We start from the raw sequence: 56651 nt of genomic DNA, 5'->3' as shown, positions 1-56651 counted from the left end.
AGGCGATCCCGGCCATGCGGCAGCGCTACGGAGTGCCCGTCGGCTACTCCGGTCACGAGCTCGGCCTCGAGGTCTCCTTCGCCGCCGCCGGCCTGGGTGCGGTGACCATCGAACGTCACATCACACTCGACTCCTCGATGTGGGGCTCGGACCAGTCCGCGTCGATGGAGCCGCGCGAGTTCGCCTCGCTCGTCAAGGGTGTGCGCGTCCTCGAATCCGCGTTCGGCGACGGGCACAAGCGCGTCATGCCGGGCGAGGAGTCGAAGATCGATTCGCTGCGCAAGGTCACGGTCTGACCCTCACCTGACACCCGGCAGAGTTCGGACGCAAGCGCTGATTCGGCGCCATCACCTCACCGAGGCGGTGGCGCCGTTTCGCGTTCCCTCGCCGTTGGCAGGCTCGGTCCCCTCCACTCTCGCCGAGGTGGCCGAGCCGTTATCGTCAGCGTCGACGAATCGCGGTGAGCCGGCGGATCCTCCACCCGATTCCGTGCCGAATCTTCCGGGCGAGGACTCGTGCCACTTCACCGGCAGTGCGGCCGCGCTCGGCTTCGAGGGCCTGACGGGCGTGTTCTTCCGCGGCGGAGATATCGGCGATCCGCTGTTCGAGTTCGACGACCTCGGCGCGATGCCGTCGGGATTCGGCGAGCGCATCATCACGGTCTTCCTCGACACTTCGCAGTCGCGCCCGGGCTCGCTTCCGAACATCGTCGAGGGTCTGTGTGTGCTCTCGTCGGGCATGGGCGAGATCGCGATCGGCCCGAGCGAGGGCGCGAGCCTGCTGAGCCGCGACCTCCTCGGATTCGGCGATGGCAGCGACGTGGAACTCCTCGGCACGGATGTCCTCCGCGGCGCGCAGAGGCGAGCCGGCAAAGCCGTCCCCCGCGGCGCGCAGAGGCGAGCCGGCAAAGCCGTCCCCTACCGTTCGCAGAGGCGAGCCGGCAAGCCCGTCCCCTACCGGACGCAGAGGCGAGCCGGCGAGGCTGTCCCCTGCTGTGCCCACGGGTGTCTCGGCTCGGCCGGGCAGAGACGGCGTCGGGTGGGACCGCGCACGCAGCGAGTCGCGGATGCCGGCGAGATTCTCCGCAGTGATCGCCGCAAACCGGGCACGGGTGTCGGCGAGGTCGGCCTGCAGCTCGGCACCGTGCGAGTACGCCTCCTCGAGGCCAGAGACCATCCGGTCGGCCAGCACATCGGCCGCCTCGGCGCGGTCCAACGCCGAACCTATGGGCAGCAACGCCGAACCCATGGGCAGCATGGAGGCGGCCGAATCCGCACCGCCCGCCTCGGCGACGGGTCTCGTTCCCTCCGGCCCGACCGGCACCACGAGCTCCGGGTGACCGATGTCGGCGGCGAAATAGCCGAGCTTCGCGTGCAGATCCAGGGAGACCGGGATCGAGCCGACCCCGAACGGGATCATCTGTGCGTGCCCGCGCCCGCCGAGCACATACGGAACCGAGGCGAAGAACTCGAGGCCGGAGAAGAACCCGACGTCATGGCCGTACAGTCGCACCTCTTCGACTCCGGCCACCTCGGCGACGATCCTGGCCGAGACCTCGGCGTCGTCGGGATGGAACGGTGTGCTCAGCACTGTCCACCCCTTGTCCACGAGGATCCGCGCGGCACGCACGGTCGCCTCGTGGATGGTCGTCGCGTCGTATCCGGCAGCGATCTGCCGCGCGTGGACGAGCATCTGGATCGCCACGGTCTTCTCTCGCGGGTCGGGTCTCCGCCCGGCCAATGGCGCGTACAGGTGATCGAGGATCGTCGTCGGGCACGGCTGGAACGCGATCCGCTCCCGCTGTCCCAGCACTCGGCTCATGGTGTCGATCGATCCGGTGTTGCGCAGGCCGAAGAAGGCCGACCGGTCGAGCACCTGTCCGACGTGGGTGCGCATGAGTTCGTCGAACTCCGGCTGCCCGGGGAACCTGTTGTCCCCGACCGCGTAGACGATGAGGGGCACGTCGAGGGCGGCGAGCGCCTCGGCGGAGATCTTCCACTGCCACCCGGACAGCCGGTTCGGGTTCGTGTCCTGGAGGAACAGTCCTCCCCCGCCGATGACGACGGCATCGGCGGTGGCGTTGATCCGGGCCACGGCCGCCTCGTCGACTTCGCGTCGCAGTGCCGCCGCCGAGGCGAACGTGAAGTTCGGCTCCGCCTGCCCGGAATCCGTCCCGCCGAGGACCCGGAAGGCGTCCCTGACCACCGGGAACAGTGCCTTGTCGCCGAAGTTGCCCCAGGTCGGGATGTCGAAGTGGAAGAGTCGCAGGCTCCGCATCGGCCAAGACTATGGGCGGCGGAAGAACACCAGGTGAACGAAGGCGAACATTCCCGGACACCTGCGCGCCACTTTCCGTTCTCTTCTCACTTCTACGATCGTTCGGACGTGCCAGCAGCCCACCCGGGCCGGCACCCGGACCACTCGGGCCGCCGCCCGGACACCGCGGAGGGGTCAGGTCCGCCCGTCCCCTCCGGCTCGCGAAAGGACCACATGCCCCCACCAGTCGTCAGCGTCGTCATCGCGGCGAAGGATGCCGAGGACACCCTCGGTGGAACTCTTCAGAGCCTGGTCAACCAGGACTTCGCCGCCAACGAACTCGAGGTCATCGTCGTCAACGACGGTTCGACCGATGACACTGCCGGGGTGATCGGCGAGTATGCCGATCGGCTCAATCTCGTCGACATCCACAACCCGGAATCACGTGGGGTCTCCACCGCCCGCAACATCGCCCTCGAGGCCTCGACCGGACGCACCATCACCTACCTCGACGCCGACGACTGGTACGCCCCCGGTCACCTGCGTTCGCTCACCGACGCGATCACCGGACTCGGCGTGGATTTCGTGAAGACGAACTACCTCATCGTCAACGGCTTCAATCGGAAGCTGCGGCGGGCACCGTGTGCCAAGCACAACACGGCGCTGGACCCGCGCGACCACATCCTGCCGCATGACGCCTCGACGATGGTCGACTTCCCCGAATGCTGGACCGGCATCTACTCCCGGTCCATGGCCGAGCGCGGGCTGCTCGACTTCAGGCCGGACCTGCGCACCTGCGAGGACCGCCCCTGGACGTGGCGTCACCACCTCGAAGCCGATTCCTTCGCCGTCGTCGACACGGCGGGCCTGTGCTATCGGAAGGGCAGCACCACCTCGTTGACGGCGATCTTCGACGAGCGTCAGCTCGACTTCATCCCCGCCTTCCGTTCGGTCTTCGCGATGCTCGAAGCCAGACCGGAGTTCCGCCGCTTCGAGCACAAAGCCGTGCGCAACTTTCTGTCCATCCTCTACTTCCAGATCGTCAACCGCGGCTCGTCGATGTCACGGGAGGTGCGCGAGAAGCTCAACATCGGCGCGGTGCACACGCTCAAGACCATCGGCGACGACGTCATCGACCTCGCGCTGACGAATTACGGCGAACGCCGGCTGCCCGTGATCGACCCGATCGTCAGGAGGGCCCGCTGATGACCCAGATCATCGAGATCTCCACCCAGTACCAGCTCGCGAATCTGTCCGCTCTCATCCGCGCGGGCCGCCTCGGTGAGCCGCAGCGGCGCCGGATCCTCGTCGTGGCGAACAATTCCGTCTCTCCCGAGCTCACCCCGGCTGCCGATGCCATGCCCGGGTCGGCGGGGCTGCTGAGTGACTTCGACCTCGTCGTCGATTGGAACGCCACGATCTGGCCGAACCATCCGAAGGCGTTCGGCATCTCCGGCGAACGCGCCCCGATCATGGAGCGTGCCCTGCGCCGGGAGTGGGACATCGCCGAGGCGGAACCGCTTGAACTCATCGTCGAATCCCTGCCCAGCCACCCGGCCGGCGCTCTCACGCAGATCTTCGCCACCGCCGATATCAGCGTCCACTCCGACGGACTGATGAGCTACGGTCCGATCCGCAATCCGCTCACCCTGCCGCAGTGGCAGCGGCTGCGGGCGATCTGCTACACGGATCTGCTGCCGGGCATCACTCCCCGTCAGCTGGCCGAACACGGACCCGAGCGGGTGGTGCTGCCGGCAGCGGACCTCGCCAAGGTCATCGACGACATGACCGCCGAGGTGGCCGATGACTTGGCCAGTGCCAACCTCGATGCGCCGATCGAGTCCAGTGCCCTTGTGCTCGGGCAGTACCTCGCGCAGCTCGACCTCATCACGGCGGAGGAGGAACTCGACCTGCACCTGCAGATGCTCGACGTGGTCAAGGACGCCGGCTTGAGCACGGTGGTCTTCAAGCCACACCCCACCTCGGCGCGGACGACGATCGGACCGCTGCGACGGCGCAGTGAGGAACTCGGACTCGATTTCGTCCTCGCCGATGTTCCGCTGCTCGCCGAGATCGTCGTCTCCGCCACTCGCCCCGAACTCGTCGTCTCCTGCTTCTCGACCGGGCTGGCGACCGCGAAGGGACTCTACGGCTGTGCGACCGCGGCCGTCGGCACCACGGAGCTCTTGGCCGCACTCGCGCCGTATCAGAACAGCAACCGCATCCCGCTGACGATCATCGACGCCCTCCACTCGGGCAGGTATGCCCTCCCGGACACCCTCGCCGAGGCGGGGGCCGGGTCAGGTGCGCCCGCCGGGTCAGGTGCGCCGCGTGACCTCAATCCGCTCATCGATGCCGTCACGTACTGCATGCAGTCGAAGTCCGCCTCGTATCTGCGGCAGAAGGCGATCGACTTCCTCGACGGTGCGGTCGGCGGACCGGATATGAAGTACTTCAAGCGCAAACGACTGACCGCGCTCGATCTGCCCGGGCGGCTGGAGATGCCCCGGCATCGGAAGACGCTCAGCGCTGCCAAACAGCGACTGATCTCGCAGGCGAAACGCACACAGCACGTGCTCAAGGACTACGGCATCACCGTCGATACATCGAAGCTGAGGAAGAATGGCTGAGCTGCTCATGGCTGAGAATACTGCGACGAACCCGAAGAAGACCCAGAAGGCTGTCGAGAAGACTGTCGAGACGACAGCGGAGAATACTGCCGAGAAGAAGGGCACCGGGCTCGCCTCGGTCGCCTTCGTCGAATCCCCTCTGCAGTTCCTCTCCGCTCTCGAATCCCACGAGCCGACCGAGGATCTGCTCATCCGAGCGCGGGCGAGCGCGAAGGGGATGACTTCCTTCCTCGACGCCTTCGACACCGACTGGCTGCCGAAGAACGTCCGCCTCGAACGCGACGGAGCGAAGCCGAAACTGCTGCGCAAGACGCACTTCGATCGGATCTACCTCGGCGATGCCTGCTCCGGTCAGGTGCACAAAGCCTTGGCGCTTGCGTATCTGGAGCGTCGCATGCCCGAGGTCGTCATCCTCGACGACGGTCTGGCCACGTATTCGACGATCGAGATCCTCACCGCCAAGCGCGGTCCCCTCGTCCGGCCGCGGCAGAAGCTCAAGGCCTCCCGCACGGTCATGGCCGCGCACGTCGCCGACCGGCTGCGGGGTCTGGCGACGGTGGGCAAACTGCGTTGGCATACCGCACTGCCGGTGGCGAAGCCGTTGCGCACAGCGTTCCTCAAGGTCGGGGGCGAGATCACCCGTCACAAGTTCGAACACCTCCAGACCCTGCCTACCGGCGGCAGTCACCCGCGTGACAACCCGGTCATCGGTTCGTCACTGGCCGCCGATGGGCTCATCGACGCGATGGCCTACCGGGCGTGGGTGGGTGACATCATCGACGCCCACGGGTCGATCACCTACTACCCGCACCGGCGTGAGACCGAGGAGTTCCTCGCCGATCTCGCCCGCGACGATCGGGTGCGGATCAAGAACCTCGGTCTCCCGATCGAGCTGCGGCTGATCAACCTGCCGCCGGATTCGACGATCCGCAGCCTGCCTTCGACCGCCGCGGTGTCCTTGGCGGTGCTCAATCCGGAGGTCACCATCGACGTCACCGAGATCCCCGCGAAGTGGTGGACCGGGGCCTCGCCCGATAGTCTGCGACAGTCCCTCAACGCCCAATCGGTCAAGGCTGATGACGATTCCTGAACCAGCGGATCCCTACTTCAGCGGGCCCGTCCTGCCTCCTCGCCGATCACAGGGCTCCGAGCCGATCCGCATCCTCTCGGTCTCCGACAGCGAGTCCTATCTCAAGTGGGCGACCCAGCTGCTGTCGACCCTTCCGGATGTCGAGGGCCGAGTCTTCCTCATCGACAGTCCGATCCTGCCGACCGACGAACAGATCGCCAGCGCCGTCGCCGGCACCGATTGGCAGCACCGCGAGATCCCCGTCATCTCCCGCACCGACCTCGCCCAGATCATCGCCGACCACTCCCCCGACATCGTCCTCGGCGCCGCCACCGGACCGATCGTCGCCCAGGTCTTCCTCACCGCGCACACCCGCGCCGACCGCGCCGCGCTCCTGTCCGGTCTGCCCGGAATGGGCCTGCCGGCCAGCCGCAAGGGGATGAATTATCGCCGGCTCATGGATGCCTTCATCGCCCATTCGACCGCCGAGGTGGCCGCGTACACCGAGGCCAGCACCGCTGCGCAGGTGCCCTGTGAGGTCCTGCTGGCCCGCCTGCCGATGCTGCGATCGACCTCGGTTCCACAGGTGAGAGACTCAGCGAGGATCCCGCAGTCTCTGATCTTCGCACCGCAGGCGAAGGTCCCGCAGTCGGCGGAGGATCGCACCGCGATCGTCGCGGCCCTCACGGATTTCGCTCACCGCCATCCCGAGTCCAGGACCGTCATCAAGCTGCGATCCCGTCCCGGCGAGTTCGAGACCCATCACGAGCAGCACTCCTACGTTGAGATCCTCGATGAGCTTCGCGAACAGGGCCGGCCCGGCGCCGATCGCGTCGAGTTCGGGTTCGGGCCCCTCGATGAGTTCCTCGTCCCCGGGGCCGGACTGGTCACAGTCTCCTCGACCGCGGCGCTCGAATCCATCGATCGCGGCATCCCCACCCTGCTGATCTCGGACTTCGGTTTCAGCGCCGACCTGCTCAACGAGGTCTTCGCCGACTCCGACGCCACCGGCACCCTCGCCGAGGTGGCCGCCGGGTCGATCGGGTTCCCCTCCCCTGAATGGCTGGTCCGCAACTACTTCCATCCCGTCACCGGTGCCCTGCGGCGTCACCTGGGGCTGCTCGCACTGCGGGCCCGGACCGGGCAGCTGCCGAACCGCCGATCGGCGGTGCTCAGGCAGAAGCGTGTGCTCATCCGTGCCGAGCTGCGGACCGTGACCCCGGCCCCTCTCGTACGCACCTACCGCAGGCTGCGCTACCGGCGCTGAGGCTCTCCCCAGCTCGGGCTGACCGCCGAGAAACTGCCTGGCTGCCGAGAAACGGGTGCAGGCCGCCGTGACTCGACGCTCCTCCCGTTTTTCGGTGGCGCCGCCGCGGAACTCAATCCCGGTCGTCGGGGACTCGGCTGAGTCCGTCCATCTCCACGACCACCTCGGTGTCGGGGGCTTCGTCCTTGAAGACCCAGGTGCGGTAGGCGTAGAAGCGGAAGAGCATAGCCAGGCCGATGCCGATGACGTTCGTGGAGAGGTTGTAGGTCAGCTGATCGCGCATGTCGAGCAGGTACCAGGTGACACCGAGCGGGATGACCGAGATGACCATGCCGGCGAGGTTGACGGCGACGAAGAGGACGATCCCACGCACATTCGACGGGGTCTGTCGGTCCCCGTAGGTCCAGAGTTTGTTGCCGATCCACACGACGATCATGGCCAGAATCGTCGAGATGATCTTCGACTTGATCGGACTGCCCTCGAGCAGGGCGGGGATCGGGCCGATGCCATAGGCCAGCAGGTTCGACAGCCCCACATCGACGATATAGCCGAACCCGCCGACGGTGAGGAACTTGAAGGCTTCCACCGCGAGGCGTCGAAGGCGGGCCGATGCAGACTCTTTCATAGCTGCTACCAGTCTATGCGGCTAGGTTCCGCGCTCGCTGGACGCGGCACTTCGCGGTGTGGCCCGGTTCAACGCGTTGGAAGCGTCGCCGCCGGAACGCCGCACACCGTCTCCAGTTGCGCCGCGCCGCCACATCGCCAGGGCGAGCACCACGGCAGCGCTCACCGCCAAGGCCGGCCAGAAGGTGTACCGGAAATGGTTGGCCGGGACGACCGGGAAATACCCGAAGATGTAGCACAGCGCCGAGGAGGCCAATGCCGTGATCTCGGGCCAAAACGTGCGTGGCGCCTCGGCCGACCCGTGGCCGAACACAGATCTTCCGAGCGCAGACTGCGCCGCAGCTGTTCCCCGCGCCGATATCACGGCAGAGCCCCCGTGTGCCCGCTTCCGTGCCCGGCCTGCGAGGCCGAGCAGGATGACGGCGACGAGGGTCCAGAACCAGGGGGTGAAAAGCATCGGGAACGTGCCCAAGGCGAAGTCCTCGACATAGGGTCGGACGATGAAATCGGCCTTGGGGTCCCCCTGCTCGATGCCGGCCCGTGTCGCTGCATAGTGCCACTCGTCGGGCCAGTATTCGACGCCGGAGCTGAAGAAGTAATAGGAGAACACGGCTGCGCGATATTCGGCATAGCGCAGCGGGTGGGTGATCACATGGTCGAGCCACAGTTGCCTGAGCGCATCCTGGTGGGCGATCGGTGAGAAGTCCTCTCCGCTCTCCCCTTTGCCGAAGCAGTTCCAGTACGAATCCCAGATCTCACCCTTCGCCCAGCACTTCTCACGAGCCGTACTGATGTGGTCGGTGAGCTCGGTCGGGGCGTCGGAGGCTTTGAGTTCAGCGTCGGGGACGGAGAACATCACGTCATCGAGGAAGATCTGGGAGATCTGCCCGGTCTTCTCCACACCCACCTGCGAAGCGATCGTCGCGTCGGTGACCTTGACGCCCGCGCCGATGAGGACGAGCACGACCAGCGAGATCACTGCGGTGAGCAAGACCGGACGCTTCTCCGCCCGTCCTCGACGCCTCCGCCACAGACTGCCCAGGCAGTACGCGCCGTAGACGGCGATGGGGACGACGGCGAAGATCGCGTTCTTCCGCACTGCGACTGCATAGACGAGCAGGACCAGCGCCGGCAGCCACACCGGCCAGGCTTTGGGCACGAAGCGGGTGATGGCAATGAGCAGAACAGCCAGCAGCAGCGCCACAGCCATCTGCGTGTCCTTCCACAGGGTCGTCATCTGCGAGATGACCCAGGGCGTGAACATGATGGTCGGCCCCAGCAGCGACACCCACTTCGGCGCACCCGAACGATGGACGAGCACCCCGACCAGCCAGGAGGCGGCAGCCAGCATTCCGACCTGGAGCACGAACAGGCTTCCCGCCTCACCGGTGATCCCTATGAGACCCCGCCACAGCACACCCATCACAGGCGGGTGCCAATCGGTGAAGGGATGCTTCCCGGTGGCCTGCAGGTACTGCTCGACGATGTCGACGTTGGCGCGGCCCGGATAGTACAGCCGAATGAACACCAGGGACCAGGCCAGGGTGAGCAGCGCCAGCAGTACGTCCCACATGAGAGCTGAGGCGCGCGCCGTGCGCCGAGGTGTACGGGAGAGGCCGGCGCCGATACCCCCGGTGGTCAGGAGGAGGCGAGGGGCCCGCTGTTTCGGATCGCTCATGAAGCCAATCGCGTCCGCACCTGCTCGGCGAGCCGATCGTCGCCGTCCCCCGGCAGCCCCGGCGTCCGTCGCTGGCCGACGGCAAACCCGCTGACGGCAGGCAGGCTGAGGTAGACCAAGCGTGAGGTCTCCCGTCTCGCCCGGCGCAGCCCGTCCAAGGTCAGCCCGACACTGCCGAGCAGGAAGGCCAGGCCCATGAGCGCGGTGGCGAGGATCGCGGTGGGGAACCGCGGCACCAGTCCGGTCTGCCAGAACTCCCACACCACGGGCAGACCGAACACGAGCGAGACGGCCGCGAGCAGCACGGTGAGCGTGCCGTAGAACAGACGCGGTCGTTCGTGCCGGACCAGCGCCGAGATGAGCCCGAGGATGCGCAGCCCGTCCTTGACGGTTGAGAGTTTCGACTCGCTTCCGTCGGGTCGGTCCCGGAAGTCGACGGCCACCTCGGTGGTGGGAAGGCGCAGAGACATCGTGTGCACGGTCAGCTCGGTCTCGATCTCGAACCGGCGGCTGATCGCGGGGAACGACTTGACGAAACGCCGGGAGAACACGCGGTAGCCCGAGAGCATATCGGACACCTGCGAACCGAACAGCCATCCGGTGAGCTGGTTGAACATCTTGTTCCCGGCCTCATGTCCGGGCCGGTAGGACGTGGTCTCCTGGTTGTCCTGGCGGACCCCGAGCACGTGGTCGTAGGGCCCGGTGATGAGGGTCTCGATCATCTCGGGCAGGTGGGCCGCCTCGTAGGTGTCGTCGCCGTCGATCATCACATAGATGTCAGCGTCGATGTCGGCGAAGGCCCGCCGGACGACGTTGCCTTTGCCCGGGGTGTTCTCTCGGCGCACGATGGCTCCTGCCGCGGCGGCGTGCTGCGCGGTCCGATCGCTCGAGCAGTTGTCGTAGACATAGACCGTGATGGCCGGGACAGCGGCTTTGAGGTCGCCGACGACATTGGCGACGGTGATCTCCTCGTTGTGGCAGGGAACGATCGCCGCTATTCTCACCGGTTCTGCGTGCATCCCCTGCCCCCTTGTGGTGTGGGCGCTCCGGTCGTGGTGTGGTCTCTCGGGTCGAGTCCGGACCGGTGCGCAGATGAGTCGATTCCACTGGTTTACGCCTCGGACATGGACTGCGGGTTACGGGACGGGAAATAGCAATGCACCCTCCCCTGAGCATGCGCAGACAACGTGGATCCGCGTGCCGGCAGGCGCGGCCCGAAGAGTATGCGCTTGGTCACGAACTCCCGGTTATGCGTCCTTTTGTGACATCTTCCTGTGGGCTCTGCGTCGTTCCTTGTCATCCTGAATCGTCGGCCTTACTGGACCGTAGGTCGACCCATCCCCATTTTTCGCTGTCCACCACCGTGCGCGGCGACCGTCAACCACACGAGGAGGCGCCTGTGATCGAACTGCGCGCACTGCGGAAGGTGTTCGGAGACACCGTCGCCCTGGAGGAGATCGACCTCTCGGTCCCCGCCGGAGAGATCCACGGCATCGTCGGGCGCTCCGGCGCCGGCAAGTCCACCCTCATCCGCTGCCTGACCGGACTCGAATCCCCCACCTCCGGCACCGTGTCCATCGACGGCACCGACATCACCGACCGGACGGGACCGGGCCTGCGCGAGGCGCGCCGCAGCATCGGCATGGTCTTCCAGCACGTCAACCTCCTCGACTCGCGCACAGCGCTCAAGAACGTCGCTCACCCGCTGCAGATCGCCGGTGCGCCCAAAGCCGAACGGCTGGCCAAGGCCCGTGAGCTGCTCGAGATCGTCGGCCTCGGCGACCACGCCGACAACTACCCCGCCCAACTCTCCGGAGGACAGAAGCAGCGCGTGGGCATCGCCCGGGCGCTGGCAGCCGAACCGAAGGTGCTGCTGTGCGATGAGCCCACCTCGGCGCTGGATTCGTCGACCACGGAGCAGATCCTCACCCTCATCCGCTCCCTGCGCGACCGGCTGGGCATCACCGTCCTCATCATCACCCACGAGATGTCCGTCATCCGCGAGATCTGCGACTCCGTGACGCTGCTGGCCGACGGCAAAGTGGCGAAGACCGGGAAACTCGCCGAGGTGATCGCTGAGCCCGGTTCGGCCCTGGCGAAGGATCTCGTCCCCCTTCCGCCGGTCGGCATCGACGATGGGGCCAGCCGCCTCGTCGAGGTGTCCCTGGCCGGCACCGACCTGCCCACCGTGCTCACCGCCGCGCAGAAGGCCGGAGTCAGCGCCGAGGCAATCCTCGCCGGAGCCGTCGAGACGATCGAAGGCCGCCAGATCGGGCGGCTGCGCTTCACGGTGGCTTCGGCCGACCAGTCGACGGGCCTGATCAGCGCGCTGAAGGCCGATGGAATCTACGCGGAGGAGGCTGCCTGATGAATGACCCCATGTGGTTCGACAACCCCGCGATCACGGATCAGATGTGGCCGGCGACCATCGAGACCCTGCTCATGACCGCCTGGTCGACCGGACTCGCCGTCCTCTTCGGGCTGCCCCTGGGCATCTGGCTGTTCACCGCCTCGAAGGGCGGACTGAACTCGAACCAGTTCGTCTACCGGGTGCTGTCCTTCATCGTCGACGTCACCCGCTCGATCCCCTTCATCATCCTCATCATCGCGCTCATCCCCTTCGCCCGCTTCGTCGTCGGTTCGGCACTGGGGTGGCAGGCGACCGTCGTGTCACTGACCATCGGTGCGATCCCCTTCTATGCCCGGCTGGTCGAGAACTCGCTGCGTGAGGTCTCGGAAGGAAAGGTCGAGGCGGCACTGATGATGGGCGCCTCGAACCGGCAGGTGGTCCGTCAGGTCTACGTCCCCGAGGCGAAACCCGGTCTCATCGGAGCCGCCACGGTCACCTCGGTGACTCTGGTGTCCTACACCGCCATGGCCGGTGCCGTAGGCGGCGGCGGACTCGGTGCGCTCGCGATCTCCTACGGCTACAACCGCTACCAGGGAGACACGATGATCGCCTGCATCATCGTCCTCGTCCTCATCGTCACGCTCATTCAAGTCATCGGCGATCGTCTGGCCCGCGCGGTCGACCACCGCTGAGCCGCCTCGGCGCGGGATGTCTCCCACAGCAGTCCGCGGCCTCCCCTGAACCACTGACTTCAACCCACACCACACATCAAGGAGAATCATGAAGACCAAGCTCATCGCGATCGCAGCGAGTGCGACCCTGCTGCTCTCGGGCTGCGGCCTCGTCGGCGGCGGCACCGATTCCGTCGGCGAGAAGGACGGCGACCTCACGAAGCTCACGGTCGGTGCCACACCGGTCCCGCAGGGCGATATCCTCAAGTTCGTCGACGAGAACCTCGCCGAGGATGCCGGCCTCGACATCGAGGTCACCGAGTACACGGACTACACGTTGCCGAACAAGGCCCTGTCCGACGGCGACATCGACGCGAACTACTTCCAGCACAAGCCCTACCTCGATTCCGAGGTCGAGGGCCAGGGCTACGAACTCACCGGCTTCGAACCCATCAACCTCGAACCTTTCGCCCTGTTCTCGAAGGACATCAAGGACGTCAAGGACATTCCGAAGAACGCGAAGATCGGCATCAACAACGACCCGTCCAACCAGGGCCGGGCGCTGAAGATGCTCGAGGACGCGAAGCTCATCACCATCAAGGACGGAGTCGACGCGATCGACGCGAAGCTCTCCGACGTCGAGGACAACCCGAAGAACGTGAAGTTCGTCGAGGCCGATGCCGCTCAGCTGGCCCGCACCCTCGAAGACGTCGATGCCTCGGTCATCAACGGCAACAACGCCCTCGAGGCGGGACTGAGCCCGGCCAAGGACGGAATCCTGCTCGAGGAGGCCGAGGACAACCCCTACGGCAACTTCCTTGCGGTGCGCACCGAGAACAAGGACGACGAGAACATCAAGAAGCTCGACGAGCTCCTCCACTCCCCCGAGGTGAAGAAGTTCATCGAGAAGAACTGGTCCGACGGCTCCGTCCTCCCCAGCTTCTGACCCCAATTGCTACGTGACGGCGGCCCAGCAACCTCGCGCGAGGTTGCTGGGCCGCCGTCAGGTAGTAAGGGGAGGGGGTGAGGGGTCCTTATACTCGTCACTATGCCTCAGCACTCCCCCGTCACCGTGTCGATTACTCGCACCGTCGATCCCGACAACCACCGCCGGTTCAACGCCTGGGTGCAGGCGGGCCAGGAGCTGGCTCGGGAACGCGAAGGCTATCTGGGATCCGGATGGGTGCGCACCTCCCCGGACTCGCACGAATGGCATCTGCTCTACCGGTTCGCCGATGAGAAGTCACTGCGCGCCTGGGACGAGTCCGAGGACCGCCGCTGGTGGATCGAAAGCGCGGCAGAACTCGTCGAGATCACCCGAGTCGAGCATCGCACCGGCATCGAAGGATGGTTCGAACCACAGGGCGAGGAGACGATCACGATCCCCGAGACGGTCGTGCCGCCGCGCTGGAAGCAGGCCGTGAGCATCTTCCTGCCGTTCTTCCCGCTCAGCCTGCTCTCAACATTCCTCCTACTGCCCCACCTGCAGAGCTGGCCGACGGTTCTGGCCGTGCTGCTCAACATCTGCATCCTCACACCGCTGATGACCTACATCTTCCTGCCGATGAGCACGCGGCTGCTGCGACCTTGGCTGCAGCGCCCGCGCCGCAGGTAGCCGCCTCGACAACGTTCGCCGAAGCGGCCCCACACCACACGGCCGCGGTCCCTACCGTCCGCCGCACTCAGCCAAGTCCGGCGCAGACGTCATGCCTCGGAACAGCCCTCAGAAGAGGCCGGTGATGTTCCCGTCCTCGTTGACGTCGATCGTCAGCGCTGAAGGCTTTCGCGGCAGTCCGGGCATCGTCATGATGTCTCCGGCGATGACGACGACGAACCCGGCGCCGGCCGACAGCCGCACGTCCTTGACCTCGATGATGTGACCGGTCGGGGCCCCGCGCAGGCTGCCGTTCGTGCTCAGCGAGTACTGGGTCTTCGCGATGCAGATCGGTGCCTCGCCGTACCCTTCGTCGGTGAACTGCTTGAGCTTGCGTTTGACCTTGGGCGGCAGGTCGACATCGGCGGCCTGGTAGATCCGCTGCGCGATGGTCCGGATCTTCTCTTCGAGAGGCTGGTCGAGGTCGTAGCTGAAACGTGCCCGGGAGGCAGGATCGACCGCGGGCGCTTCGGCATCCCCGGAGTCCGTTCCCGCGACGAAGACCGAACCGTCATCGACTGCGGGCCCGGCATCACCGGCACCCGACCCGGCCGCAGCCTCGACGACGGCTTCGGCGAGCGCCAGCGCACCCTTGCCGCCATCGGCCCAATGCGTCGATTCGACCGCGGCCACCCCGAGCTCGCGCAGGTGCGCGATCGCTGCGGTCATCTCCTCGTCGGTGTCCGTGGGGAACCGGTTGAAGCACACGACCGGGGTCAGTCCGTAGATCTCGCGCAGGTTCCTGCAGTGCAGTTCGAGGTTGCTCATCCCGCCGAGGACCGCGTCGACGTCGGTGTCGTTGACGTCCTTGACGTCGACGCCTCCGTGGTACTTCAGTGCCCGCAGCGTCGCGACGACAACCACGGCCGAGGGCCAGATGCCTGCCGTGCGGCACTTGATGTCGAGGAACTTCTCGGCCCCGAGGTCGGCACCGAATCCGGCCTCCGTGACGACCCAGTCGCCGAGCGTCAGGCCCGCCTTCGTCGCGAGCAGGCTGTTGCAGCCGTGAGCGATGTTCGCAAACGGTCCGCCGTGGATGAACGCCGGTGAGTGCTCGAGAGACTGGACCAGATTCGGTGCCAGGGCGTTGCGCAGCAGCGCGGTCATCGCCCCGGCCGCGCCGATGTCGGCCACGGTGATGGGTTCGCGGGCGCGACTGTGGGCGAGCACGATGCGCCCGAGGCGCTCCTTGAGGTCCGTCAACGAGGTGGACAGGCAGAATACGGCCATAACCTCGCTGGCGACGACGATGTCGAAGGCGTCCTCGCGGGGAACGCTTCCGTTGATGCCGCCGAGGCCGACGACGACTCCGCGCAGCGCCCGGTCGTTGAGGTCGACAACGCGACGGATGTGGATGCGCCGCGGGTCGACGTCGAGGTCGTTGCCGAAGTGGATGTGATTGTCGAGCATGGTCGCGGCGAGGTTGTTCGCTGCGGCGATGGCCGCGAAGTCGCCGGTGAAGTGGAGGTTGATGTCCTCCATCGGCACGACCTGGGCATACCCGCCTCCGGCCGCTCCGCCCTTCATTCCGAAGACCGGGCCCATGCTCGGTTCGCGCAGCGCGAGCACGGCCTTGCCGACCTCCGGTCGGCTGCGGGCGAGTTCGTTGAGTCCGTCGGCCAAGCCGATGCTCGTCGTGGTCTTTCCTTCACCGGCCGGGGTCGGGCTCATGGCAGTGACGAGGATGAGCCTGCCGTCCGAGGCGTCCGCTGCTGCGGCGTCGAGGACGTCGATCGGCACCTTCGCCTTCGTCCAGCCATAGGGAATGATGTCCTTCATGTCGAGGCCGAGCCCAGCGGCGACGTCGACGATGGGATCGAGCTCGGCGCTGAGCGCAATATCCATATCTGTGGTCATAAGGCCATCATGCCGCTTTTCCGAGATTTTGTGACCATCACCGACCCGAGAATTCGCGCAATGTGCACTGAGTTCCGCCCACCGCAACAATCCCTCGCCGAGGCGGCCGTCCGTTACACCCCTCCCTGCTCATCCCGCATACTCCGAGCATTCCGGACACCGTGTCATGAGATCGTGCCGGCAACCGCGGACGTGGAGGAGGAACTTCTCCGCTGAGTCCAGTGAGGCCCGCTGCGCACGAATCGCCGACAGCCGAGCTGCGATCACCTCCGCACGTCCCGCTTCACCGCGGTGCAGAATCGCCCGGATCTCGGCGAGGCTCATGCCCACGCTCTGACACGACAGCACGATCCGGCACCGGCTCAGGTCTTCGGCCGAATAGTCACGGTGCCCGCTCGTGGTCCGGTCAGGCACGACGACACGTTCGTCTTCCCAGTGTCTGAGCACATGCGCGGCCATTCCCAAATGCGCGGCCGCATCCCCGATCTTCATGACTCCATGATGACACCTTGACTTCAGGTTGACCTGAAGTTCTACTGTCTCGTCATGAGCACCCCGGAAATCCGCACCATCACCGACCGCATCACCTTGAGCGACGGCAGCGAGGTCGCCACCACAACCGTCGAACCGGCAATCGACGGGGGCCAAGACGGTCAACGCAAGGGCCGCTTCGGCGAGGTCATCATCTGCCACGGAACCCCATGGTCAGCCGGGATGTGGCTGCCTCTCGCCCGCAAGCTCGCCCGGCATGGTCGCGTCCGCCTGTGGGACATGCCCGGCTACGGCGAGTCGATTCCCGATCTTTCGGATACGTCGGCACAGCCGACGGACAATCCCATCGCCGAGGCGGCCCACGCCGTTGATCTCGTCACCCAACGACGCCGCCTGGCCGAGCTCATCGACCACTGGGAAGTATCGATTCCCCACGTCATCGCCCATGACATCGGCGGCGCTGTGGCGCTCGGTGCGCACCTGCTTGAGGAATGCGATTTCGCGTCGCTGTATCTGCTCGACGTCGTCACTCTCGACCCGTGGGGTTCTCCATTCTTCCGCCTCGTTGCTGAGAACGAAGGGGTCTTCGCTGCCCTCCCTCCCCGCCTCCACCGTGCATTGGTCCGCGAGTACATCGCGGGGGCGGCGGCCACGACTGCCGATGAGTCTCCGTCGAGTGAAGACCGATTGAGTCTCAGCGAGGAATGGATCGGTGCACTCGCCGCACCATGGTGCACCGACGCAGGTCAGGCAGCTTTCTACCGGCAGGTCGCCGCGCTGCGTCCCGAGCACACGGCGCCCATCGTCGACCGCCTCGGCGAGGTGCGCTGTCCGGTCCGCATCGGGTGGGGTGAGGACGACCCGTGGATTCCAGTCGAACAGGCGAATCAGCTGGCCCGCCTATTGCCGGACTCCTCCGGCACGCATTTCCCTGGTGTCGGACACCTAGTGCCTGTCGAAGCGCCCTCAGCCACGGCGGCAGAGCTCAGCGCCTGGCTTGACGCCCAACCTGCCGCCGGCTGCTCCCGCACTGCGATAAACTGACCGGTGAGGCGCTGACCTCTGCGTCGTCGACGACAGGTTCGTCGCAGAATCGGCGTCTGCCCCCAAGCAATCCGACCACCCTCACGGAGCTGGCCACAGTGTTCACACACATCTTTCTCAACGGAACTGTCGGCGTCGGAAAATCGACGACAGCGGACGAGATCGCCGTCATTCTGGCTGAGGCCGGAGTGCCGCACGCTGTGATCGATCTCGATGGCCTGCGCCGCAGTTGGCCCTGCAACGATCGCGACCCCTTCAACCACGAGATCGAAATGCAGAATCTGTCAGCTGTCGCGTCCAACTATCGGGCAGCCGGAGCCGAAGTGCTCGTGCTCGCAGGCGTGCTCGAGGACAGAGATGAGATCCCCAGGTACCGAGCAGCCTGCGGTGGTGGCCCCATGGCCGTCTGCCGGATCACCGCTGATGAAGCCGCTGGAGAAGCACGACTGCGTGGACGCCACCACGCTTCGGATGACGAATTGAAATGGCACCTGGCGCGGTTCAAAGAGCTTTCGTCGATCATCGACGAGGCCGGCGCCTTCGACGCGGTCTTCGACTCTACCCAGAGGAAGGTGCGAGACGTCGCAGTCGATGTCATCAGGTACTCGAATCCAGACCTGCTGGAGCGCCTTGACGCACCGGAGGACTAGTCGAGGTCTGTGCGCTGCGACTCCCGGCGCGTGAGTTGCGTCTCCGATGAGCGCCGTCCGTCCACGTGAGAAGGATCGGCACGGGGCGGCGAGGTCGAAGAACCCGCCCGGAACCGTTCGGGAACATCTCCGGCACCCGTGGCAAGGTCGGCGGCAAATTCGCCGAGCAGCGGCGCGAATTTCGCCCCGTGCCCTGAACAGGCCGAGACGACGACGAGTCCGTCGACCTCGTCGATGACGAAGTCCTCGTTCGGTGTGTTCGTGAACAGGCACGTGGTCTCCGCGTACGGTTCCGGAATGAGTCCCGGCAGATTCCGCTTCGCATAGTCGATCATCCGGGTCCGCATCTCCTCGGTGATCTGTCCGTCCTGGTCAAGCGCCGAACCGATCACCTTCCCACCGTTGAACTGTGCGAACTTCTGCCCCGCGAAACCGGCATCCCGCCCGCCGGGCAGCCCGTAGGTGAACATCTCACCGGATTTGTGGATGAACGTCGGCCAGGGTGTGCTCGGCCGTCCGTCCGCACCGGCATCGCGGTAGGGCATATGGAAGGCCTGCTCCTGCCGCACTTCGAATCTCGGCAATGCATCAAGGAACGTTTGCGGAAGACCAAGATCGGCGAGGAGGTCGGGCAGCCAGCCGCCAGCGGCGACGATGACGCGGTCGCCCTCGACGGATTCCCCCATCGCCGAGGTGGCACGGAAGTCGCCCGCGGATCCTCGGGCCACCTCGGTGACCGTCCAATCCGTGAGGATCCGCGCCCGCCCGGTGTTCACCGCACGGTCGAGCATGGTTGTCACCGTGGTCTCGGCGTCGATGACCCCGGCGTCAGGGTGCCACAGAACCTCGGTGTCGAAGACGAACTGCGGCCACCGTTCGGTGGCACGTGCCGGTTCGAGGACCTCGTGTTCGACTCCGACCTCCTCGAAGATCGCGGCAAGCAGTTCCGTGTGACGGGCGTCGCCGAAGTCAACGGCGCCGGTGCGAGTGATCAGCTCGGTCTCCGATTTCGCCTCGAGGTCGTCCCACAGTTCGCGGGCGCGCACAACGAGTTCGGTGTACAGGCGATCCGGGTAGGCGTACCGGAAGATGCGGGCCGAACCGTGGGAGCTGCCACGGTCGTTGGCCGGAGTGTGGCGTTCGAGCACGGTGACGTCTTCGCCGCGCGCGGTCAGGGAATACGCGGCTGCGGCACCGGCCAAACCTGCTCCGATGACGATGTGGTGGGACATGACAGTTCTCCAGTTGAGTGGGTGAAAGCGGCCGGTCTCCTGTTCTTCCGCTTACTGCAGTTGGAGGTCGGTCACGCAGGTGGGTCCGTCGCTCTTCGTCGAGAATGCGGTCGCACCGGTCTTGCCTTCGGCGGTGACCTCGATGGTGCCGCTGATGTCGGACGGCACCCAGAAGCCGACGAATCCGTTGTCGAAGGTCGTCGTCGACTCGTCTACCAGCGCTTCTCCAGTCTCAGAATCGGTGATCACCACGTCCACGTCCTCTCCGCTCATCTCGCCGAGGCAGGTGGTGAGGCTGTGGTAGAAGCAGTCGTGCGTCTCATCGACGAACGGGGCGATGGACACGTAGCTCTTCCCCTGCGGCAGGGCCATCGTCGCTTCCTGCTCACCGTCGGTGAGAACGAGTTCGTCGGGCTGCACCGAGGCCATGAGATCGGTGGGCCTCTCGTCGACAGGCAGGCGATCGAGGTGATCGACGATCCCCCTGATGTCGTCTGCGGCCAGATTGAGATCCGCAAGCAGCTCTTCGGCGGAACCCGGCCGCGCTGTCGCAGACTGGCCGGAAGCCGTCGACGCACCTCCCTCGGCCTGAGGAGCGGAACAGCCGGTCAGGACCAGAGAGAGCGCGGCCGCCCCCAATACGAATCGCTTCATCTTCTTCTATCTCCCCATGTCACTACGGGTGCAGAGCACCTATGCCATCGTGGCAAGCATACCCTTCCGGGGTATACGGTGGTAACGACGGGTCGATCGGATGGGACGGCCTGAAAGGCCCTCATCCTCGGCCGTGCGAACCAGACGCGACAGTCTCACAGAATCAGGAGACCACCTTTGAAGAAGCTCACACCGACCGTCCGCTTCACAGCAGTCGCCGCAGCGATCGGGCTGGCGCTGGCAGGCTGCTCGACCGGCAGCGACGACGCCCGGGAATCCGGCGGCGGAGACTCTCACAGCAGTCACGAGTCCGCCTCGAACGAAACCAATGGCTCCGATCACGAAGACATGAACAGCAGCGGATCCGAACACGAATCGGGCAGTCACGAAGGACACGCTTCCGATGGCGGTGGGCCACCGACGGGAATCACGAAGGCTGCCGACCCGAAATTCGACCTCGGCGACACAGTCACTCTTTCCGCAGATCACATGTCGGGCATGAAGGGAGCTGAGGCAACCGTCTCCGGCGCCTTCGACACGACGACCTACTCGATCAGCTACACACCGACCGACGGCGGAGATCCGGTCAAGGATCACAAGTGGGTCGTCCACGAAGAGCTTGAGGACCCGGGCAAGACGCCGCTGAAGAAGGGCGCGAAGATCACCGTCAATGCCGACCATATGCCCGGCATGAAGGGCGCCGAGGCGACGATCGACTCAGCGACGAACGAGACCGTCTACATGGTCGATATCACGACCGATGAGATGGAGATGACGAACCACAAATGGGTCGTCGAAAGCGAGATGAAACCCGCGCAGTGACCGCCGAGGTCTACTCCTGATCAGCTCTGCTTCTGCTCGGGCAGCATCCCGGCGGCTTCGACCGCGCTGCGGACGATCTCCTCAAGACCGAATTCGGCCTTCCAGCTCAGCAGCGCCGAGATCCGGGAGACGTCGGCGACCAGGGCCGGCGGGTCACCGGCACGACGCTCGCCCATCTCGGGGACGATGTCACGGTCGGTCACCTCGGCGACGGTGTCGATGACCTCCTTCACCGAGGCCCCTGTTCCGGTGCCGACGTTGAACACGGTCTCCGTGGTGCCGCCGGCCTTCATGTAGTCCAGTGCCGCGATGTGTGCTTCGGCGAGGTCCTTGACGTGGACGTAGTCGCGGATGCAGGTGCCGTCGGGGGTGTCATAGTCATCGCCGAAGATGATCGGAGCCTTGCCGTCGGCCAGACGGCCGAGCACGATCGGGATGAGGTTCATGACCGCGGTGTCGGCGAGCTCAGCCCAACCGGCCCCGGCGACGTTGAAGTAGCGGAGTTTGACGGCATTGAACGTCTGCCCGCGCATCTGCGAAGCGGTGATCTGATTGTCGATCATCCATTCGCCGATGAGCTTCGTCTGCCCGTAGGGGTTGATCGGCCTGCAGTCGAGGTCTTCACCGACCATGTCGACGTCGGGCATGCCGTAGGTCGCGGCCGAGGAGGAGAAGACGAGCGACTCGATGCCGGTGGCTTCGACGGCGGCGAGGATATTCGTCAGTGCGCCGATGTTCTGCCGGTAGTACATGACCGGCTCTTCAACGGATTCCCCGACCTGCTTCTTCGCGGCGAAGTGGATGACGGAATCCACCTGGTGTTCTCTGATCGCCGCGACGAGGCGCTCCTCGGCATCGGGGGCAGCGAGGTCGAGGTCGACGACGGGCAGACCGTCGACCCGGGCTGCGAGTCCGGTGGAGAAGTCGTCGACGACGAGGACGTCGTCACCGCGTTCGGTGAGCAAACGCACCACATGCGAACCGATATATCCTGCTCCGCCGGTGACCAGAACTGCCATGGGCCGATCTCTCCTTCTCACTGTCTTCAGGGCCGGTTCCAGCCGTGTCGGGTGACTGCGGCGATGGGCCCCTCTCGATCGCCGAGGCTGCACCGCAGACACGGGTCGAGACGTCCGTACCAGAATACGCGGTTCTCAGGCGGTGGCCGGACTCGGCACTGGGAGCTCGGTGGAGAAACGCTTGAAATTCGCCGTCATACTGGCCAACACTGCGGAGCACTGCAATGGTAGGAGCTGTGTGACCCGAAACCTCGACCCTCAGACTAGGTTGGCGCTATGAATCTTCTCCTCATCTCTGATCCTGGGCCGCCGACCCGACGGGCTAATTCGATCAAGGACGACCTTGAGGGGATTCTTCGGCAGGAGTTCGACGGGGAGGCCATTCTTGATCTGTGCACTGAGACGCTTCGGGTCCAATCGAATCACCAATTGGAGTTGTCGACCCTCGATGCGATCGTCGACTCCTATCCGCAGGCCGATGTCGTCATCATGCTCACCGACATCCCCCGACACACCCAGGGCAAGCCGCTCATCGCCGAGGTGCTGCCCGACCGAAAGATCGCCGTCATCTCGTGCCCCACACTGGGGGCTCTGACGACGAAACGTCGCCTGCTCAAGATCCTCACCAGCTGCGTCAACCAGCTCGTGCCCGATGGGCACCCGATCGCAAAGAAGCACCGACTGCCCCGCTGGGGACGGTGGTCGAGCAAGGCCGACTCGGGTCGACGCACCCTGCACGCGCACACATTCACCGGCGGGCCGCGCCTCGTCCTGGGCATGACCATGGCCAATGAGCCTCTGCGGATGGCGCGAAAGCTCTCCCGGGCCATGGCCGCGGCGGCCGCGACGGGAGCGTTCGGCATCTTCTACAGCTCGATCTGGCAGATGTCGCACTCTCTGTCCACGTCTCGGCTTCTCTCAATCGGCCTCATCGCCCTCGTCGTCATGGTCGGCTGGCTCGTCATCGTCAATCGACTGTGGGACCGTCCGGTCAACGAACGGTTGGCGCAAGTCGTGTTCTACTACAATCTGTCGACGATCCTCACCCTCATCATCTGCGTCGCCAGTCTGTATGCCACTCTGGTCATCGGCATTCTCGTCGGTGGTCTCATCGTCATCGACCCGGACTTCATGGCCCAGACGATCGGACTGTCCGAGGCAAAGTTCACCAACTACCTCGACATCGCGTGGCTCAGCGCAGCGATGGGTGTCGTGGCCGGCGCTCTCGGATCGAGCTTCGACAGCGATGTCGATGTCCGCAACCTCACTCACGCCCAGCGACTCCGCGCTCGCGTCTACACAGCGGAAAGCGACGAGGATGAGTCCAGATGAAGGGGGTTACGTCCCTTCCGCACCGAGGCTATGGTGGTGACAGACTCCGGATTCACGCAAAACCGGAGAGATTGGAGCAAGAATCATGACACAGTCAGTGACAGTTCCCGATCCACATGGCTCAGAGAAGACCCCTCGCGAGAACGCCGAACACGGCTTTGTCGCCCCCGATGCCCTGACCAAGAATCTCCAGTCAGTGCTCGTCGACTTCATTGCCCTCAGCCTCATCGCCAAGCAGGCGCATTGGAACATCGTGGGCACAAACTTCCGCGACCTCCACCTCAACCTCGACGAGGTCACGGATATCGCCCGTTCGGGCAGTGATGAGATCGCCGAACGGATGAGAGCCCTCCACGGTTCTCCCGACGGACGACCGGCTGTGGTCGCCGAACAGTCCGGGTTGCCGGAGTTCCCGAACGGGGAGATCAGCACGCATGATGCCATCGACCATGTCGTCGCATCGCTCGAGGCCACCGTGGCCACGATGCGCAACTGCCACGACGAGGTCGACTCCGCGGATCCGACGACCGCGGACATCTTCCACGGCTACATCGCCCAGCTCGAGCAGCAGGCCTGGTTCATCAGCGCCGAGACCCGAGTCCCCCGCTGATGCTGCGCTGACCCAGTCAGCAGTCCTGCCCACCGGGCCGCTTCGATCCTCATCGTGATCGAGGCGGCCCGGTTTGTTGTGGCCAGAAACCCCGACGCGGACGGGCTCAGATCCGTGACCCCATTGCGGACGAGCGCTGGGTTCCTCGACGAGGTGCTCGATGATGACTGCTCGCCCCGGCGGCGATGCAGCAGTCAGCTGGCTTTCAGGGAACGAGCTGGCCGGAAGCCGATTTGGGGAGTAAATCGTCACGGATTCGGTCACAACCGTTCATGTTTCGTCATATGAGATTACCGCTTGTTATCAATTTCTTCATATTAGTTCTTTCTGCTCACCGCCGGATTCCGCCTCGTCGGGTTCTGACAATGATGATCATGCGCGGAGAATTCGACTCGGCAGGTCGCGCGACCGCATCCATCGTCGATCGACCTCTTGGCCTGGAAATACGGCCCAGCCGGCATCAGGCGGGCTTGTCGTCCAATCGAGGTTCTCACTGAACCATCGTTCAACCAGCCCTGCCAAGCCACCCCAAACCTCCACCAGCACCTCCGACGCACCCGAGCAAGCTACCGTGGGGTAAGTATAACGACGCTGTAACTTTATGAATTATTCACACATTACTTTTTGATGACTCCGTAACCTTGTAAGGGATCTGCCAGGAAACTGCCCGTTTCCGTCCAGGCCATGCTTGGAAATGATCAGGATCCGAACGATGTGGAGAACCATGAAAATATTGAGAGGCCGGCCCTGTACCGGTCGGAAAGTTGCGGTGGGCACAGTCGCCGCGGCGACAGCAGTGGGACTGACTCTGCTGACTACGTCGCCCGGCTCAGCCGACGAACAGAACCCGAACGAAGATGCAGAAGCCTATGGGCAGCTGATCGATGCTGACATCCTGGACGTTGACGCGCTCGATGCCCTCTCGGCGTACAGCAGCTCTCCGTCGAGCACTGATGCGGACACCACTCCGATCAATGCCGAGGTGCTCCAGGCCATCGGAGTCGAACTCCCTGGAATCGGCATTCCGCTCATCAGCAGCGAGGGCGGCGATGGCCTCCTCGAGCTGGGTGAGGGAGGAACGCTCAACGCCTACGGACATGCTCCGGCCTACAACGAGGCCACAGCCAGTTCCGGCGCTGTTGGATCAGACGGCGGGCTCAATCTCGATGACATCAATAATGGCGAGTACGGCAATGCCAAGGTCGATCTGACCTCGGTGCTCCGTCAACTCAACCTCGACGGCGTCACCGATCAGATCGTCGATGAGCTCAGCCTCGAGCTCGGCGCGATCGCATCGACGGCCAGCAGCGACGGCGAAGCAGACACCTCCGAGTACGCCGTCGCCGATGGCATCCTCACAGTCTCGAGCCCCGCAGTGGGCGACCTCTCGGACGCTCTCAATGAGGTCGTCGACGGTGCAGGTGGCACTCTCGAAGAGGTCATCGGCGACGAGGGTCTAGTCAATGCCCTGGCCGGGGTCGGTGTCAACGACCTCAATGTCCTCGGGCTTGCCGAGCTGAATGTCGGCGGCGACGATACTACCATCAGCGTAGAAGTCCGCGATGCGCTCAATAGTGTTGTCGAGAACGTCGTCAACGAGGCGCTCGAAGACGAAGCTGGGATCGTTTCGATCGATCTCGCCAATGGCGACATCAAGATCGACCTCGCGAAGATTGTCAAGGGCGGAGACGCCTCTGACCTCAACGGTCTCGACCCGAACACCCAGGTGCTCACCTCGGACACGATCTCGAAGATCACCGATGCCGTGGCCGATGCCCTCGGCGCACTCTCCGGCAAGGTCAACGAGACCCTGACCGATGCGCTCAACGACGTCCATCTCGTCATCGAGCTGCCCGCGTCCATTGAGCTCCTGTCGGGTACGTTGCCTGGCGTTAACGGCAAGATCACTGTCGATGCCACCCTGGGACAGCTTGCAGGTACCGATGATTCAGATCCCACAGTTGATACTGACCTGTCGATTCTCGGGGTCAATGCCGGCGCTATCCTCAATGCGGTGACAGAGCCGCTGATCAATTCCCTGCTCGGCATCACCGAACCGCTCATCGGCGGAATCCTCGACTCCACGGCTGAGCAGGTCGCTGGTGGCGTGACAGGTATCGTCAACCCCCTGCTGACCACTCTCGACCCGGTGTTCGAAGCGCTCAACCAGGTCGTCGATCTCACGATCAACGAGCAGCCGACCGCGAAGGATCCGGCAGAGGAGAGCCAGGTCAAGGGCACCAACGGACCCGGCTTCACCGTCAGCGCAGTGAGCCTGGAACTGCTTCCGGCCGCCGATGCCATCGACATCAACCTGGCCTCGTCCTCGGTCCGTGCGACCGCGGACGCACCGGACCCGGGCGATGACGATGCGAACACCAACGCAGCGGCCTCGGCATCAGCTTCGGCCGACGCCGACGGTGACAACAACCCGGCCGCCCAGGCTGCATCCGAGGCAGCTGCCGACAACAATGCCGACAACACGGCATCGGCAGCAGCTGACGAGAACGCCGAAGCAGCGGCAGAGTCGGCAGCGACCGAGGACGCTTCGTCCGAGGCTTCGGCTGATTCGACCACGGACGAGAACGCTTCGTCGACGGCAGCCTCACAGGCCGCCGCAGAAGCTGACAACTCCGATGACACGAACGCAGAGGCATCGACGGCTTCGGACGCGAACTCCGCAGCCGCTTCGGAAGCGGCTTCCACCGCTGATTCGTCGAATGAGGCTTCCGCGGAGGCAGCAGCCAACGCGGATGCCGCAGCGGATCCCGATGCGGCAAACGAAGCCGATGCGAATGCCAATGTGAACGCTGCTGCTTCGGCCTCGGCCTCGGCCAACGCCGATGACAACAACAACGCGGTCGCCGAGGCAGCCGCCCAGGCAGCCGCCGACAACGATGCCAACAACACGGCATCGGCAGCAGCCGACGAGAACGCTGAAGCAGCCGCGGAATCGGCCGCAAACGAAGAGGCCTCCTCGGAGACCTCGGCGGATGCGACGAGCGAGACCAACGCCTCGGCACAGCAGGCAGCCAACGCCGCCGCAAACGCCGACGACACGGACTCGACGAACGCGAACGCCTCGGCCGCAGCTGATGCGAATCCGGCAGCAGCTGCATCCGCTGCCTCAACCGCGGACTCTTCCTCGGAAGCTTCTGCCAACGCAGCGGCTGACGCTGACGGCAACGACGACGGAGCCGCGGCCACCGCTTCGGATGACTCCGATGCGAATGCCAATGTGAACGCTGCCGCTTCGGCCTCGGCTTCGGCCAACGCCGATGACAACAACAACGCGGTCGCCGAGGCAGCCGCCCAGGCAGCCGCCGACAACGATGCCAACAACACGGCATCGGCAGCAGCCGACGAGAACGCTGAAGCAGCCGCCGAATCCGCCGCAAACGAAGAGGCCTCCTCGGAGACCTCGACCGACGCGACCACGGAAACCAACGCTGCAGCCAACCAGGCAGCCCAGGCAGCCGCGACCGCAGACAACGACGATGACTCGAACGCACAGGCATCTGCCGCTGCGAACGACAACGCCGGTGCCGCCGCTTCGGCAGCGTCGACGGCTGACTCCTCCGCCGAGGCGTCGTCTTCGGCAGCGGCAGACGGCGACGAAGCCAACGCATCGTCGGCAGACGACGCGGACAAGGCTTCGGCGAGCGCCGACTCCGAGAAGGCAGCATCCGCTGACTCGGATCAGGCAGCCTCGGCCAACGCCGGATCGTCGGCCAGCTCTTCGGCCAACGCTTCGGCTGGCGCCAACGCCTCGGCCGGCTCGAGCACGAACGCCTCGGGCAGCAGCAATGGCGGAGACCTGCCGCGGACGGGTACCGACGGCATCCCGGCCATGGCCGGATTCGCCGCACTGCTCCTCGCCGGTGGTGCAGCAGCGGTGTGGGCGACCCGCCGCTACCGCGCCTCGGCAGGCAAGCACTGAGAATAGATCGGCTCAGACACTGAGCTGACGCCACAACGGCGGGGTCGGAGTGAGAACTCCGGCCCCGCCGTCTGCGTACGCGACGAGATCTGATTGTTCGCAAATGAGGCCCACAGCGCGTTTACGATGTAAACTCGCAGAAAGAGTTCATTCGAGGTCGTCGAATGCTGTGGGCGAAAAGGCACCAGGGGTCGCGCCCACCAGCAGACCGTGCAGAAGAATCTCCCGCGGGCTCGGTGGGCCTCAGGATTGAGCCTCGCCGGGCCCGCCCCGGTTCACCATCGGGTGGATGCCAACAACTGTTGAACAACAAGGAAGAGAGAAGATCATGGATATCATCCTGTGGATCATCGCCGCACTCCTCGTCATTTCGGGAGTCTTCGCCATCCTGCGCAAGCAGATTCTGTGGGGAATCGTACTCATCGTCGTCGGCTGCCTCGTCGGACCTGGCGGTGTGAGCCTCTTCACCTGACGCGTATTCGTTCGGGCAGCAACGGCGGGGGCGGAGTGAGAACTCCGGCCCCGCCGCTTTTGCGCCAGCGAGAACGCCCGCGAGACCTACAAGCCTCGCCCAGCTTCCCAAGGCTCTTCGGAGGCGCCGGTGATGAGCGCGTTGACCGACATCGCCTGAGCATCGGTGAATGAGGCGACATAATCCACGACCGCCCGCGCCCGTCCCCGTCGGACGATCGCAGTGGCACCTTCCTCCCCCAGTGCTTCGGGATTGCGTGCGTACAGGTCCTGGTACTCCTGCGTGGCCGCCTCGACGGAATCGAGCAGGCGCCGCGGAATCCGGGTCGCCTCATCGGGGTCGAGCAGCCATTCGTGGAACTCTTCGACCAGCGAGGCGATGATCCGCGTCTGCCCGCGCTGATAGACGGCGAGGTCGGAGCGTTCAAGCACGAACTTCGCGTGGACGAACTTGAGCACGACGACATCGTGCCAGGCCTCCTGGCTCAGCCGCACATGACCGCTGCGGATATGCGGGTCCGGATCGACGACGATCGAGGCCTGCAGCCGGTCGATCCACCGCCGCGTGAACCCGGTGACAGCCCGATCGGCTTCCAATCCCCCGTCATAGGGAACACCGAGGAGCCCTTCGACGAGATCCCGGTTGGCCCGCTCCACCGAGGCCCGGAAGGCCTCTTCGGAGGCAATCCACGGATCCTTCTCCCGGGTGTGCCGCCGGATCGCCTCGAGCGCATGGCCGGGCCGCCGCCGGTCGAGTTCGGAGACATCGAGGGCCGCGAGTTCGCGGCAGTCCCGCAGCCACCGCCCGAGCTCGGCAGACACGGACGTGTACTGCAGCACATTCGACCGATAGAAGTCGTCGAGGTCGTGCACCGCATAGGCGATATCGTCGGCGACATCCATGACCGCGCACTCAAGCGTCTGCTGATACCGCCCGATCGCCGGGAACGCCGAGAGCACATCCGCCATCTCATCGACCTCGGTGGCATAGGCAGAGAACTTCATCGCCCCCTCGGACACCTCATCGCCGACGCCCCGCGGCATCCGTGCGGCCGAATCCGGCCGATCCCCGCTCCACTCCCCCCGCTCCCACGGGTACTTGAGCACCGCGGCCCGCACCGCCCGTGTGAGGTTGAGACCGCGCGCTGTCGCCTCGCAGCTGTCAAGCGCGGTGAGGATCCGAAACGTCTGCGCGTTGCCCTCGAATCCGTCGTCGAGGCGCAGCAGCGTTCGCGACACCCGGTCGAGCTCTTTCTCGCCGAGGTGGCCGAACGGCGGGTGCCCCAAATCGTGGGCGGCCGCTGCCGCCTGCACGACCACAGGGTCACATCCGCCGAGGCGGCCGACGAGTTCCCGTGTCCGCTCATCACCGTTGTTCAACGTGATCGCGATCGACCGGGCCACCGCGGAGACCTTGAGCGAATGGGTGAGTCGATTGTGGATGACGGTGCCGGAACCGGCCTGCGGGATGACCTGCGTGACCGAGGCCAGGCGAGAGAAGAACGGGGAGAAGCGGATCCGTTCGATATCGACGCGGAATTCGTCCTCTCCGGGCCGGGCCTCCTCGGCGACGTTGCGGTCACGGCCGCCGGTCGTGTGAAATCTCTGACGCTCCATCACCTCAGACTACCGAGTTCGCGCTTCGCTCGGGGCGAGATCCTTGAGACTCAGATCACGGTGACGTATTGTCAGAAGACCTGTAGGAGGTGGTCATCATGACCGGAGTCAATGAAGATTTCTACCAGCCCCAGACCCATCCCGGCGACATCATCGAAGTCGAGGACGAAGAGACCGGTGAAATGGTCAAGCACGTGATCTACCTCGACGAATTCGGCAACGGCACGAAGACGCGACCGCTGACGGAGGATGAGCTCAAAGACCTCGACGACGCCTGACCGGCTCTTCACCAGCGGGCACGCACTGTTTCGGTCGGGCCGTCGACTTCGGTGAAGCCGGCGTCGACGACGCTGACCTGTTGCGCGCCTGCAGCCCATGAGTTCGTCGTCGCTGTGATCACGCGCAGGCTGAAATCAGCTTCGCGCCACCGCTGGCGCACGGCCTCGGGCATCTGCTCGAATGCCAGCTGTGCGGCGTGACCGCATTGGGCGGCGGCCTTCCCTGTCGTCAGCGTCAGGTGCGGGGAGAGTTCGATCGTCACGACCGCCTCGGCGGCGGGGACCGAAATTTCGCCCTCATCGGGGAACTCGGTTCCGCCCACCTGGAGCTTCTTCAGCTCATGCGGCAGCGGTTCGACGGGACCGGGTGCGAACACGAATGCCTCGGCGGGGGCGAAGTCGTCGTTGCCGCCGAAGGTCACGCCCACGCATCCCAGGGCGCGAGCGTCGTCGAGCTTCTTGCCGTCGCCCCGGCGCACGACCTTGCGGATGGCTCCGTCGCGCCAGTGCGCGACGGCGTCGTGCCACTCGCCTCCCGGTTGGGCGCGCGGGTCGTCGAGGAAGGTGACGACGGCTCGGGCGGTGGCCTCGAGGACGTCGATGTGGCGGGCGATGGCGGTCTTCGACCGGCGCACGACGATCGGCAGGGACCAGGGGATGTCATGGTCGGTTTCGTGTCGGCGCATGTGTTCGGTCAAATTCTCACTCCTGCTCAAACCTGGGAAGTGCGCAATCGCACTCCCGATCTCATAACGTCGCCGCCGGTGAGTTATTCCTCGACGATCCGGACAGCGGACGATGCTGGCTTCCTGAATGGCGGTTCAGTTAGGGTGGGCCCGAACTGAACCACCGACCCAGGGAACGAGAGTCGTGTCGAAATCGAGCCACCGCGAAGTCAGCGCCGCCGACCTGTCCCGAGGCAGACGCATCATGCTGCTCATCCTCGTCAGCATGGGCAGTTCGATCCTGTTCGCTCCGCCCTACCTCAAGAACGTCTTCTACGATCCGCTGCTCGACGCCCTCGACATCAACAATGCCCAGATCGGATGGCTCGTCAGCGCCTACGCGATCACCGCAACGATCTGCTATCTGCCTTCGGGCTTCATCGCCGACCGCATCCGCGTGAGAACCCTGGCCACGACCGGTTACCTCATCACAGCGATGCTCACGTTCGTCTACGCAGCCCTTCCCGGCTTCGGCACACTGCTCGCCGTGTTCGTGGGGATGGGACTGTCGACGATCCTCATCTGGTGGGGTGTGCGCTTCAAGCTCGTCCGGCTGATCTCCGACGCCGACGGCTATGCCCGCAACATCGGTCTCAGCTACGGGATCTACGGTGCCGTCGGGCTCGTCCTCGGTTTCGTCGAGGTCGGGATCCTCTCCGCCTTCGCCGAGCGCGCCGACCTCGGTGTGCGCGCCATCCTGATGATGCTGGGCGGGCTCATCTTCCTCCTCGCCATCGCCTCCCATCTGCTCACCCCGCGCTTCGCCGGTGAGATCGAGCATCCCGGTGAAGGCTTCAAGCTCGCCGATCTCACTCGCGTCTTCGGTTCCCCCGTCGTCTGGCTGGCCGCCGGGACGATGTTCTTCGTCTACTTCGTCTACACGGGCGTGGCCTATACGACCCCCTATCTCTCCACGGTCTTCGCCGCCCCGGCCGCTGTGGTCTCCGCCGTCAGCGTGATCCGCACCTATGGGATCACTCTGCTGGCCGGCCCGGCCTTCGGTGCTCTGGCCACGAAGGCCCGCTCCCCGTCGCGGGTGATCATCATCGCTTCAATCGTCATCGCCGTCGCACTGGCCGCCCTCATCGCCATTCCCTCCGGGCCGGTGCTGGTCATCGTCGCCGCAGTCATCGTCGTGGCCCTCGGCTTCCTCGCCAACGGCTGCTACGGGATCGCCTCGTCCCAGTTGAGCGAGGGCCGGGTTGGGCTCGACATGTTCGGGGCGGCATCGGGCCTGCTCTCGGTCATCGGCTTCCTGCCCGACACCTTCTCCAGCGTATGGTTCGGCGCCATCATCGATGACCGCGGGTCCGGGGCCTACCCGATCATCTTCACCATCCTCATCGCCTGTTCCCTGCTCGCCGCTGTGCTCAGCTACGCCCTGATCCTGTGGGTCAGGCGCACCGACGGACAGGCCGCCGTCGAAGAGTCAGAGGCACCCGATGCCCCCGCCTCCTCGTGAGCGCCGCATCGGCCGTACTCTGCCCCACGGGACCCTTTCACCGCACCAACCATCGGAGGCGAACATGCCCATCAACGAAGCCGCTGCTTCTTCAGCCGCAAACACCGAGATCCCCGCATTCATCCTCACCGCGATGACCGACCAGATGCGGACCGTGCTCGACACCCAGGCGGCACGAGCCGAGGAATGCACCCAAGCGGGACAGCGCGCAGTCGGTGCAGAGATGGACGCTGAGACCGCACGGCTGGCGGCGATGCGCGCCGAATACCGAGCCGAGCGCTCCTTCTGGAACGCGGGCGGCCCGTCGATGGCCGATACCGTCGATACGGTTATCGACACCGCCGGGGCGCAGGTGCCCATTCGCATTCATCGCCCCACCGCCGAGGCGGTCATGCCGGGCATCGTCTTCCTCCATGGAGGCGGCTTCACCGTCGGTGACCTCGACACCCATGATCGGATCATGCGGGTCATCGCCGCCGAGAGCGGTGCCGCGGTCATCGGCGTCAACTATTCGCTCTCCCCCGAATCGAAATTCCCACAGGCTCTGCATGAGGTCGCCGGCGTCATCGACCATTTAGTCAACAACGGCAACGACTTCGGCGTCGACGGAACCCGCCTGGCGGTCGCCGGCGACTCCGCCGGGGCCATGCTGACACTCGGTTCCGCTCTGCTGCTGCGCGACGACCCCGAAAGCATCGACGCCGATCCCCGGACCTTCTCCGCACTGCACGCTCTGCTGCTCTTCTACGGCGGACACGGTCTCGTCGATTCCGCGAGCAGGCGTCTCTACGGCGGTGGCTGGGACGGAATGAGCCGCGAGGATCTCGACTCGATCACCACCGAGCACTTCGCCTCACCGGCCGATGCCTCCTCGCCCTATGTCGACCACCTCGAGGCCGATCTGGCGGGTCTTCCCCCGGGCTTCATCGCCGCGGCCGGGCTCGATCCCCTCCGCGATGACAGCGAGGCCCTGTCTGTGCGGCTCGAAGAGGCCGGCACACCGGTCGACTACCACCTGTATCCGGGAGTGCTCCACTCATTCCTCCACTTCGGTCGGATGCTCGACGAAGCCGGAGATGTCCTCACCCGCAGCGCCGCTTTCGCCGCCGCACGCTTCTGAGCCGGCCGCCGGACACAGCACACCTCAGCGGCCACCGACACAGCACAGAGCCCGGCACCTGGATGTCAGGTGCCGGGCTCTGCGAACGTGGTCGTCAGTAGTGCGCAGGCGGGTCGCTGGCAGGAAAGGACTCGTCTTCCCACTCATCGACCAGTTCGTCCTGCTGGTCCTTGTCGACGGAATCGGTTCCGGGCTTCTCTGCGAGGTCGTCCCTGGCTTCTTCGGGCACCCGGGCCGGTGACTGCTCGTTCTTCTCGTTGTCATCAGACATGGAGACCATCCTTTCTCTGGTACGACACTATGCTGACATCGATTGGTTCGACACGGTAGTGGCCCGCTCCCGCTCCCGCTCGATCTCCGCGTCGAACTCCGCACCGAGGAGCAGCGAGAGGTTGACCATCCACACCCAGGCGAGCCCGACGATCACACCTCCGATCGACCCGTATGTGACGTTGTAGCTGCTGAAGCCGTTGATGTAGATGACGAAGCACGCCGACACGGCGACCATCACGAGCAGAGCGATGAACGCGCCGAGGCTGACCCACCGGAACTTCGGCTGCCTGACGTTCGGTGTCACGTAGTACAGCAGGGCGATGAGCAGCATGACGAAGAAGACGAAGACCGGCCATCTGACCACGTTCCAGATCAGCAGGGCCGTGGGGCCCATGCCGATGAGCTCGCCGAGAGTCTCCGCGATGGGCCCGGACAGCACGAGCAGTAGCCCCAGGGCGGACAGGACGATGAGCGTGACCACGGTGATGAGGAGCATGAGCGGCTTGAATTTCCAGTACGGGCGGCTCTCCTCGACCCGGTAGACCGTGTTCAGGGCACGACCGAATGCGCCGATGTATTTCGACGACGACCAGATCGCCAGGACGAGGCTGCCGATGAGGGTGGCACCGGCCGAGGGGGATTCGGTGAGTTCGACGATGATCGGGCGAATCGCCGAGGCGGCCTCGGCCGAAATATCGTGGGCCAGGGACAGCACCGCCTTCGTGGTCGATTCGGCTTCCCCGACCACGCCGAGCAGCGAGACCATCGCGAGGATCGCCGGTGCGGCGGAGAGCAGAGCGTAGAAGCTCAGACCGGCAGCTTTGTCGAGGCACTCATCCTCGAGCAGACGTCGCAGAGCGCCCTTGACGATCCGCCACCGATTCAGACCCGGCGAGGACCGTTTCATCTCTTTCCCACTCTGTAGTCTCTGGCCGCATGGACCATCGAGTTGAGAGTCGCGATGACCGGCACGGAGAAGAACGCACCGGCGATGCCCGCAACCGCCGCTCCTGCTGTCACTCCGAGGATCACCGCCAAGGGGTGGATCTTGACCGTGGGTCCTGTCAGCCAGGGCTGCAGGACATGGCTTTCGAGCTGCTGCACGACGATGACGATGCCGAGCATGAGCAGACCGTGGACCCAGCCGTTGAACAGCAGCGCCAGACCCACCGCGACTGCGCCGCCGACGATGGCGCCGACGAACGGGATGAAAGCGCCGAGGAAGACCACCGTGGCGATCGGAATCGCCAAGGGGACGCCGAGGATCAGTGCGCCCACACCAATGCCGATCGCATCGGTGGCCGCGACGACGAGCTGGATCCGAATGAAGTTCGACAGGGTCTTCCACCCGGCCTCGCCGGCGGCGGAGATCCGCGCATGCGCCTTCTTCGGCCAGACGTGGACGACCCAGGTCCAGATGCCGCGGCCGTCGATGAGTGCGAAGAGGGTGACGAACAGGATGATGAAGATGCCTTCGACGACATGAGCCGCCGTCGTGCCCACCTCGGCGGCTCCAGAGCCGAGACCGGCCGCATTGTCCTGCAGCCACTGCCCCGAGGAGGAGACGAGGTCGTTGAGCTTGGCTTCGGTGAGCCCGAACGGCTGCGTGGCCAAGAACTGCTGTGCCGCGCTCAGCGACGTCGCCACCTGCTTCTGAATCTCCGGGATCTCGCTTCTGACCTGGAAGGTGATGATGAGGGTGAGTCCGGCCAGCAGGCCGAGGACGACGACCCAGACGGTGACCACCGCGAGCCATTTCGGCCACCGGTGCCTCTGCAGGAACGACGACAAGGGGACCAGCAGGGCCGAGAGGACGAGTCCGGCGAGGAACGGGACGACGATCTGAGCGATCTGCAGAGCGACGAAAACAGCGACGGTGATCCCCGCGATGATCACGAGCAGGTATCCGGTGAAGCGGGCCCCGATTTTCAGGCCCTCGGGGATCGGGTCATCGCGATTGTGAGATGCGTGCGGCGAACCTTCTGTCATGCACCAACACTAATGCCCAGGGGCACACAATTGGTGGGTCGTTTTCCTCTCAGCGCCGAGGGCGGTCAGCCGGCTCCAAGAGAAATCCGAAGAAGCACAGAACCTCTTTCATTATGGTGTGCCGATGACCCGAATGCGACGCTGGCCCTACACTTTCGCCATGGCGCTGTCTCTGCTCATCGGAGCGGTCGCCGTGATCTCCTCGCTCTACCTCGACCTGCCGTTGCGGGATCCCGACGGTTTCCTCGGACCCTCGATCGCCCGCCTGCCCCTGCTGACACTGGGAATCATCGGCTGCGGACTCGTGGTGGAAGCAGTGCGCAGAAGCGGTTGGCGGAACCTGCCGGCCGCGCTCGTCGACACCGTCAAGAAGGAGTGGAACACCCACCGTCTGCTGTGCATCGGAGCCGGTCTGCTCAGCTTCTACGTCTGCTACGTCGCCTACCGGAACCTCAAGAGCGTGTTGCCGGTCTTCCGCGACGGCACTCTCTACGACCGGCAGCTGCTCCACCTCGACTACTGGCTGACCGGCGGCAACAGCCCGGCGCTGCTCCTGCACGATCTGCTCGGCACGAACATCGCGGCGAACGTCCTGTCGCTGGCCTACCTCGCCTATCTTCCGCTCGTGCCGATCAGCCTCGGCGCGTTCCTCGTGCTCAATCGCAACCACAGAATCGGAGCCTGGTACGCGACGACGCTGTGTCTCAACTGGGTCCTGGGCACCGTCAGCTATTACCTGCTGCCGTCGGTGGGTCCGGCGTTCAGCCGCCCCGAGTTCTTCCGGGCGCTGCCCGACACCGGGGTCACGCAGCTTCAGCAGGTCCTCAGCGCCGACCGGCTCGAGTTCCTCACCAATCCCGCCGGCAGCGACTCCATCCAAGGTGTCGCCGCGTTCGCTTCCCTCCATGTCTCCGTGACCTTCGCCGCCGCACTGTTCATGACACGGACGAATCAGAGACGCGGCATCCAGGCCGTGACCTGGATCTTCTTCGGTGTGACAGTCGTGGCCACCGTCTACTTCGGTTGGCACTACATCCTCGACGACATCGCAGGCATCGGCATCGGCTGGGCCTCGGTGACGGTGGCGGCTTGGGCCACCGGTCGGCGCCGAGCCCGCCGGAAAACGCGCCGACGAGATCAACTGCCGGCGGGGGCTCGAATACCCGAACAGGGACCGGCGACCGGAAGCAGTGCGTCGGCGGATTCTGCTCCTGGCACCGCAGCCGCTATACTGTAGATACTTGCGAACCTGTTTTCGGGTTCCCTGCGTCGTCAGGACGCCTCGTCTCTGCAGCTGGGTGAGATCACCCGCGCATGTTTCCGAAGCCGTTTTCTCTCGGCGATCGAGAGCGCCGACAGCGCTCATTCCATGACCGGAAGCGGCTGACTGCCACCATTGCGCGGCATCGGCACGTCGTCCGGCACGTTGAAGGGCCACCCCATCACAACTTCACAGACACACACTGCTCCCCGCACCGCCCGCAGCTCATCCGGCTCCGGCAGCACCACCACAAAGAACACGACCGCTGCACCCACGTCGTTCGCCGAGCTCGGCGTTCCCGCCCAGCTGGTCAAGTCCCTCGACAGTGAGGGCAAGACCTCCGCCTTCCCGATCCAGCAGGACACCCTGCCCGACACCCTGGCAGGACGCGACGTCCTCGGCCGCGGCAAGACCGGTTCCGGCAAGACACTGGCCTTCTCCATCCCGCTCGTCGCCCGCCTGGCCGAATCGCAGTCTGCGGGATCGGGTCGCCAGCAGGGACGCCGTCAGCCGCGGGGCCTCGTCCTCGCTCCCACGCGTGAGCTCGCCACCCAGATCACCGACGTCATCGACCCTTTGGCCAAGGCCGTGGGTCTGAAGACGACGACGATCTTCGGCGGCATCAAGCAGCGGCGGCAGGAGGTCGCGCTCAACTCCGGCGTCGACATCGTCGTGGCCTGCCCGGGCCGTCTCGAGGACCTGCTCCAGCAGAACATCCTCTCGCTCGAAAACATCGAGGTGACCATCCTCGACGAGGCCGATCACATGGCTGACCTCGGCTTCCTGCCCGGCGTCACCCGCATCCTCAAGCAGACCCCGACCGAGGGGCAACGGATGTTCTTCTCGGCCACCTTGGACAACGACGTCGACAAGCTCGTGCGTCGCTTCCTCCACAACGAGGTCCTCCACTCCGTCGACGAGCCGACTTCGCATGTCTCGGCCATGACCCACCACGTGTACGAAGTGTCCGTTGACGACAAGAACGAACTCGTCCACAAACTCGCCGCCGGCACCGGCCGCCGCATTCTCTTCACCCGCACGAAGCACCGCGCCAAACGCTTCGCCCGGCAGCTGACCGCGCAGGGAATTCCCGCCGTCGACCTCCACGGCAACCTGTCCCAGGGCGCCCGCGACCGCAACCTCGCCGCGTTCACCCACGGTGATGCGAAGGTCCTCGTGGCCACCGACATCGCCGCCCGCGGCGTCCACGTCGACTCGGTCGAACTCGTCGTCCACGTCGATCCCCCGACCGAACACAAGGCCTACCTGCACCGTTCGGGCCGCACCGCACGAGCCGGCAGCGCCGGTGACGTGGTCACGGTGATGACGCCCGAGGAGCGCAAGGACACCCAGACCCTGCTGCGCAAGGCCGCCATCAAGGCCACCCCGAAGAAGGTCACCGCCGACTCCCCCGAGGTCATCGAGCTCGTCGGTGCGATCGCCGAATACGTCGCCCCGCAGCCGAAGGAACCCATCCAGCCGCGGAAGAAGACCGAACCGGCCACGTCGAACGGCCGTTCGTCCCGCCGTCGCCGAGGCGGTCGTGGCGGACGCGGTGGAAGCTCAGGTCGCGACGGTGCCGGCAGCGGCGGCACCGTTCGCAGCGGTGAGGGCAATCGTCGCAGCGGATCCCGCGGCGGCGAAGCCCGCAGCGGAGAATCACGCCGCAATCCGCAGAACACGCGTGGCAGCGGATCCGGCCGGTCCGGCAACCGCAGTGCAACGACCCGCACCAGCCAACCGGCCAATCGCCGCGCCGCGGAGTCGCGCGGGACGAACCCCGAGACCCGTCGCCGCAATCGCGTCCGCACCGGAAGTTCGGAGCAGGTCTACTCCACCAGCAGCTGAGTCAGCGAACACCCAACGGCTCGCTCCACGCACAGGAACTCGGTCTGCACCCCGAGAATCCTGTCGTGGAGCGGGCCGTTTCGTTCATCTCGGCCGCAGCATCCGCCCCTGACCTCCTGCACTCGGTGCCTTTCCGCACACGGTGCGCCACCGCTCAGCCGAAGATCGCGCGGACGGCGAAGAAGAGCACCGACGGAGCCAGCAGCAGTCCAAGGCCGGTGTAGAACGTCGAGGTCATCGCCCCGTAGGGCACCAGCCGCTTGTCCGTGGCGGCGAGACCGGCTGTCACTCCGCTCGTGGTCCCGAGCAGCCCTCCGAAGACGATGGCCGAACGCGGATTGTTCAGACCGATATATTTGGCCACGAATGGAGTCAGCACCATTGTCAGGACCGACTTCACCAGGCCGGCCCCGACGCTCAGGGCGATGATTCCGCTGCTCGCACCCAGGGCGGCCCCGGTGACCGGCCCGACGATGTAGGTTGCCGTACCGGCACCGATCGTGGTCAGATCGACCGGATCGCTGTAGCCGAACATCAAGGCGATGACCACTCCGATGGCGAAGGACAGCACCACTCCCAGGACCAGAGAGATGATTCCTCCGAGGCCGGACTTCTTCATCTCTTCGAAGCTGGCGCCGAAGCCTGTGGCCACGATGGCCAGGTTGACCAGCATCCCTCCGCCCATGAGCCCGATTCCGGAGAAGAGGGACAGGTCGGCTAACCCGTCCTCGCCGCCTGTGGCGACTCCGCCGATATAGGCGAGGACGAGCCCGATGATGATGGCGATCGCCGAGGCTTGGAACTTCCCTCTGGTGAGGACCTTCGAAATGAGCATCGCAATTGCGGTGACGAGGCCCACCAGGGCGAATGCGACGACGAGGTCATTGTCCTGCAGGGTCGAGACGAGCGCGTCCATCATGCCTCCTCTACGAAGACTTCGACGGGCTCGTCGATTCCTGGGGTCTTCACCCGGGCGAGCACAGGCACAAGCAGGAAGCTCACGGCCACGGCCGCCACTCCGGCGACGACGGCGACAGGACCGGCTGTGACAGCACCGACGACGTTCTGCGTGGCGGCCATTGCCACGACGATCGGGATGTACATTCCCGACCAGAACGAGATCCCCGCCGATGTCTCGGGTCTGAGTCGCCCGGACCGTGCCAGCAGGTTGGTGGAGAGTATGAGCAGGATCATGGCGATGCCCACGCCGCCGACATTCGCGTCGACGCCGAGCAGACTGCCCACAAGATTTCCGATGAAAGTGCCGATCAGCAGGCTGCCAGAGAGCAGGGCGACACCCAGAATGATCACAGGAATGACCTCTCTGTCGAAGGTTGAGTATGGCTCGGCAAGACGCGAGCCTCGGACAGCTTAGCCGACGGCAAGACGTCTTGCTCACTCGTTCGGAGCAGGTCCACTCGACCAGCAACTGACGCCGGCTCGATCGGCGACTGACGCCGGGAGCCGACGCTGGCAGTCGGCAGTATGCGGCCAGCTTCAGACCGGTGTCGGCCCGGCCGAGTGGTCCCCGCGGATGCGCTTGGCGACGAGTTCGGCGCTGATGAGGCACATCGGCACGCCGATGCCGGGTGCGGTCCCTGCTCCGGCGAAGTAGAGTCCGTCCACGCGCTGTGACTGATTCTGCGCCCGCAGAAAAGCGCTCTGGCGCAGTGTGTGCGAGGGCCCGAGCATTCCGCCCTTCCAGGAGTGGAAGTCCCGGGCGAAGTCGGCCGGGCCGATGGTCTTGCGTACCCTGATCCGACTGCGCAGATCGTCGATGCCTGCCCAGACGCTGATTCGCTCGACCGCCGAATCCACGGCTGCTTCGACTGCGGGAGCACCGCCCCCGTCCGATCCGCCGGCACCGATCTCCACATCCGGCGGGACGGGAATGAGAACGAAGAGATTCTCGCAGCCATCCGGCGCCACCGCGGGGTCGGTCGCACTGGGTTTGCACAGATAGAACGAGGCCGGGTCGGGAATTGTTGTATCGGCGCCGAAGATCGCCTGCAGGTTCTCCTCCCACTCCTCGGCGAAGAACAGCGAGTGATGTCCGAGTTCGGGCACGGTTCCCTCGATACCGAGCAGAGCGATGATCGCTCCGGGCCCGCTGTCGATTCTCGACCACCATGATTCGGGATAGCTGCGTGCCCTCGGCGGAAGCAGCTCGGTCTCGGTATGGTGCAGGTCGGCCGCGGAGACGACGAGGTCGGCATGATCGACGCGTGACTTGCCATCGGTATCGGTCCATCGCACCCCGCGGGCGGTCACCCGTCTCCCACCCTCTTCGGTGACCACCTCGGTGACCTCGGCCGAGGTGATGACCCTGACGCCGGCGCTGCGGACCAGTGTCTCCAGTCGTTCGACGACAGCCCAGAACCCGCCCATCGGATAGAACACTCCCTGGTCCAGATCGAAGGCGCTGAGCAGGTGGTAGATCGCAGGAGCACGTTTGGGGTCGGTGCCGAGGAACACCGCAGGATAGGCGAGGATTCGACGCAGAACCGGGTGTGTAAACCGCTGGTCGACGAACTTCTCCAAAGAACTCGACAGCAGCCGGATGAGCAGCGGGAAGGAACGGAGAACGTCCCTGCCGAATGCCGAGGCCAGTCGGGTGAAGGGGTTGTAGAGAAACCGGTTGCGGGCGACGTCTGCCGTCAGGCCCGCGGATCTCAGATACTTCCGCACCGCGGCACCTCCGCCGGGTTCGATGCTCTCGAACAGTTCAGCGACCGCATCGACCCCGTGGGGCACAGTGATGCTGTGCGGACCAGAGGCCCCGTCCGGTTCCGAGAAGACCTGATACCCGGGGTCCAGCAGCCGCAGATCCAATTGTTCGTCCGTGCTCGTGCCGAGCAGTTCGAAGAAATGGTCGTAGACGTCGCGCATGAGCAGCCAGGACGGTCCGGTATCGAATCGGAAGCCCTGCTCCTCGATGTTGCCCGCCCTCCCGCCGAGGTGGGTGTTGCGTTCGATCAAGGTCACCTCGTGACCGTCGCGGGCCAACAGCGCAGAGGTCGCGAGCCCGGCGATTCCGCCGCCGATGACGATCGCCCGACTCATCGCAGCTGTCCCATCCGCACCTCGCAGACGGCACGAAGGACAAGCGCCGCCTTGCGCGGACCCGCCACCGTGATCCGCCGTCGCGGGAGCTCTTCGGCCGGCACCACGGACAATCGGTCGGCAAGCGCCGAAAACAGCCGCAGGGCGCAGAGGACGGCCACGCGGGCATCGCTGGGCAGGAGCGGAATTGTCCGGTCCGCAGCTTCGATCTGTGCGCGGATGGCCGTGATCCACTCCGCCTGCGTCCGAGCGTCCACCGTCCCGTTCTCGCTGAGGTAGCTGCGGCCCAGGCGCTGCGTGTCATCACCGAGGTCGCGCAGGAAGTTGACGTTCTGAAATGCCGCGCCGAGGCTGCGGGCACCGTGTTCCAACAGTCGCTCTTCGCTGCGGGAGCACTCCTCGTTGCGCACGAAAATTCGCAGGCACATGAGACCGACGACTTCAGCGGACCCGTAGACGTATTCGGCGTGTGCCCTGCGGTCGAAACGCAGCTGCGCCTCGGTGGCCGTGGTCGGCTGTCCTGACGGGGTCGCCTGCTGTCCCGACGGGATCGTCTGCAGGTCCGTGCGCATGGAGGCGAAGAACGGTCGGGTCAGTTCGACTCCGATTCCGGCTGCGCGGGCGGTGTGGGCGAAAGCGTGGATGATGGGGTTGCTGCTGTAGCCGAGCCTCATGCCGCTTTCGGTCTCGGATTCGAGCTGATCGAGCATCCGACGCTGCTGTTCGGGGGCGAGGCCCGCTTCGGTCGCGACTCCGTCGACGAGTTCGTCTGCGACCCGGACCAGAGCGTAGATGTTGCGCACATGATCCCGGTGGCGAGGGCCGAGCAGTCGCGCCGCGAGACCGAACGACGTCGAATATGCGCCGATGACCGACTTCGAGATCCGGTTCGACACGAACGAATAGCGTCCGAGGGGCCCCAACCGATCAACGTCTCGTTTCATGATCGCCTCCCGTCGAGCGCCTCGATGAGTTCGTCGAGGAGCCTTGCCATATCCGGCCCGATGAGCATCGGTTCGGCCGCAACGAGTTCTCGCGCGTTCGCGGAGAGCTCGTCGATGAGCGCCCGAATCTCGCCTTCTGCTCCGCAGTCGGACAGCAGCGACCTCACTGTCGCTCCCTCCTGCGAGCTGAGGTCCCCGGCACCGAAGTGCGGTTCGATGAGCGGCCAGGCTGAGGTGCGCCGCGCGACGGCGATGATCGCCGTCTCCTTCCCCTCACGCAGGTCCGAATAGGCGTCCTTGCCATGTTCGTCGGGTCTGCCGAAGGTCGAGAGCAGATCATCTTGGAGTTGGTACGCCAGGCCCAGCAGAGCACCCGCCCTGCCGAGGATCGCCTCGGTCTCCGGTGACGCCCCGGAGAGGATCGCTGCGGAGTGCAGAGGCAGCTCGAAGGAGTACGTCGCGGTCTTCTGACGGCTCATCTCCACGACTTCGGCCAGGCCCGAACGGACGCGGCCTGCGCCGAGCGCCACGTCGGTCAGCTCCCCAGAGACCGATTCCATCACCGCCCGATCGAGCTGTTCGAGAAGCCGGGAATGCGAATCGCTCGGCAGCGCTGCGCTGAAGAAGATCTGGTGAGCGGCCGACAGCAGCAGGTCTCCGACCAGCATCGCGGTGTTGCGCGCCGCATGCAGCTGCGAGGCGACGGTCGCCTGCTCGGCCCCGCCGGCACCGCTGCCCGCCTGCCACTCCTCGAGCAGGAGGCCGATGAAGTTCGGACGACCCCGCCGCATGAGGTCACCGTCGATGACATCGTCATGGAGGAGGAAGGCGAAGTGCAGCAGCTCGATACCGGCCGCGATGCGCACCGCCTGGTCTCTGGCCTCGGGACGGCACTGCAGAGCAGACACGGACGGCGAAGGGCCGGGGTCGGCAGGCAGTTCCGGATAAGGACAGGCGCAGAGTGCGTCGAAGGCTCCGATGAGAAGGCGCGGTCGCAGCAGTTTGCCGCCGAGCAGGCACCGCGAAGCGAGGTCCCACGCCTGGGCCGCCGTGGACCCCAGTGCGCCCACCCGATCCGCTCGACTGTCGAGCACACGTCGGACCTCGGACTCGATTTCGGCTGTGACGGAGGGGCCGAACGCGATGCCCTGGGCAATGGTCATCGTTGAGTCCTTCGCTCGAGTGTTGATAACGTACTCGATATACTACACTCAAAGATATTATCTGCCGAAGGTTATTCTTCTACGATCAAGGGGTGAAAGTCAGTAAGATGACACCATGGAGTCATCGGAGGCCCCGGGCGCTCACGACCCGATCACAGAGAACATGTACACCGGCTCAGAGCACAGCTTTCCCGGCGACCTCATCGACTCATCCGACCTGTCGAGCACGGACCGCGAGCAGATTGCTCGGCTCATGAACTCACTCGCCCGACTGCGCGAAGCCGAGCGCCCCCTCTCCGATGCCTCACGCAAGTTCATGAAACTCAGCGAGCCGGACATGCGTGCGTTGCACTACCTCATCGCCGCCAAGCGTCAGAACGCTGTGGTGACCCCGAAGATGCTGTCCATCCACATGGCGATGTCGGCCGCCTCGGTGACGAAGCTGATCAATCGTCTCGAGCGGGAGGGCCACGTGATCCGGAAGCTGCATCCCAGCGACCGCCGCGCCTATGCCATCGAGGTCACCGAGCAGACGGCCCGCTCGGCACGCGAGACCGTCGGGCGCGCCCAGGCCAGGCGAATCTACGCCGCCGCCCAGCTCAGCAGCAGCGAACGCGATGCCGTCATCCGCTTCCTCGACGGAATGACGGACGAGTTGTCCCTGCGCAACGCCGATTGGGCGACCCAAACGTGATCTCGAGTCCCGCAGTCAGCCGCGGCCACCCAAAAGGCGGGCGCAAAGCCCGGCGCAACGGCGAGAGAAGCGCCCCCGCCGTCGAGGCCGAGGAAGGGATTTGGAGGGTTCGCGCCTTCGAACCGGCTCGAGCGGTGCTCCGAGCCCGGGGCCAGTCGACGCAGGCGGGCTTCACCGCGGAGAAGATCCCCCGCGGACTCTTCCGCGCCCATCCGATCCTCATCTCCGACGGCGCAGCTCACGACCGGCAGCGTCGGGAGGTCGCCCGGTTCTTCGCACCTGCCGTGATCGCCGACCGCTACGGCGAGCACATCGCCGCCGCCGCGCAGACGATCGTCGACGAAGCGGCGGTCACCGGGCGGTGCCGACTCGACGAGGCGGCCCTGCACTTCACGGTCGACGTGACATCACGAGTGGTCGGCCTCACCGAGTCCGATACCGCCGGCATGGCCGCACGGCTGGCCGCCTTCTTCCGCCAGCCGCCGGTCGATCTCGCCAAAGCGGATTGGGGGAGGACGACACGCCAATGGGTGCAGGCCGCGGTCAACGGCATCGTTCCCATCCTGCGGTTCTTCGCCCACGATGTCCGCCCGGCCATCCGCGCTCACAGACGCGACCACCGCGGCGATGTCATCTCGCATCTGCTCGATTCCGGGTACAGCACCGGCGACATCCTCGTCGAGTGCATCACCTATGGCACCGCGGGGATGGTCACGACCCGCGAATTCATTGCGATGGCCTGTTGGCATCTGCTCGATGACGAGCAGCTCAGACGCGAGTATCTCGCCGCCGAACAGCCCCGTCGGCTGGCCCTCCTCGAAGAGATCATCCGTGTCGAACCCGTCGTCGGCCACCTCTATCGACGCGCCACATCGGCCATCGACCTCAGCGACGCCGGTGGAACCACCATCCCCGCAGGCGAACTCATCGACATCTGCGTCCGCGCGGCCAACGTCGATGCCGAGGTGTACGGAGACGACGCCGAGGCGATCTGCCCGGGTCAAGGCGGCTCGGCCCCTGCCGCGGGGCTGAGTTTCAGCGACGGTGCCCACAGCTGCCCCGGAAAGCCGCTGGCACTGTTCGAAACCGATGCGCTTCTCCATAGGCTGCTCGCCAGCGGCCCGCGTCTGCTGACCGAACCCAAGATCGAGTGGGACGAGCTCATCGAGAGCTACCGGATCCGCAACATCGATCTCGGATTCTTCGTGCCTGCTCGCCCCGCCCGCACGCCGCAGAGGAATCCATGATCGGCCACTGGGACTACCTCGGCCTCATGGCCGCCTGCCTGCTCATCACGCTGCCTCTCGAACTCGTGTTCTCGGCCCGGGTCTACCGTCGCTGGCCGCTTCTGCTCACGGCCCTGCTCCCGGTCGTCATCGTCTTCTCCGCCTGGGACATCATCGCCATCGCCCGCGATCACTGGACCTACAATCCGCGGTTCGTCACCGGGATCGACCTCGGGTCTCTGCCGCTCGAAGAGCTCGTCTTCTTCCTCGTCATCCCGGTCTGCGCGCTGCTGAGCTACGAAGCCGTCGGCACCACCATCGGATGGGCCGAACGCCGCCTCGCCCGTCGGAGGAAGGCGAGATCCGATGATCGCTGAGTACACCGTGATGACCGTGATCGGCATGCTTGTGGTCGTCGGACTCGAACTCTTCGTCTTCCGCAGCGGGATCTTCCGCCGCGCGAAGTACTGGGCCGCGCTGGTCATCTGCCTGGGCTTCCAATGCCTCGTCGACGGATGGCTGACGAAGCTGTCCGACCCGATCGTCGTCTACAACCCGGACATGTTCCTCGGCATCCGCTTCCCCTTCGACATCCCCATCGAGGACTTCGGTTTCGGCTTCGCCATGATCACAGCGGTGCTCATGCTCTGGCAGTGGAATCTCAACCGTCGCAGCGAGGAGGCGCAGTGAACCCGCGCGATCCCCATGCTCGCCGCCTTCCCGCCACCCCCGGACGTCTCCGGCTCCTGCGCCCGAAGACCGTGACGGTCATCGGGGCCGGCATCGCCGGCCTCTCGGCCGCGACGATTCTGGCCGAACGCGGAGCCGAGGTCACGATTCTCGAATCCGGGCCCCGCCTCGGCGGACGTGTCAGCGCCTGGCCGGTGGACGACGATCGGACGATGAGCCGGGGATTCCACGCGTTCTTCCGGCAGTACTACAACCTGCGCGACCTGCTCAGCCGCGCCGACCCCGGCCTCGATCGTCTTCGACCGATCCCCGACTACCCGCTCACCCGCCGAGGCGGCCCCACCGATTCCTTCGCCTCGATCCCCCGGACCCCCCCGTTCAATCTCCTCGGCTTCGTGCTCACCAGCCCCACCTTTCCCCTGCGGGGCCTGGCCCAGGTCGACCTCGCCGCAGCCGTGGAACTCATCGACGTCGACTTTCCGACATCCTTCTCCCGTTATGACGGAGAATCCGCGGCGGCGTTCCTCGATCGCCTCCGCTTCCCCGACCAGGCCCGGCACCTCGCGCTCGAGGTCTTCGCCCGCTCGTTCTTCGCCGACCCTGAGGACTTCTCCGCCGGTGAGCTCGTCGCCATGTTCCACACCTACTTCGCCGGTTCGGCCGAAGGTCTGCTCTTCGACGTTCCCGATGATGATTACGACACTGCCCTGTGGGCACCGCTGGGGCGGTATCTGCAGGATCTGGGCGTGCGGATCGAGACCCGAACAGCGGCCGAGACGATCGCCCGCTCGCCTCACGGCTGGAGCGTTGAGACCTCGGCCGGCGTCGTCGAATCCGATGCCCTCGTCCTCGCCGCCGATCCTGCCGGGACTCGGCGCCTCATCGCCACGGCAGAGTCACAGACCGACGGTGCCGTGACCGGCCCGCACGGCGCCGGATCCCGGGAGAACGGGATGCCGGACTGGTTCGCCCGAGTCGGCGGGCAGCGCAACGCCCCACCGTTTGCGGTGCTCAGGCTCTGGTTCGCCGAGGCGGTCTCCCCCGACCGTCCCGCGTTCCTGGGCACCAGCGGCTTCGATCTGCTCGACAACATCTCCGTGCTCGAACGCTTCGAAGTCGGTGCCGGCCAGTGGGCGGAAGACCATGCGGGATCCGTGGTCGAACTCCACGCCTATGCCCTGACCGACCTTCCGCCCGACGATGAGCTGGTCGAGCGGCTGCTGGCCGATCTGTACGAGGTCTATCCGGAGACGCGGCAGAGCGCGATCCTCCACCGCGAACTGCTCGTCGAGTCCGATTGCGGGCTCACCGACACCCGGCCCTGGAGCGACCGGCCGGGAGTCTCGACACCCCTGCCCGGCTTGGTCCTGGCCGGTGACCACATTCGGTGCGAGCTGCCCGTGGCACTCATGGAGCGCGCGGCGACCACCGGCTACCTCGCGGCGAACGAACTGCTGGGCGCCTGGCGGGTCGAAGGCACCCCGATCTGGTCACCGCCGCCGCAGGGTCTGCTGCGACGCGGTGCCCTCGGTCGCCTGCGGGGCATGAAAGGAAGCGGTCGATGAGCGAAGGCCCTGAACCCCTCACCCTTGTCTGGTTCCGAGACGATCTGCGCGTTGACGATCACGAAGCTCTGACAGCGGCATGCGCCGACGGGCAGGTGATCGGCATTTGGATCAGAGAGCGCCGCGATGACAACGGACTGGGGCCCCGTCCGCTGGGTGGGGCCGCACGCTGGTGGGCGCACGAGTCCCTGCGCGTCCTTGAAGCCGAGCTCGCACAGCTCGGGATCCCGCTGCTCTTCGCCGCGGGCTCCGCCGCCGATATCATCCCTCAGCTCGCCGCGGACCTAGAGGTCGATACCGTCCGCTGGTCACGCCGCTATGCGCCCGCCTCCCGCCGCCTCGACGCGCAGATCAAAGCGCAGCTCAACGAAGCCGGGTGCGCGGCGCACTCCCATTCCGGTGCGCTGCTCGTCGAACCGTGGACTGTCAGTCCGCAGGGAGGCGACTTCTACAAGGTCTTCACCCCCTTCTTCACGGCCGTGCGCGATCGCACGGTCGGAGACGTTCTCCCACCGCCTCCACAGCAGAAGGCTCTGCCCGAGGCTCGGCTGAGGTCGGTGGGCGCGCACTCCTGGGCGAGTGACCTCGACGGTCTCGGTCTCCTCGACGGAACCGGTACGGGCTCCGGAGACTTCGCCTCGGCCCGGACTCCGCAATGGTGGGCGACGACCGTGGCCGAGCATTGGTCGCCGGGGTGTCGGGAAGCAGCCCGACGACTTCGCAGTCTGAGCGAGGGCATCGACGACTATGCCGAAGCTCATGATGTCCCTGCCGATCCCGACAGCACCTCGGGTCTGTCACCGCGACTGCGTTTCGGCGAACTCTCTCCGCGGCAGCTGCTGAGATCGGCCTGGGATGTGCCGGAGGTGAGCGAGGACGACAGGCACGCGTGGATCAGGCAGCTCTATTGGCGTGAGTTCTCCTGGCACCTGGCCTACCACCTGCCACACGTCGAGACCGAGCCGATGCGGCCGGAGTTCGCGCACTTCCCCTATGAGGATGACCCCGAGGCGCTGGGGCATTGGCAGGACGGCACGACGGGGATAGCGCTCGTCGATGCCGGCATAGCTCAGCTGTGGCAGACCGGGTGGATGCACAATCGGGTGCGGATGGTCGCAGCGAGCTTTCTCACGAAGAATCTGCTCATCCACTGGTGGCACGGCGAACAGTGGTTCTGGGACACCCTTGTCGACGCCGATGAAGCCAACAATCCGGTGTCGTGGCAATGGGTGGCCGGGTGCGGAGCCGACGCGGCCCCGTATTTCCGGATCTTCAACCCCGAACGTCAGTGCGAGCGCTTCGATCCGGATCGAGAATACGTCGACAGGTGGTTGGGCCGCGGACCGGGCGGCCTCACCCAGGCAGAACGTTCAGGCGGGGATGACGAGCCGATCGTCGATCTCAGAACCTCGCGTCAGGCCGCGCTGGCTGCTTATGACCGGATGAAGAACGAGTCGGCCGGCTCCAATTGGTGAACAGCCGCAGCAGATATTCGGCAGGCCCGTAGCGGTGCGACCGCAGCCACCAGGCACTCACGGCAGCCTGGACCGCAAAGATCACAACGGCCAACACGAGGAGCACCGGCGGTGAGACTCGGCCGGCCAGACCGATGCCGATCCCGGAGAACAGGATGAGCCCTGCCACCGACTGGCCGAGATAGTTCGTCAAGGCGATGCGCCCGACCGGCTCGAGGACTCTGCGCAGCCAGCCGCCCCACGGAACGTGCAGGAGTCGAACGAGCGTTGCCACGTATGCGGCGCTGAGGAACGGGGCCGTCACGACGCTCACCGCAGTGGCCCACGTGTTGGTGTCGCCTCCGAGCCACGCGAAAAGCACTCCACCGGGCAGACCCACCGCGAAGCCGATCACCTGGATCCGCCGCAGGAGACTCGACTTCTCCCCCAGGTTCGAGAACAGCCGACGCCGTGCGGCGATCATTCCGATGAGGAACATCGCCAGAGCGGTTGGCCCCTGCAGGGACGCTGCCTGGATGACCAGCAGGTCGAGCCCGGCCAGATGGTGGCCGAGGATGTCGATCGGGCCCCCGAGCATGGTCTGGGTCTGAGCAGCGGCTTGAGAGAGTGCCTCGTCTTGGCTGGGCATGAACATCGAGCGGTCGAGGAACGCGGCACTGATGACGAGCGACAGCGTCACCAACGCGTAGATGATCCCACTCGTCAGCAGCGCCGTCCGATCACGGACGTGATGCATCGCCAAGAGCACCAGGCAGATCACCGCATACGTGGTGAGGACGTCTCCGCTGTAGAGCAGCACGATGTGCCCTGCGCCGAGGATGAAGAGCCCCAATGACCGACGCAGCATCCGCGGCACGAACGCCGCACCCGCCCTGCCCGCGGCGTCCATCTGCAGCACGAAGCTGTAGCCGAAGAGGAAAGAGAAGAGCAGGTAGAACTTCATCGAAAACAGCGCCGCCACAAGGAACCGGACGACAGCGTCGATCGGTGCGGAGAAGTTCGGATCATCGACGAGGTTGCCGGGATAGGCAGAAGCCATGAACGTGATGTTGACGACGAAGATCCCCAACAGGGCGAATCCCCTGAGGGCGTCCACATCATGCACTCGCCCTGCCTGCACGGGCTGCTGTGAAGCTGTTCTCTGAGTCATGAGGATGACAATATCATAGAAACTATATGACTTAAACTATATGGCCTTGTAGAATGATATCTATGCTGGTGGAAGTGGAGGGCGCATGACCGATAACGCAGTTCCCGATTTCTTCAGACGACTCTGGAGACTTCCGGAGGCCCCACAGCAGCGAGGACGGAAATCGACCCTCGACGTGGATACCGTCGTGAGCACCGCCGTCCGCCTCGCCGATGCCAGCGGTCTTGAGGCGGCGACGCTGCCCAAGGTCGCCCTGGAGCTGAACGTGACTGCCATGTCGTTGTACCGACACATCGGGTCCAAGCACGAACTGCTCCAGCTCATGATGGATGCGGCCAGCCGACCGCCCGACCCAGGCTCGGCCGAGGGCGATTGGCGCGAGGGGCTTCGATCATGGGCACGCGATCTGTGGACGCTGTATCAGGAGCGCCCCTGGCTCCCCCGAGTTCCGATCTACCGCGCCCCCTCGGGGCCGAACCAGGTCGCCTGGCTCGAACAGGGCCTCGCAGAGCTCTCCCCCACGGCACTGACCGCGAAAGAGAGACTCTCGGCACTCACCCTGCTCAGCGGCTTCGTCCGCCAATCAGCTCTGCTTCAGACAGAGCTCGAAGAAGGGCGAGAAGACGGACAGGCGAAATCTGAGAGCGAACGCGAGTACGGCACGGCTCTTGCCCAGGTCATTTCCCCAGAGAGGTTTCCGCACCTCGCCGAGGTGCTGTCTGCCGAGGCATTCGGCAGCGAGGACACTGACAGCAGCGAAAACGAACAGGACACCGACTTCTCCGATGGCCTCGAGCTCATCCTCGACGGCCTCTCAGTGCAGATCACGGCGGCAGCACCCGAGTGACCCGGGCCGGGAGGCGTCGACATCCGGCCGAGTCGGCTACTTCACTCTCGCGCCGTCCTCACCGGCCGCCTCGGCGGCGATGTTCTTCACCATGGCGGGAAAGATGAACCGATGGAAGGGGGCGACGAGGGCCCAATAGATGTGACCCCGCGCTCCGGTGGGAATGAAGGTCGCCTTCTGGCGATATTCACAGCCCTCGGCCGACTCCGTCAGTGTGAATTCGAGCCAGGCGTGACCGGAGACCTTCATCTCGGCACGCAGCAGCAGGCGAGAATTCCGCTCCAGCTCTTCGACCTTCCACCAGTCGACGGGATCGCCAATGCGCAGCGTGTCGGGCACCCGCCGGCCCCGATTGAGGCCGGCGCCCCCGACGGCTTTGTCCCACACTCCGCGGACCTTCCAGGCCAAGGGCCAGGAATACCATCCGTTGGGCCCGCCGATGCCCTCGATCACGGGCCATACCTCGGCGGCCGTCACACCGGGGATCACCGTCGACCGTTCATCGGTGAAGACGCGCCGGCCCGCCCACTCCGGGTCGTTGGGCAGCGGTTGGGCCGCCTCGTCGAGCTCTCCGGCATCGGCGACCCAATTCGTGTCCACTGCACCTTCGACTTCGCGACGCAGTGCGAGTCGGACGGCGTCATCGAACCCGATGAGCCCGGTCTCCGGCGGAGGAATGACGTCGTCGACCTCGTGCGATGAGGCCACCGCGTCCTCCTGCAATGACTGGACGAGCGGAAGTGTGAGGCTGAACGGCAGCGGAGTGACCAGACCGACCCAGATGCCCGACAGGGTCGGGGCGGGGAGAGGCAACGCGATCACATGGCGCGGTTTCAGCCCCGCCACCTTCGCGAAGGTCCGCATCACTTCGGCATAGGTGAGAATCTGGCGCGACCCGATATCGAAGGACCGGTTGACCGATTCGTCCACGTCGGCTGCGGAGACCAGATAGTGGAGGGCGTCGCGCACCGACAGCGGCTCGACGCGGTTGGCCACCCAATCCGGTGCCGGCATCCATCTGAGGGTCAGCGCGAGATGGCGGATCATTTCAAACGAGGCGGAGCCGGAGCCGATGATGATTCCGGCGTTGAAGACGATTGCGTCGACTTCGGAGTCGAGCAGGATACGACCGACGTTCGCCCGCGATCGCATGTGCTTCGACAGCTCTCGCTCCTCCGGGTGGAGTCCTCCGAGGTAGACGATGCGACGCACGCCGGCGGACGCGGCTGCACGGACGAAGCTCTTGGCTGCCTCGGCTTCGTGTGCCTCGAAGTCCCCGCCGGAGCCCATGGAGTGCACAAGATAATAGACGGTGTCGATGCCGTTGAGGCTCTCACTCAGACCGCGACCAGTGTCGAGGTCGACGGTGCTCACATCGACCTCACCGGCCCAGGGAACCTGCTCGAGCTTCGCCGGTCGTCGCACCCCGACCCGGACCTCGTGGCCGGCCTGCAGCAGACGGGGTGCCAGCCGACCGCCGATGTATCCGGTCGCCCCGAGCACGAGAACACGGCGCGGAGTGCGGCTCTTCCGGATGACCTCGCCGTCGGGCGCCTTCGAGCGCTTCGGTGTCGAACGGTTCGCTGTCGGTCGGTTCATCAGGGGGTCCTTCCAGCCTGCCGAGATCGGCTGTCATCGACAACTCTACACAGTTTACTAACCCTTTGGATACAATCTACGCTTGGATACCGAAAGGTGGGGGCGTGGTCATGAAAAGGTCCGTCCGAGCGGAGTGCTCGAACGGACCTATCCCCCTAGACCAATGGTCTCAGTGCGCGAAAGCGTCGAGCACCGGTTCAGTCTGCCAGGGCGGAGGCAACGTCATATCGGAGGATCGCGGCAATGCCGTCGGCCATCGGATCATGACTGAGTCCGATCTCCGCCGAAGACTGAATCGCGTCGGCGATGATTCCCGCTTCCCCTTCTGCCGCATCGGCGTCATCGATCAGCAGAGTCGCCACCGCTCCGCGTGCGACTGCCTTCTCGACTTCGGCGCGCCCTTCGACCGCACGGTCATGGGCCTTGCTCTCGGACAGCCGTTCGGAGTTCTCGGCTTCGCGCTCCTCGGCGAGCTTGGTCACGAGGGTTCGCACCGCCACATCGATCGCCTCTTCGGCGCCGTCATCATCGTCGCCGCCTTCCGAGATCTCGTGCAGCAGCTCCTCGGACCGGACCGAGAGTTCGGATTTCACGGCCGTCCTGCCCTGCACTTCTCCCGCCAGCACGACGACATCGGGCGCATTCTCCGTGACGAGCCGATCGACGAAGTCGGACACGCTGCGTGCGTTCGCTTTGATGATCTCGTCGACACGGCGCCGGATCTGGTTGTGTGAGTACGCGCCCCGGCGGGGTTTGTTGATGTCCTCGTCATTGTCGCCGGTCACGTGGACACCATCGGTCTCGCGGCGTTCGCGATCCGGGGTCACGCTGAGCTCGCGGACGGTCGCTCCGTCCTGTCCGGCAATGACGAGAACGACATCGAACTGTCGGCACTCCTGGCGAAGGTAGGCTCCGAGCTCGGGCACGTCTCCGTAGTGCGCTGCGTCGCCCTCTCCCAGTGCCGCGTCCCAATGCTCGTCGAGCAGGATTCCCTGTGGGTTCGCCACGATGGTCCGACCGTCTGTGTGCACCTCGGTGGGCTCGTCGACGAGGGTGATCGCATCGATGGATTCGAGGAGTGGCTCCCCTGCCCCGGCAGAGGTCAGCCGCTCTCTCAGCTCCGACCAGCGCAGGCGGATCTGCGTGTCGGCGTCGGCTGAGGGAGCACGGCCCTCGAGGTAGACGGTGGCATAGGGGCCACCCTGTTCGTAGACCTTGCGTAGCTGACTGCTGTTCATCGCTCTTTCCTCCTCAACATCGGTGGAACCGCCCGCGAAACCTCTCATGGGTCCCGCCACGCTGTGAGCGGTCTTCCCAGCCTCGCATCGTCAACTCACATCTGTAAACGGTCTTGACAAACCGCTTCGACGCTTCTTGGCCGCCAGTCGACGCGAAACTCCGTTCGGGCCCCGGCGGATCGGCTCCGCGGTGCTGACGTGGCAGAATCGAAGCACGTCAATCGTCAATCGTGGGCCGACACTGACCCAACAGACCACAGAACGGCTACGTCAGGCCATTGTCGACGGCGAACTGCCCCCTGGAAGCCTCCATTCGGCCACCGCACTCGGAGAGTGGCTCGGCGTTTCGCGCATCCCGGTGAGAGAAGCCACGGCTGAGCTTGCCCGCCTCGGGCCGGTGAGCATCGAGCCCAACCGCGGGATCCGCATCCTCGAGACCGACATCGACTCCCTCATCGACGGCTTCGAACTGCGGATGATCGTCGAGGTTCCTCTTGCCCGCAAGGCCGCGCTGAGCTCCGATGCCGCAGCGCGAAAGACCCTCGATGACCGATTCACTCAGTTCAGGACCGCGGCGGAAACCGATGACCCCGAGGCGACGCTCCGGGCCGATCGCGACTTCCATTCCGCGGTGCTCGAAATGGCAGGCAACGCCCGTGCCGCCGAGGTTCTGCAGGAGCAGCGCAACGTCGTGGTGGTCGACGTTCAGCTGAGCCGACTACGCCCGAGCGTCGTCTTTCACAACATCTTGGATCTATTGCCGGTGCCCTGTTCATACGATCTGGTCCACTGTTCAGCTAGACTCGCTCGCGACTCATCTAGAATCCCTCACTTCTGACTAGCAGATCACTTGAAGGTGTCCAACGCATGGCTTCGTCACTACGAATTGCAACAGTGTCCTATGTCGACGACAATTTCGGCGACAACCTCATTGGCACCAGTTTTCTCGCGCTACTCGAAGTTGCTCTAGAGAACCATGGCCTTAGCTCCGACGACTACGAGCTCGCTCCGCTGTCGCTAAAGGGCTTCGAAGAATCTCAACTCGAACGCTGTGATGCCATCTTCTTTGGCGGCGGTGGGCTCTTCGGTCAGTCATATCTTGGATTCTACGAGTATATGGACCGGATCACCGCCGCAGCCGACGAGCGTGGGATTCCTGTGGTGTTCTCCTCGATGGGCTTGAACAATATGGGTGCCGACGATGGTCAAGTCGACGCTATAGCCAAGATCGTGAATAAGCGCTGTGTCCGAGCTCTGTCTGTTCGCGAGAATCTACCTCTTTTCCAGGAAGTAGCCAAGGATGCAGCATTCGAGGTGCGACAGGTTGCGGATCCGGCAACTTGGACCAAGTTTGTCTATGGGATGACTGATGTCGTTCCCGATGGCACGATCGGGATCAATGTAGTGCGCGGCGGATTGTTCAGAGCTAATCAGCGCGACTGGGGACTCTCGCAGGAAATGTCGTACCTGGCCGCCCTTGTCACTCTCGCAGAATCCCACGGAATGACCCCCAAGCTGTACACGAATGGGAGCTTGGGAGACAACAATACTTTGCGATTCTTCGCCGAGAAACACGGTCTCTCAGATGAGCAAATCATCCTCCCGCAAACGACCCGAGAGGTTGTCCAGGCGATCGCGACCCGATCAAAGATTGCATCCATACGTATGCACTCCTCGATCATCTCCTATTCATTTGGCATTCCTACTGTCGCTCTGGAGTGGAACGACAAGCTTCCCCATTTCTACGAGGCAATAGGACACCCGGAACGCGTGCTTCCGTTCGATAAGTGGGATGCTGAACAAACATTCCAGATCCTCGATCAGGCAAGTTCGGCGCCCGAAGATAACCCCAAGTACACGGCCTATCTGATGTCCACGTACGCCTACATACATGAGGCGTTGGGCGCCCATGTGCTCAATTCAGACGCCGGTGCACAAAGGTATGACTTCCAGTCAGTCGCGGACTCTCTGGTGGCTAGCCTCGATTTTTCATGGGTAGCTGGTTGCCCATGATTCCGGCTCCGTTGCCGCGTACCGACACTGATTCTGCCATTCGAGCATGACACGACCACCGTGTGTCGCCACGGCCCTGCGGGGATCCA

The 56651-nt window shown here is 65.0% G+C and carries 52 protein-coding genes (1 of these 52 running past the window's edge); 30 read left to right on the top strand and 22 right to left on the bottom strand.

Annotated features, from left to right (window positions below; translation table 11 throughout):
- Positions 1–296: the end of an N-acetylneuraminate synthase family protein gene (locus ACPUD7_RS15000; RefSeq protein ID WP_425120351.1), read on the top strand. 592 nt of this gene lie to the left of the window's left edge; 296 of the gene's 888 nt are visible here — the last part of the coding sequence; its start codon lies beyond the left edge, outside the window; it ends in the stop codon at positions 294–296.
- Positions 297–441: 145 nt separating this feature from the next.
- On the opposite strand, the gene ACPUD7_RS14995 is transcribed toward ACPUD7_RS15000, so the two are convergent.
- Positions 442–2277, bottom strand: a complete 1836-nt coding sequence (locus tag ACPUD7_RS14995) for a polysaccharide pyruvyl transferase family protein (protein ID WP_425120350.1) — start codon at positions 2275–2277, stop codon at positions 442–444.
- Positions 2278–2490: 213 nt separating this feature from the next.
- On the opposite strand from ACPUD7_RS14995, the gene ACPUD7_RS14990 reads away from it, so the two are divergent.
- Genes ACPUD7_RS14990 through ACPUD7_RS14975 form a run of 4 tightly spaced genes read left to right on the top strand, consistent with a single transcriptional unit; the run spans position 2491 to position 7222 of the window.
- Positions 2491–3462, top strand: a complete 972-nt coding sequence (locus ACPUD7_RS14990) for a glycosyltransferase family 2 protein (RefSeq protein WP_425120349.1) — start codon at positions 2491–2493, stop codon at positions 3460–3462.
- On the top strand, positions 3462–4886 hold the full coding sequence (locus tag ACPUD7_RS14985; RefSeq protein WP_425120348.1) for a polysialyltransferase family glycosyltransferase: 1425 nt from the start codon (positions 3462–3464) through the stop codon (positions 4884–4886). Before ACPUD7_RS14990 ends, ACPUD7_RS14985 begins: the two co-directional genes overlap by 1 nt.
- Complete coding sequence (locus ACPUD7_RS14980) at positions 4879–5976, top strand: hypothetical protein (RefSeq protein WP_425120347.1); 1098 nt, start codon at positions 4879–4881, stop codon at positions 5974–5976. The genes ACPUD7_RS14985 and ACPUD7_RS14980 overlap by 8 nt, the downstream gene beginning before the upstream one ends.
- Positions 5963–7222, top strand: coding sequence for a DUF6716 putative glycosyltransferase (locus ACPUD7_RS14975; protein WP_425120346.1), 1260 nt, complete (start codon positions 5963–5965; stop codon positions 7220–7222). Before ACPUD7_RS14980 ends, ACPUD7_RS14975 begins: the two co-directional genes overlap by 14 nt.
- A gap of 112 nt (positions 7223–7334) precedes the next feature.
- Here ACPUD7_RS14975 and ACPUD7_RS14970 read toward each other — a convergent pair whose 3' ends face one another.
- The 3 genes from ACPUD7_RS14970 to ACPUD7_RS14960 are packed head-to-tail and all read right to left on the bottom strand — an operon-like array spanning position 7335 to position 10543.
- On the bottom strand, positions 7335–7847 hold the full coding sequence (locus tag ACPUD7_RS14970) for a GtrA family protein (protein WP_425120345.1): 513 nt from the start codon (positions 7845–7847) through the stop codon (positions 7335–7337).
- Positions 7848–7868: 21 nt separating this feature from the next.
- Positions 7869–9524, bottom strand: coding sequence for a hypothetical protein (locus ACPUD7_RS14965; RefSeq protein ID WP_425120344.1), 1656 nt, complete (start codon positions 9522–9524; stop codon positions 7869–7871).
- A complete protein-coding gene (locus tag ACPUD7_RS14960) occupies positions 9521–10543 on the bottom strand; it encodes a glycosyltransferase (RefSeq protein WP_425120343.1) in 1023 nt (340 codons plus the stop codon). The genes ACPUD7_RS14965 and ACPUD7_RS14960 overlap by 4 nt, the downstream gene beginning before the upstream one ends.
- A gap of 380 nt (positions 10544–10923) precedes the next feature.
- Between ACPUD7_RS14960 and ACPUD7_RS14955 the strand changes: the two genes are divergently transcribed.
- The 4 genes from ACPUD7_RS14955 to ACPUD7_RS14940 all read left to right on the top strand — a co-directional run bounded on the left by ACPUD7_RS14955 (position 10924) and on the right by ACPUD7_RS14940 (position 14160).
- Positions 10924–11892, top strand: coding sequence for a methionine ABC transporter ATP-binding protein (locus ACPUD7_RS14955; RefSeq protein ID WP_425120342.1), 969 nt, complete (start codon positions 10924–10926; stop codon positions 11890–11892).
- Positions 11892–12566 (top strand): methionine ABC transporter permease, encoded by a 675-nt coding sequence (locus ACPUD7_RS14950; protein WP_135540370.1) that lies wholly within the window; start codon positions 11892–11894, stop codon positions 12564–12566. The genes ACPUD7_RS14955 and ACPUD7_RS14950 overlap by 1 nt, the downstream gene beginning before the upstream one ends.
- 88 nt (positions 12567–12654) lie before the next feature.
- The gene (locus ACPUD7_RS14945) at positions 12655–13491 is read left to right on the top strand and encodes a MetQ/NlpA family ABC transporter substrate-binding protein (RefSeq protein WP_135540372.1); all 837 of its coding nucleotides are present in this window, start codon (positions 12655–12657) and stop codon (positions 13489–13491) included.
- A 102-nt stretch (positions 13492–13593) separates the two neighbouring features.
- Positions 13594–14160 carry an antibiotic biosynthesis monooxygenase gene (locus tag ACPUD7_RS14940; RefSeq protein ID WP_135540374.1) on the top strand — a complete coding sequence of 189 codons (567 nt, stop codon included), beginning with the start codon at positions 13594–13596 and terminating at the stop codon, positions 14158–14160.
- Between the two features lie 108 nt (positions 14161–14268).
- Here ACPUD7_RS14940 and ACPUD7_RS14935 read toward each other — a convergent pair whose 3' ends face one another.
- Both ACPUD7_RS14935 and ACPUD7_RS14930 read right to left on the bottom strand, forming a co-directional pair.
- Entirely contained in the window at positions 14269–16056 is a 1788-nt protein-coding gene (locus tag ACPUD7_RS14935; RefSeq protein ID WP_425120341.1) for a formate--tetrahydrofolate ligase, read from the bottom strand.
- Between the two features lie 129 nt (positions 16057–16185).
- Positions 16186–16548 carry a MerR family transcriptional regulator gene (locus ACPUD7_RS14930; protein WP_425120340.1) on the bottom strand — a complete coding sequence of 121 codons (363 nt, stop codon included), beginning with the start codon at positions 16546–16548 and terminating at the stop codon, positions 16186–16188.
- A 54-nt stretch (positions 16549–16602) separates the two neighbouring features.
- On the opposite strand from ACPUD7_RS14930, the gene ACPUD7_RS14925 reads away from it, so the two are divergent.
- Together ACPUD7_RS14925 and ACPUD7_RS14920 are read left to right on the top strand one after the other, a co-directional pair.
- A complete protein-coding gene (locus ACPUD7_RS14925) occupies positions 16603–17592 on the top strand; it encodes an alpha/beta fold hydrolase (protein WP_425120339.1) in 990 nt (329 codons plus the stop codon).
- Positions 17593–17690: 98 nt separating this feature from the next.
- Positions 17691–18242 (top strand): AAA family ATPase, encoded by a 552-nt coding sequence (locus ACPUD7_RS14920; RefSeq protein ID WP_425120338.1) that lies wholly within the window; start codon positions 17691–17693, stop codon positions 18240–18242.
- Here ACPUD7_RS14920 and ACPUD7_RS14915 read toward each other — a convergent pair.
- A complete protein-coding gene (locus ACPUD7_RS14915) occupies positions 18239–19474 on the bottom strand; it encodes an FAD-dependent oxidoreductase (RefSeq protein ID WP_425120337.1) in 1236 nt (411 codons plus the stop codon). The genes ACPUD7_RS14920 and ACPUD7_RS14915 overlap by 4 nt on opposite strands.
- Positions 19475–19525: 51 nt before the next feature.
- Positions 19526–20128 carry a CueP family metal-binding protein gene (locus ACPUD7_RS14910; RefSeq protein WP_425120336.1) on the bottom strand — a complete coding sequence of 201 codons (603 nt, stop codon included), beginning with the start codon at positions 20126–20128 and terminating at the stop codon, positions 19526–19528.
- A gap of 177 nt (positions 20129–20305) precedes the next feature.
- Here ACPUD7_RS14910 and ACPUD7_RS14905 point away from each other — a divergent pair, with 177 nt between their 5' ends.
- A complete protein-coding gene (locus ACPUD7_RS14905) occupies positions 20306–20950 on the top strand; it encodes a YdhK family protein (protein ID WP_425120335.1) in 645 nt (214 codons plus the stop codon).
- Between the two features lie 20 nt (positions 20951–20970).
- On the opposite strand, the gene galE is transcribed toward ACPUD7_RS14905, so the two are convergent.
- The gene (gene galE, locus ACPUD7_RS14900; RefSeq protein WP_425120334.1) at positions 20971–21969 is read right to left on the bottom strand and encodes a UDP-glucose 4-epimerase GalE; all 999 of its coding nucleotides are present in this window, start codon (positions 21967–21969) and stop codon (positions 20971–20973) included.
- A gap of 429 nt (positions 21970–22398) precedes the next feature.
- Here galE and ACPUD7_RS14895 point away from each other — a divergent pair, with 429 nt between their 5' ends.
- The 4 genes from ACPUD7_RS14895 to ACPUD7_RS14880 all read left to right on the top strand — a co-directional run bounded on the left by ACPUD7_RS14895 (position 22399) and on the right by ACPUD7_RS14880 (position 28323).
- Complete coding sequence (locus tag ACPUD7_RS14895; protein ID WP_425120333.1) at positions 22399–23301, top strand: hypothetical protein; 903 nt, start codon at positions 22399–22401, stop codon at positions 23299–23301.
- Between the two features lie 85 nt (positions 23302–23386).
- Positions 23387–23911: a Dps family protein gene (locus ACPUD7_RS14890; protein WP_425120332.1), complete on the top strand. Its 525-nt coding sequence runs from the start codon at positions 23387–23389 to the stop codon at positions 23909–23911.
- A 769-nt stretch (positions 23912–24680) separates the two neighbouring features.
- Positions 24681–27851 (top strand): choice-of-anchor G family protein, encoded by a 3171-nt coding sequence (locus tag ACPUD7_RS14885; RefSeq protein WP_425120331.1) that lies wholly within the window; start codon positions 24681–24683, stop codon positions 27849–27851.
- Positions 27852–28179: 328 nt separating this feature from the next.
- On the top strand, positions 28180–28323 hold the full coding sequence (locus tag ACPUD7_RS14880) for a GPGG-motif small membrane protein (protein WP_425120330.1): 144 nt from the start codon (positions 28180–28182) through the stop codon (positions 28321–28323).
- A gap of 86 nt (positions 28324–28409) precedes the next feature.
- Here the strand turns inward: ACPUD7_RS14880 and ACPUD7_RS14875 are convergent, their stop codons facing one another.
- Entirely contained in the window at positions 28410–29939 is a 1530-nt protein-coding gene (locus tag ACPUD7_RS14875; protein ID WP_425120329.1) for a deoxyguanosinetriphosphate triphosphohydrolase family protein, read from the bottom strand.
- A 98-nt stretch (positions 29940–30037) separates the two neighbouring features.
- On the opposite strand from ACPUD7_RS14875, the gene ACPUD7_RS14870 reads away from it, so the two are divergent.
- Positions 30038–30217, top strand: coding sequence for a hypothetical protein (locus ACPUD7_RS14870; RefSeq protein ID WP_135540397.1), 180 nt, complete (start codon positions 30038–30040; stop codon positions 30215–30217).
- Positions 30218–30225: 8 nt separating this feature from the next.
- Here the strand turns inward: ACPUD7_RS14870 and ACPUD7_RS14865 are convergent, their stop codons facing one another.
- Positions 30226–30915 carry a peptidyl-tRNA hydrolase gene (locus tag ACPUD7_RS14865; RefSeq protein ID WP_425120328.1) on the bottom strand — a complete coding sequence of 230 codons (690 nt, stop codon included), beginning with the start codon at positions 30913–30915 and terminating at the stop codon, positions 30226–30228.
- A 172-nt stretch (positions 30916–31087) separates the two neighbouring features.
- Here ACPUD7_RS14865 and ACPUD7_RS14860 point away from each other — a divergent pair, with 172 nt between their 5' ends.
- Together ACPUD7_RS14860 and ACPUD7_RS14855 are read left to right on the top strand one after the other, a co-directional pair.
- Positions 31088–32404: an MFS transporter gene (locus tag ACPUD7_RS14860; RefSeq protein ID WP_425120327.1), complete on the top strand. Its 1317-nt coding sequence runs from the start codon at positions 31088–31090 to the stop codon at positions 32402–32404.
- A 64-nt stretch (positions 32405–32468) separates the two neighbouring features.
- Positions 32469–33524 carry an alpha/beta hydrolase fold domain-containing protein gene (locus ACPUD7_RS14855; protein WP_425120326.1) on the top strand — a complete coding sequence of 352 codons (1056 nt, stop codon included), beginning with the start codon at positions 32469–32471 and terminating at the stop codon, positions 33522–33524.
- 94 nt (positions 33525–33618) lie between these two features.
- Here the strand turns inward: ACPUD7_RS14855 and ACPUD7_RS14850 are convergent, their stop codons facing one another.
- Genes ACPUD7_RS14850 through ACPUD7_RS14840 form a run of 3 tightly spaced genes read right to left on the bottom strand, consistent with a single transcriptional unit; the run spans position 33619 to position 35786 of the window.
- Positions 33619–33795: a hypothetical protein gene (locus ACPUD7_RS14850; RefSeq protein ID WP_425120325.1), complete on the bottom strand. Its 177-nt coding sequence runs from the start codon at positions 33793–33795 to the stop codon at positions 33619–33621.
- Between the two features lie 27 nt (positions 33796–33822).
- Complete coding sequence (locus ACPUD7_RS14845) at positions 33823–34704, bottom strand: YihY/virulence factor BrkB family protein (protein WP_425120324.1); 882 nt, start codon at positions 34702–34704, stop codon at positions 33823–33825.
- Positions 34701–35786 carry an AI-2E family transporter gene (locus ACPUD7_RS14840; protein WP_425120323.1) on the bottom strand — a complete coding sequence of 362 codons (1086 nt, stop codon included), beginning with the start codon at positions 35784–35786 and terminating at the stop codon, positions 34701–34703. Before ACPUD7_RS14840 ends, ACPUD7_RS14845 begins: the two co-directional genes overlap by 4 nt.
- A 160-nt stretch (positions 35787–35946) precedes the next feature.
- Between ACPUD7_RS14840 and ACPUD7_RS14835 the strand changes: the two genes are divergently transcribed.
- Entirely contained in the window at positions 35947–37023 is a 1077-nt protein-coding gene (locus tag ACPUD7_RS14835) for a phosphatase PAP2 family protein (RefSeq protein WP_425120322.1), read from the top strand.
- Between the two features lie 330 nt (positions 37024–37353).
- Positions 37354–38895, top strand: coding sequence for a DEAD/DEAH box helicase (locus ACPUD7_RS14830; RefSeq protein ID WP_425120352.1), 1542 nt, complete (start codon positions 37354–37356; stop codon positions 38893–38895).
- 154 nt (positions 38896–39049) lie between these two features.
- Here ACPUD7_RS14830 and madM read toward each other — a convergent pair whose 3' ends face one another.
- The 5 genes from madM to ACPUD7_RS14805 all read right to left on the bottom strand — a co-directional run bounded on the left by madM (position 39050) and on the right by ACPUD7_RS14805 (position 44065).
- Positions 39050–39814, bottom strand: coding sequence for a malonate transporter subunit MadM (gene madM / locus ACPUD7_RS14825; protein ID WP_425120321.1), 765 nt, complete (start codon positions 39812–39814; stop codon positions 39050–39052).
- A complete protein-coding gene (gene madL / locus ACPUD7_RS14820; protein ID WP_425120320.1) occupies positions 39811–40206 on the bottom strand; it encodes a malonate transporter subunit MadL in 396 nt (131 codons plus the stop codon). The genes madM and madL overlap by 4 nt, the downstream gene beginning before the upstream one ends.
- Before the next feature lie 186 nt (positions 40207–40392).
- Entirely contained in the window at positions 40393–41958 is a 1566-nt protein-coding gene (gene crtI, locus ACPUD7_RS14815; protein WP_425120319.1) for a phytoene desaturase family protein, read from the bottom strand.
- Entirely contained in the window at positions 41955–42902 is a 948-nt protein-coding gene (locus ACPUD7_RS14810) for a phytoene/squalene synthase family protein (protein ID WP_425120318.1), read from the bottom strand. Before ACPUD7_RS14810 ends, crtI begins: the two co-directional genes overlap by 4 nt.
- Positions 42899–44065: a polyprenyl synthetase family protein gene (locus tag ACPUD7_RS14805; RefSeq protein ID WP_425120317.1), complete on the bottom strand. Its 1167-nt coding sequence runs from the start codon at positions 44063–44065 to the stop codon at positions 42899–42901. The genes ACPUD7_RS14810 and ACPUD7_RS14805 overlap by 4 nt, the downstream gene beginning before the upstream one ends.
- Positions 44066–44180: 115 nt before the next feature.
- On the opposite strand from ACPUD7_RS14805, the gene ACPUD7_RS14800 reads away from it, so the two are divergent.
- From ACPUD7_RS14800 to ACPUD7_RS14775, 6 genes are all read left to right on the top strand, one after another.
- Positions 44181–44759 (top strand): MarR family winged helix-turn-helix transcriptional regulator, encoded by a 579-nt coding sequence (locus ACPUD7_RS14800; RefSeq protein WP_425120316.1) that lies wholly within the window; start codon positions 44181–44183, stop codon positions 44757–44759.
- Positions 44760–44893: 134 nt separating this feature from the next.
- Positions 44894–46006, top strand: a complete 1113-nt coding sequence (locus ACPUD7_RS14795; protein ID WP_425120315.1) for a cytochrome P450 — start codon at positions 44894–44896, stop codon at positions 46004–46006.
- Positions 46003–46362: a lycopene cyclase domain-containing protein gene (locus ACPUD7_RS14790; protein WP_425120314.1), complete on the top strand. Its 360-nt coding sequence runs from the start codon at positions 46003–46005 to the stop codon at positions 46360–46362. The genes ACPUD7_RS14795 and ACPUD7_RS14790 overlap by 4 nt, the downstream gene beginning before the upstream one ends.
- Entirely contained in the window at positions 46352–46675 is a 324-nt protein-coding gene (locus ACPUD7_RS14785; RefSeq protein ID WP_425120313.1) for a lycopene cyclase domain-containing protein, read from the top strand. The genes ACPUD7_RS14790 and ACPUD7_RS14785 overlap by 11 nt, the downstream gene beginning before the upstream one ends.
- Positions 46672–48240 carry an FAD-dependent oxidoreductase gene (locus ACPUD7_RS14780; protein ID WP_425120312.1) on the top strand — a complete coding sequence of 523 codons (1569 nt, stop codon included), beginning with the start codon at positions 46672–46674 and terminating at the stop codon, positions 48238–48240. Before ACPUD7_RS14785 ends, ACPUD7_RS14780 begins: the two co-directional genes overlap by 4 nt.
- On the top strand, positions 48237–49715 hold the full coding sequence (locus ACPUD7_RS14775) for a cryptochrome/photolyase family protein (RefSeq protein WP_425120311.1): 1479 nt from the start codon (positions 48237–48239) through the stop codon (positions 49713–49715). Before ACPUD7_RS14780 ends, ACPUD7_RS14775 begins: the two co-directional genes overlap by 4 nt.
- On the opposite strand, the gene ACPUD7_RS14770 is transcribed toward ACPUD7_RS14775, so the two are convergent.
- Complete coding sequence (locus ACPUD7_RS14770) at positions 49642–50865, bottom strand: DUF418 domain-containing protein (protein WP_135540424.1); 1224 nt, start codon at positions 50863–50865, stop codon at positions 49642–49644. The two genes, ACPUD7_RS14775 and ACPUD7_RS14770, sit on opposite strands and share 74 nt — an antisense overlap.
- 85 nt (positions 50866–50950) lie before the next feature.
- On the opposite strand from ACPUD7_RS14770, the gene ACPUD7_RS14765 reads away from it, so the two are divergent.
- Entirely contained in the window at positions 50951–51712 is a 762-nt protein-coding gene (locus ACPUD7_RS14765) for a TetR/AcrR family transcriptional regulator (RefSeq protein WP_135540426.1), read from the top strand.
- Positions 51713–51748: 36 nt separating this feature from the next.
- Here ACPUD7_RS14765 and ACPUD7_RS14760 read toward each other — a convergent pair whose 3' ends face one another.
- Together ACPUD7_RS14760 and ACPUD7_RS14755 are read right to left on the bottom strand one after the other, a co-directional pair.
- The gene (locus ACPUD7_RS14760) at positions 51749–53311 is read right to left on the bottom strand and encodes an SDR family oxidoreductase (protein WP_425120310.1); all 1563 of its coding nucleotides are present in this window, start codon (positions 53309–53311) and stop codon (positions 51749–51751) included.
- A 197-nt stretch (positions 53312–53508) separates the two neighbouring features.
- Positions 53509–54549, bottom strand: a complete 1041-nt coding sequence (locus ACPUD7_RS14755; RefSeq protein ID WP_135540430.1) for a Vms1/Ankzf1 family peptidyl-tRNA hydrolase — start codon at positions 54547–54549, stop codon at positions 53509–53511.
- A 190-nt stretch (positions 54550–54739) separates the two neighbouring features.
- Between ACPUD7_RS14755 and ACPUD7_RS14750 the strand changes: the two genes are divergently transcribed.
- Both ACPUD7_RS14750 and ACPUD7_RS14745 read left to right on the top strand, forming a co-directional pair.
- Positions 54740–55387 (top strand): GntR family transcriptional regulator, encoded by a 648-nt coding sequence (locus ACPUD7_RS14750; protein WP_167854436.1) that lies wholly within the window; start codon positions 54740–54742, stop codon positions 55385–55387.
- A 29-nt stretch (positions 55388–55416) separates the two neighbouring features.
- Positions 55417–56562 (top strand): polysaccharide pyruvyl transferase family protein, encoded by a 1146-nt coding sequence (locus tag ACPUD7_RS14745; RefSeq protein WP_425120308.1) that lies wholly within the window; start codon positions 55417–55419, stop codon positions 56560–56562.
- Positions 56563–56651 lie beyond the last annotated feature (89 nt).

The sequence above is a fragment of the Brevibacterium sp. FAM 24630 genome (assembly GCF_049804075.1).
Taxonomy (GTDB): domain Bacteria; phylum Actinomycetota; class Actinomycetes; order Actinomycetales; family Brevibacteriaceae; genus Brevibacterium.
The sequence above is the reverse complement of the archived record's forward strand: the minus strand, read 5'-3'. Positions and strand labels throughout refer to the sequence as shown.

What these genes read in the sequence shown, in the direction of transcription:
- ACPUD7_RS14995 (WP_425120350.1), bottom strand. Translation starts at nt 2,277, where the DNA reads ATGCGGAGCCTGCGACTCTTCCACTTCGACATCCCGACCTGGGGCAAC.
- ACPUD7_RS14990 (WP_425120349.1), top strand. Translation starts at nt 2,491, where the DNA reads ATGCCCCCACCAGTCGTCAGCGTCGTCATCGCGGCGAAGGATGCCGAG.
- ACPUD7_RS14985 (WP_425120348.1), top strand. Translation starts at nt 3,462, where the DNA reads ATGACCCAGATCATCGAGATCTCCACCCAGTACCAGCTCGCGAATCTG.
- ACPUD7_RS14980 (WP_425120347.1), top strand. Translation starts at nt 4,879, where the DNA reads ATGGCTGAGCTGCTCATGGCTGAGAATACTGCGACGAACCCGAAGAAG.
- ACPUD7_RS14975 (WP_425120346.1), top strand. Translation starts at nt 5,963, where the DNA reads ATGACGATTCCTGAACCAGCGGATCCCTACTTCAGCGGGCCCGTCCTG.
- ACPUD7_RS14970 (WP_425120345.1), bottom strand. Translation starts at nt 7,847, where the DNA reads ATGAAAGAGTCTGCATCGGCCCGCCTTCGACGCCTCGCGGTGGAAGCC.
- ACPUD7_RS14965 (WP_425120344.1), bottom strand. Translation starts at nt 9,524, where the DNA reads ATGAGCGATCCGAAACAGCGGGCCCCTCGCCTCCTCCTGACCACCGGG.
- ACPUD7_RS14960 (WP_425120343.1), bottom strand. Translation starts at nt 10,543, where the DNA reads ATGCACGCAGAACCGGTGAGAATAGCGGCGATCGTTCCCTGCCACAAC.
- ACPUD7_RS14950 (WP_135540370.1), top strand. Translation starts at nt 11,892, where the DNA reads ATGAATGACCCCATGTGGTTCGACAACCCCGCGATCACGGATCAGATG.
- ACPUD7_RS14945 (WP_135540372.1), top strand. Translation starts at nt 12,655, where the DNA reads ATGAAGACCAAGCTCATCGCGATCGCAGCGAGTGCGACCCTGCTGCTC.
- ACPUD7_RS14940 (WP_135540374.1), top strand. Translation starts at nt 13,594, where the DNA reads ATGCCTCAGCACTCCCCCGTCACCGTGTCGATTACTCGCACCGTCGAT.
- ACPUD7_RS14935 (WP_425120341.1), bottom strand. Translation starts at nt 16,056, where the DNA reads ATGACCACAGATATGGATATTGCGCTCAGCGCCGAGCTCGATCCCATC.
- ACPUD7_RS14930 (WP_425120340.1), bottom strand. Translation starts at nt 16,548, where the DNA reads ATGAAGATCGGGGATGCGGCCGCGCATTTGGGAATGGCCGCGCATGTG.
- ACPUD7_RS14925 (WP_425120339.1), top strand. Translation starts at nt 16,603, where the DNA reads ATGAGCACCCCGGAAATCCGCACCATCACCGACCGCATCACCTTGAGC.
- ACPUD7_RS14915 (WP_425120337.1), bottom strand. Translation starts at nt 19,474, where the DNA reads ATGTCCCACCACATCGTCATCGGAGCAGGTTTGGCCGGTGCCGCAGCC.
- ACPUD7_RS14910 (WP_425120336.1), bottom strand. Translation starts at nt 20,128, where the DNA reads ATGAAGCGATTCGTATTGGGGGCGGCCGCGCTCTCTCTGGTCCTGACC.
- galE (WP_425120334.1), bottom strand. Translation starts at nt 21,969, where the DNA reads ATGGCAGTTCTGGTCACCGGCGGAGCAGGATATATCGGTTCGCATGTG.
- ACPUD7_RS14890 (WP_425120332.1), top strand. Translation starts at nt 23,387, where the DNA reads ATGACACAGTCAGTGACAGTTCCCGATCCACATGGCTCAGAGAAGACC.
- ACPUD7_RS14880 (WP_425120330.1), top strand. Translation starts at nt 28,180, where the DNA reads ATGGATATCATCCTGTGGATCATCGCCGCACTCCTCGTCATTTCGGGA.
- ACPUD7_RS14875 (WP_425120329.1), bottom strand. Translation starts at nt 29,939, where the DNA reads ATGGAGCGTCAGAGATTTCACACGACCGGCGGCCGTGACCGCAACGTC.
- ACPUD7_RS14870 (WP_135540397.1), top strand. Translation starts at nt 30,038, where the DNA reads ATGACCGGAGTCAATGAAGATTTCTACCAGCCCCAGACCCATCCCGGC.
- ACPUD7_RS14855 (WP_425120326.1), top strand. Translation starts at nt 32,469, where the DNA reads ATGCCCATCAACGAAGCCGCTGCTTCTTCAGCCGCAAACACCGAGATC.
- ACPUD7_RS14850 (WP_425120325.1), bottom strand. Translation starts at nt 33,795, where the DNA reads ATGTCTGATGACAACGAGAAGAACGAGCAGTCACCGGCCCGGGTGCCC.
- ACPUD7_RS14845 (WP_425120324.1), bottom strand. Translation starts at nt 34,704, where the DNA reads ATGAAACGGTCCTCGCCGGGTCTGAATCGGTGGCGGATCGTCAAGGGC.
- ACPUD7_RS14840 (WP_425120323.1), bottom strand. Translation starts at nt 35,786, where the DNA reads ATGACAGAAGGTTCGCCGCACGCATCTCACAATCGCGATGACCCGATC.
- ACPUD7_RS14835 (WP_425120322.1), top strand. Translation starts at nt 35,947, where the DNA reads ATGGCGCTGTCTCTGCTCATCGGAGCGGTCGCCGTGATCTCCTCGCTC.
- madM (WP_425120321.1), bottom strand. Translation starts at nt 39,814, where the DNA reads ATGATGGACGCGCTCGTCTCGACCCTGCAGGACAATGACCTCGTCGTC.
- crtI (WP_425120319.1), bottom strand. Translation starts at nt 41,958, where the DNA reads ATGAGTCGGGCGATCGTCATCGGCGGCGGAATCGCCGGGCTCGCGACC.
- ACPUD7_RS14810 (WP_425120318.1), bottom strand. Translation starts at nt 42,902, where the DNA reads ATGAAACGAGACGTTGATCGGTTGGGGCCCCTCGGACGCTATTCGTTC.
- ACPUD7_RS14805 (WP_425120317.1), bottom strand. Translation starts at nt 44,065, where the DNA reads ATGACCATTGCCCAGGGCATCGCGTTCGGCCCCTCCGTCACAGCCGAA.
- ACPUD7_RS14800 (WP_425120316.1), top strand. Translation starts at nt 44,181, where the DNA reads ATGGAGTCATCGGAGGCCCCGGGCGCTCACGACCCGATCACAGAGAAC.
- ACPUD7_RS14790 (WP_425120314.1), top strand. Translation starts at nt 46,003, where the DNA reads ATGATCGGCCACTGGGACTACCTCGGCCTCATGGCCGCCTGCCTGCTC.
- ACPUD7_RS14785 (WP_425120313.1), top strand. Translation starts at nt 46,352, where the DNA reads ATGATCGCTGAGTACACCGTGATGACCGTGATCGGCATGCTTGTGGTC.
- ACPUD7_RS14775 (WP_425120311.1), top strand. Translation starts at nt 48,237, where the DNA reads ATGAGCGAAGGCCCTGAACCCCTCACCCTTGTCTGGTTCCGAGACGAT.
- ACPUD7_RS14770 (WP_135540424.1), bottom strand. Translation starts at nt 50,865, where the DNA reads ATGACTCAGAGAACAGCTTCACAGCAGCCCGTGCAGGCAGGGCGAGTG.
- ACPUD7_RS14765 (WP_135540426.1), top strand. Translation starts at nt 50,951, where the DNA reads ATGACCGATAACGCAGTTCCCGATTTCTTCAGACGACTCTGGAGACTT.
- ACPUD7_RS14760 (WP_425120310.1), bottom strand. Translation starts at nt 53,311, where the DNA reads ATGAACCGACCGACAGCGAACCGTTCGACACCGAAGCGCTCGAAGGCG.
- ACPUD7_RS14755 (WP_135540430.1), bottom strand. Translation starts at nt 54,549, where the DNA reads ATGAACAGCAGTCAGCTACGCAAGGTCTACGAACAGGGTGGCCCCTAT.
- ACPUD7_RS14745 (WP_425120308.1), top strand. Translation starts at nt 55,417, where the DNA reads ATGGCTTCGTCACTACGAATTGCAACAGTGTCCTATGTCGACGACAAT.